Raw genomic sequence first — 57,671 nt, forward strand, 5'->3', positions numbered from 1 at the left:
AATGGTTGCAGAAAGCTCCGGCAATGTAAGGGTTGGATTACTCTTGAAGGTCTGGGCAACGCCGGTGAGTTGTTGCTGATCGTTATACGTGAACTTGTAGATGAAATTGGAGTTCTCAAATTGATCGAGTCTTGTTCCTTCGGTAATGGGCGGAGGATCTTTTGAAGGATCCGGGTTATTGTCTTTACTCTTGCTGCACGCAACCAGTAGAATAGCTGCACTGATGAACACAGGCACTGTACTTTTCATGGTGTAATTGATTTGTAGTTTTTAAATAGTCTTGATCAAACAGATTCACAAAATGAATGCTAGGATTATACATTTAATAGTTTGGTAACAGCAATTGGTATATGAAAAAGGGGAGTTCGTCGAAATGTTTTCTGCGCAGAAACATCAACGTATGCGCGTTGAAAAAACACCCTTCACTCACAACATCGATGGATGCACACTAAATATTAACCTTCATTAACATTAAAGCAAGACTGGTTAACCTGTTTTGGAATTCACTAGGAATACTTTCGTAGTGTTCATTAACTCCGAAACACCTGGTATGAAAAAATTGGTTTATCTGATCTCGTTTATCGCAATTCCTTCAATACTGTTTGCTCAGAAGAATGGCTCTGTAAAAGGAATACTCTACGATTCTGTTGCAAAACATCCGATAGCTTCTGCTACCATAACATTGTTGCAGCAGAAAGATTCGTCGCTCATCAGTTTCACCATGACGGATGATCAGGGAAGATTTATGATAGACAAAATTGCCAACGGCAAATACAGGCTGCTGATCACGCACGTTAATTACCACAACAGAAGCGAACAGTTTGTTATCGACGATTCAACGCATCAGAAAGAATTAGGACAGCTCTATCTTTCTGATCTGTCGCAAACCCTCGAAGCAGTAGTGGTAACTGCAGAAGCCCCGCCGGTAACACTATTGGGAGATACTGTGCAGTACAATGCAGGATCTTTTAAAGTAGCGCCCAATGCGAATGTGGAACAACTGCTGAAAAAAATGCCTGGTGTTAAAGTAGAGAAAGATGGCTCCATCACAGCGCAGGGAGAAAAAGTGAAGAAGGTATTGGTTGATGGAAAAGAATTCTTCGGCAACGATCCTAAACTGGCAACCCGCAATCTCTCTGCAGATGCCGTCGATAAAGTACAGGTGTACGATAAGAAAAGCGAACAGGCCGAGCTCACTGGATTTGATGATGGCAACAGCCAGAAAACCATCAACCTGAAACTGAAAAAAGATAAGACCAAAGGCATGTTCGGTAAAGTAACCGCCGGTAGCGGTACTGATGATCGTTATCAGGGAAGATTCAATCTCAACTCATTCCAGGGTGCCAGAAGATTAAGCATACTCGGAATGGCCAACAATATCAATGCCGATGGATTTTCTTTCAGTGATATCATGGGAGCAACCGGCATGCGCACTGTTTCTTCATCGGGAGGCGGTGCAGTTGTTGTAGTTGAATCCGGCGGGTCCGGAGGAAGCGGAGGCGGTGGCAACAGCGGCAATATCCGCACCATCTGGGGAACTGGATTGAACTACAATGATCTGATCGGCAAGAGCACAGATTTCTCAGCCAATTACTTCTTCAACAATTACAATCCAGTTACACGTACAGAATCGAACCGAACCAATTTTCTGAACGACAGCACATGGCTGTACAAGCAAAACTCCGTAACAGACAATCTCAACAAAAGCCATAAGCTCAATATGGTGGCGGATATCAAACTCGATTCGTTTCATTCCATCCGCATAGCGCCACAACTGAGCACACAGGATACGAGAAACACCGCCTCCCGCGATTTCGAAACACTCACTAAAGACGGAAGCCTGATCAATGAAGGATCGAATCGAAATTTCGATCATACCAAAGGATATACATTTCAGAACGATATCCTTTTCAGAAAAAAATTCCGCAGGGCAGGAAGAACATTCAGCCTGAATCTTCAAACAAACTTCAATGGAAGCAATGGGGACGGAACCCTTCAATCTATCAATAGTTTTTATAAACCTGCGGGAAGTTTCCTGCGCAAAGATTCCATGAATCAGCGCAACGAATCTTCTGCAGATGTAAAAGGATATCAGGCAAGAGCAGTATACACGGAACCGCTCTTCAGAAGATCGCTGCTCGAATTCACGGTAAGTAACGGATACAGCCGGTCAAGCTCCAGCAGAACTACCTGGGATATCGACAGTAAGCTGAACCAGGAAGTGATCAATAAAGATTATACCAACGACTACTCTACCAGTTACGGAAGCACAGACGCCGGAGTGAAATTCCGGTCGAAGGGAAAGAAATATGAGTACTCGATAGGAACTTCATGGCAGCAGGCAAGACTGAGCGGAAAGATCATCGCCGGAGTAAAAGACTCCTTGCTGCAAAAATCTTTCTACAATTTTCTGCCTAATGCCAGCTTCAAGTACAATTTCAAACAGATGCACAGTTTGAATTTCAACTATCGTACAACTACGGTACAGCCAACAGCTTCGCAGTTGCAGCCGGTACCGGATAACAGCGATCCGCTGAACATCCGTGAAGGTAATCCCGATCTGAAGCAGGAGCTGAAGCATTCCGTATCGTTGAATGTGATGGCCATCAATCCATACAAGGCAAGATCGTTGTTCTTCTATATTTCAGCCTGGTATTCCAACAACAAGATTGTAGACAGCGATACTTTGCTCGAAGGAGGTATCAGAAGTACAAAGCCCGTGAATACAGACGGCGTGTATTCGATAGCAGGCGCTTTGAATACTTCACTGCCGTTGAACTTCTTCAAAGGTGCCATAAGAGTAGGAAGCAATTTTACTTTCAACAACAACAAGCAATTTCTCAACAGGAAAGAGAACAGGGTAAGAAGTTTTGCAATGGGGCCGGATGTTAAACTCGATCTCTCCTTCACCGATAAATTCGATATGCAGTTCAGTGCGGGCATCAATTTCAATAATGTACGGTATGCGCTTCGTCCGGAATTGAACAACAAATATTTCAGTCAGGAATACGGAACGGAGGCGAACTGGGAGCTGCCGAAGAAATTCTATTTGTCGAGCGAGTTCAGTTATGTGGTGAATAACCGGTTGGCAGACGGGTTCAATCTTCGTGTACCTCTCTGGAACGCATCGGTAAGTAAGCATTTTCTGAAAAACGACCGAGGCGAACTGAAATTATCGGCTTTCGATCTGTTGAACAAAAACGTAGATATCTCCAGAAATGCGAGTCGCAATTACATTGAAGACGTGAGATCTACGGTATTGAAAAGGTATTTTATGCTGACGTTCACGTATAGCCTCAATAAAACGGGAGGAGGTGCAGAGAGCGGACCGGGCATCAGAATTATCAATCGTTAATTAATAATATAGACAGCCAACCTGAAAATCAATCCTGTTGAAATAACAGGATTTTTTATTTAGTAATATTCCCATAGCTGCGACAGTAATTTCTGCTATCACATTGATAAGAATCATGAATGCGAAAATATATTTGTGATTCAAATACTTAACGGTTGTCCCTTATCGTTGAATTACAAGTTGATCTCGTATAACTCCTATTTGAACGGAGATTTTATATGACTATAATTACATCTTGATATTAGTCAAGGTGACTTGTATTTTACCCAAACCCAATTCGTATGAAACCACTGGCGCTTACAGCAATGATGGCTGTTGCAGCTGCAACGGCCTCTGCACAGCAGCCATTACCCATGATCACCCCCGATGTGATCAATGTAACCGGCGGAACATTCAAGAATGGCTATTACTCGCTCGACTTCAGTGTAGGAGAGGCCACGCTGGTGAATACAATGAAAGATCAGTTTTCCAACTTCTATATTACAAACGGCTTTCTACAGCCCTACCTGTTTGGGTTGTTCGATCCGCGGCCAGATAATCATTTCAGTGAAGATGAGGTGCGCATACTTCCCAATCCTACTTACGGCATAGCAGAAGTGAACATTCTCGCGAAACAGCAAGGCAAAGTAAGAATCTATCTGTACGACAGATTAGGTAAGCTGCTGTATACGCGCGAGAATCAGTCGTATGGTTATGGATGGGTTGAGCGTATAGACCTTACAAATCAGCCGAACGGCATGTATATGTTCAAGGTTGAGTTAACTCCGAATGATGGAGGCGCGATGAGAAAAGGATCGTTCAAGATCATTAAGGTAGGCAGATAACAGAAATATTTCCCCTAAATCCAATTTTTATGAAGAAAACATTCCTGCTTTTCTTTTCCGTGTGGCTATCGGCAAAGACGATTGGGCAGGCGCCAGGCCAGATGAACTACCAGGGCGTTGCCCGGAATGCGTTGGGGATTGCACTCCCTAACCAGAACATTAAGCTGCGTTTGACCATTCGTGAAGGAAGTGCAACCGGAACGGTGGTTTACCAGGAAACGAGGCTCGTAAAAACGAACTACCTCGGTATGTTTTCAACAGCAGTCGGCGGTCCCGGAGCAAGCAACGTAACAGGTGCATTGCTCGATGTGAACTGGGCAGTCGGCGGTGCTAAATTCCTTCAGGTGGAGATGGATCCATCCGGAGGAAATAACCTGCGTGATATGGGAGCGTCTCAGTTGCTGAGTGTTCCATATGCATTGAGCTCAGGTGCATCTATCCCTTCGGGAGCTGCCGGCGGAATGCTTGCAGGAACGTACCCTAATCCATCCGTTGCAAATGGAGTGATCGGAACCATTCATCTTGCAGACAATGCAGTAACCACTGTAAAGCTTGCAAATGGAGTGATCACTACCGATAAAATTGCTGACGGATCAGTTACATTGGCCAAGTTGGCCGTTGGGGCCGGACTTCCTCCGATTGGAGCAGCCGGTGGAGATCTGGGAGGAACTTATCCAAACCCGGTGATCGCTTCCAACGCAGTAACAACAGCGAAGATCGCAGACGGAGCGGTTACCAATCCTAAACTTGCCGACGGTGCAGTAGGTACAAGCAAGCTCGCGAATAATGCAGTAGATAACACAAAAATTGCCGATGGTTCAATAACTACTAATAAAGTTGTTAATAACAGTATCACCACAGCGAAAGTTGCTGATGGTGCTATTACACAAGCCAAACTCGATCCTTCTGTAGTATTGCCGATTGGCGGTACAGCAGGCGGCGATCTTTCCGGCACCTATCCCAACCCCACTATCAAAGCCAATGCAGTAACCAATGGGAAGATTGCTGATGACGCCGTAACAACCACCAAAGTTGCCGACGGAGCCATCACAACAGCCAAGGTTGCAGACGGCGCTATCGGAACAGTGAAGCTTTCCGATGGATCGGTAATAGCAGCCAAACTCGGAGACGGATCGGTACTTACAGTGAAACTCGCAGACAATGCAGTAACCACTGTTAAGATTGCTGATGCCAATGTTACCAGTGCAAAGCTGGCAGCCAATGCAGTTACTACAACAAAAATTGCTGATGGGTCTATAGTTACCGCCAAACTTGCCGATGGATCGGTAACCTCTGCGAAACTCGCACCGGGACTGAGCCTTCCTCCCGGCGGTGCAGCAGCTGGTGATCTTACAGGAACATATCCCAACCCCACTATTGCTGCCAACGCAGTAACATCAGGAAAAATCGCTGATGGAGCTGTAGGTACCGCCAAACTTGCAGATGGATCAGTAACCTCTGCAAAACTCGCACCGGGACTGAGCCTTCCTCCCAGCGGAGCAGCAGCAGGAGATCTTGCCGGAACATATCCAAACCCAACCATTAAAGTAGGAGCCGTAACCACAACAAAAATTGCAGACAATGCAGTGATTGGAGTGAAAGTAGCAGATGGTGCAATCAGCAACACCAAACTTGCAACAGACGCGGTAACTACAGTGAAGATTGCTGACGGATCAGTTACTTCTGCTAAACTCGCAGCCGGAATCAGTATTCCTCCTGGTGGTGCAGCAGCTGGCGATCTGACTGGAACATATCCAAACCCAACCATCGCCGCCAATGCAGTAACTACTGCAAAAGTTGCTGATGGCTCTATCACATCTCCTAAACTCGCAGACGGATCTATAGCTACAGCAAAAATTGCTGATGGCGCAGTAACTTCTGCGAAGCTTGCTCCAGGACTGAGCATTCCTCCTGGTGGCGCAGCAGCTGGTGATCTGACTGGAACATATCCAAACCCAAGCATCGCTGCTAACGCAGTTACCACAGCGAAACTCGCTGATAATTCAGTAACCACTACAAAGGTTGTTGATGGTGCAATTGGTACAACCAAACTTGCAGCCGACGCGGTAACTACTGCTAAGATCGCTGACGGATCTGTAGCCACATCAAAAATTGCAGATGGTGCAGTAACCTCTGCAAAACTCGCTCCGGGGCTGAGCCTTCCTCCCGGTGGTGCAGCAGCAGGAGATCTTGCCGGAACATATCCCAACCCAACAATTAAAGTTGGAGCAGTTACCACAACGAAAATTGCAGACAATGCAGTGATTGGAGTGAAAGTAGCAGATGGTGCAATCAGCAATACCAAACTTGCAACAGACGCGGTAACTACAGTTAAGATTGCCGACGGATCAGTAACTTCTGCAAAACTCGCTGCTGGAATTTCGATTCCTCCTGGTGGCGCAGCAGCTGGCGATCTTACTGGCACATATCCGAACCCAGCCATCGCTGCCAATGCAGTGACCACTGCAAAAGTTGCAGATGGATCTATCACATCTCCTAAACTCGCTGATGGTTCTGTTGCGACGGCAAAAATTGCTGACGGTGCGGTAACTTCTGCGAAGCTCGCTCCGGGATTGAGCATTCCTCCTGGTGGCGCAGCAGCTGGCGATCTGACTGGAACATATCCGAACCCAACCATCGCTGCCAATGCAGTGACAACAGCGAAACTCGCTGATAATTCCGTGACCGGAACAAAAGTGGTAGATGGCGCAATCGGCACAACCAAACTTGCAGCGGACGCGGTAACTACTGCTAAGATTGCCGACGGATCAGTAACTTCTGCAAAACTCGCTGCTGGAATTTCGATTCCTCCCGGCGGTGCAGCGGCTGGCGATCTGAGCGGAACATATCCAAACCCAACCATCGCTGCCAATGCAGTAACTACTGCAAAAGTTGCCGATGGTTCAATCACATCTCCTAAACTCGCTGATGGTTCTGTTGCGACAGCAAAACTTGCCGACGGATCAGTAACTTCTGCGAAACTCGCTCCGGGATTGAGCATTCCTCCCGGTGGCGCAGCAGCTGGTGATCTGAGTGGAACATATCCCAACCCAACCATTGCAGCTAACGCTGTAACCTCCGCGAAACTCGCTGACGGATCAGTGGGCACTACCAAGCTCGCAGCCGACGCGGTAACCACCGCTAAAATTGCTGACGGATCAATTACCTCTGCTAAACTCGCAGCGGGAATCACTATTCCTCCCGGCGGTGCAGCAGCTGGCGATCTGAGTGGAACATATCCCAACCCAACCATCGCTGCCAATGCAGTGACTACTGCAAAGATTGCTGATGGTTCTGTTGCGACAGCAAAACTTGCTGACGGATCAGTTACTTCTGCTAAACTCGCACCGGGTCTGAGCATTCCTCCCGGTGGTGCAGCAGCGGGTGATCTGACTGGAACATATCCAAACCCGGCTATCGCTGCCAATGCAGTAACTACTGCAAAAGTTGCCGATGGTTCTATCACATCTCCTAAACTTGCTGATGGTTCTGTTGCGACAGCAAAACTTGCTGACGGATCAGTAACATCTGCAAAACTCGCTCCGGGATTGAGCCTTCCTCCCGGTGGCGCAGCATCTGGTGATCTTACTGGAACATATCCAAATCCAAACATTGCAGCTAACGCAGTTACCACAGCGAAACTCGCTGATAATTCCGTGACCGGAACAAAAGTGGTAGATGGCGCAATCGGCACAACCAAACTTGCATCGGACGCGGTAACTACTGCTAAGATTGCCGACGGATCAGTAACTTCTGCGAAACTCGCTGCCGGAATTTCGATTCCTCCCGGCGGTGCAGCAGCTGGCGATCTGAGCGGAACATATCCAAACCCAACCATTGCTGCAAATGCAGTAACTACTGCAAAAGTTGCTGATGGTTCTATCACATCTCCTAAACTTGCTGATGGATCAGTAACTTCTGCGAAGCTTGCTCCGGGATTGAGCATTCCTCCCGGTGGTGCAGCAGCTGGTGATCTGAGTGGAACATATCCGAACCCAACCATCGCTGCTAACGCTGTTACCTCAGCGAAGCTCGCCGATGGTTCTGTTGGAACTACTAAGCTTGCTGCTGACGCCGTAACTACAGCTAAGATTGCTGACGGATCAGTAGCCACAACAAAAATTGCTGATGGCGCAGTAACAGCTGCAAAGCTTGCTCCGGGTCTGAGTATTCCTCCTGGTGGTGCAGCAGCTGGCGACCTGAGTGGAACATATCCCAACCCAACCATTGCTGCCAATGCTGTGACTACAGCAAAGATTGCTGATGGTTCTGTTGCGACAGCAAAACTTGCCGACGGATCAGTAACTTCTGCTAAACTGGCTCCGGGACTGAGCATTCCTCCTGGCGGTGCCGCAGCTGGCGATCTGTCTGGAACATATCCGAACCCAACCATTGCTGCTAACGCTGTTACCTCAGCGAAAATCGCTGACGGATCAGTGGGCACTACCAAGCTCGCAGCCGACGCGGTAACTACAGCCAAGATTGCTGACGGATCAATTACCTCTGCAAAACTCGCTGCCGGAATATCGATTCCTCCTGGCGGTGCAGCAGCTGGCGATCTGACTGGAACATATCCAAATCCAAACATTGCTGCTAACGCAGTTACTACAGCGAAACTCGCTGATAACTCAGTAACCACTACAAAGGTTGTTGATGGTGCAATTGGTACAACCAAACTTGCAAACGACGCAGTTACTTCGGCTAAGATTGCCGATGGTTCTGTTGCGACAGCAAAACTTGCTGATGGATCAGTAACTTCTGCGAAGCTCGCTCCGGGACTGAGCATTCCTCCTGGTGGTGCAGCAGCTGGCGATCTGAGCGGAACATATCCGAACCCAACCATCGCTGGCAGCGCAGTAACAACTGCTAAACTTGCCAATGATGCGGTAACCACAGCTAAGATTGCCGATGGATCAATTACGGCTGCGAAACTCGCTGCCGGAATTTCGATTCCTCCTGGCGGTGCAGCAGCTGGCGATCTGAGCGGAACATATCCAAACCCAACCATCGCTGCAAATGCGGTAACTACTGCAAAGGTTGCTGATGGTTCTATCACATCTCCTAAACTTGCTGATGGCGCAGTAACTTCTGCGAAACTCGCTCCGGGTTTGAGTATTCCTCCCGGCGGTGCTGCAGCTGGCGATCTGAGTGGAACATATCCGAACCCAACCATTGCAGCTAACGCTGTTACCTCAGCGAAAATCGCCGATGGCTCTGTTGGAACCACTAAACTTGCTGCTGATGCGGTGACTACAGCAAAGATTGCTGATGGTTCTGTTGCGACAGCAAAACTTGCTGACGGATCAGTAACTTCTGCGAAGCTCGCTCCGGGACTGAGTATTCCTCCCGGCGGTGCTGCAGCTGGCGATCTGAGCGGAACATATCCGAACCCAACCATCGCAGCGAACGCTGTAACCTCCGCAAAACTCGCCGATGGTTCTGTTGGAACAACTAAGATTGCAGCCGACGCGGTAACCACCGCTAAGATTGCCGACGGATCAATTACCTCTGCGAAACTCGCTGCCGGAATCACCATTCCTCCTGGCGGTACTGCAACCGGTGATCTGTCCGGAACATATCCCAACCCAACCATCGCTGGCAACGCAGTAACAACTGCTAAACTTGCCAATGATGCGGTAACTACAGCAAAAATTGCCGACGGATCAATTACGGCTGCAAAACTCGCTGCCGGAATCACCATTCCTCCCGGCGGTGCTGCAGCTGGCGATCTGTCCGGAACATATCCGAACCCAGCTATCGCAGCTAACGCAGTAACCTCTGCGAAACTCGCTGACGGCTCTGTTGGAACCACTAAACTTGCTGCTGACGCGGTAACCACCGCTAAAATTGCCGACGGATCAATCACGGCTGCGAAACTCGCTGCCGGAATCACTATTCCTCCTGGCGGTGCAGCAGCTGGCGATCTCTCCGGAACATATCCAAACCCGGCCATCGCAGCTAACGCAGTAACCTCCGCGAAAATCGCCGACGGTTCTGTTGTTACCACTAAGCTTGCTGCCGATGCCGTTACTTCAGCTAAACTCGCAGCAAATGCTGTTAGCACTGATAAAATTGTTGATGCTTCTGTAACCACAGTAAAAATTGCAGATGGCGCCATCACTGCCGATAAGCTCGCTTCCGGATTGAGCATTCCTCCCGGCGGTGTTGCTACCGGTGATCTCGATGGAAACTATCCTGCTCCTTCTGTTGCAAAACTGAAAGGCGTATCACTCAGCGCTACTGCTCCTGCAGCAGGTGAAGTGCTTACATTCGATGGAACCAGCTGGGCTCCTGCTCCTTCACCAGGGTTTACATTACCATATGTAAGAACTGTTGATGTAGAGCTTACTCCGGCGCTTTCAATCACCAATACCAATATTGGCAATACTATTCAGGGCATCAACACTTCCCTTGCTCCCGGCGTTGCAGCTATCGTCGGAGTACTCGAGGCAGATGGTCCCGGTGCAGAGTCTGCGGCTTTGAAAGGCGTTACCAAAACAAGTACTGAAGATGGCTATGGCATTTTGGGAGTGCATGAAGGACAAGGTACTTTTGGTGCAGCTATTGCCGCCAAAGCACTGAATAATGGTAGGGCAATGTGGGCTGTAGCCAACGAAGGATGGGGTATCCATGCTCAATCCAATAACAACTATGCAGGTTATTTTGAAGTAAAAAACAGTACTTCCAATGCTGATGTAGTGGTGGCGCTTACTCAAGGTTCAGGTGCTGCTGTCTCTGCTGCCAGCGCACACGGTATTGGTGTAATTGCTCTTGCCGCCGATCCTAATGCTCAGGCTGTTTTTGCCATCAACTATGCCGGTGGTGAAGCTATCTCAGCTCAAACAACCAGCGCCGTTTCTGCAGGTATATTAGGTGTCAACTACGATGTATATGCAGGTGTAAAAGGCGTAAACAAAACTCAGTTTGGTGTTGGCGTTCTCGCGCAGGCAAATGACGAAGGCGCTACTGATGGTACTGCCCTTCAGGCTGAACTGGTTGACGGTTCAAGTGGTAATCTCGCCATCTTCAAAGCTGGTACAACTACTGTAGGAAGAATTGATCATACCGGTCAGGCTTTCTTCAACGGTGGAGTTCAGACTTCAGGTGCCGACGTTGCCGAAATGTTTGATGTGGAAGGTGCACACGCCTCTTATGAAGCAGGCGATGTACTCGAAATTTCAGGCAGCTCCGACAGAATGGTTACCAAATCTTCCACTCCATACTCTACCCTGGTTGCTGGTGTATATGCTACCAAACCAGGTCTGATGCTGGCTGAAAAGAACCAGATTTCAGGTGAAACAAAAACTATGGTTCCCATGGGTGTGATCGGTGTGATCCCAACCAAGGTTTGCCTCGAAGGTGGCGCTATCAAACGTGGTGATCTGCTGGTTACTTCATCAATCCCGGGTGTTGCCATGAAGGCCGACCTCAACAAAGTGAAAGTTGGTCAGGTTCTCGGAAAAGCACTGCAGGATTATAATGCTGCCGGAACAGGTAAGATCAATGTGCTGGTAAGCGTTAAGTAATCACCTTAATGAAAGCAAAATGAGAAGCTCATATATTCTAGGATTTCTGCTGATTCTCTGCACTTCCATTACCAATATGGCAGTGGCTCAGGAGACCATGGGCGATGCCATGAAACGCAGAACTTTTATGCAGGAAGTGAAAACTGCCATCGCAAAAAAACAGACTCCTGCTTTTGCAAGGCACAACAATTCGAAAGCCTCTTTTCGCAGAGGGGCCACGCAATCAAGTCAGCAAAAAGCCGCGATACTGCAACAGAGACTGGCTGAACAGAACAATAATTCCACACGGGGTTCTCTTCCTTCAAACAGTACTGTTGCAAAACAAAACGGCTCTTTCAGATCTCCCGCTGCAATGCAGGTTCAACCAATGCAGACAAGAGCAATAAAAACGGTTTCTTCCGAAGAAGAAAGAGACCGGCTTCAGCAAGTTGCTATTCAACGCGAAAATGCAAAACCTGATCGCAGCAAAAAACTGAAAGAACAAATGGAAGAAAGGTTCAGACAACAAAAACAGCAATGAATCTGAGGGCATTGAAATTTTTGCCCCAATTCCGCAAAACAGTGATACATTTGGTTATATAATTATTGCATCGGGGTGCTAATTCACTTTAGCTGAGATGATACCCGGGAACCTGATCTGGTTAAAACCAGCGGAGGGAATGCAAGGTGATAACTGATATAACATTTGTATTCAGCATAAGCCACATTTCTTCGAACAGGAAATGTGGCTTTTTTTATGCCCATTCCGGTTCGATCCCATCCATTCCCCGTGCAGTATAAAACCAATTGTATATGGAACTGCAACAACTTACCCAGGGGATCAGAACCTGGCAGCAACGCCCCGAATGGTTCTTCAACAGAGAACATACAGACAGCTACGAACAATGGTACGAAGGCCGTTACAAAAGGGCCGAAGTATGGCAGAAAAAAACCATTGGCGGCCTTCTTAAAAAAGATACGCGCATCAAAACCCTGCTCGAATTCGGATGCGGCACTACCCGCTTCACGCGCTGGTGGCACCAGATCGGCATTCACGCAACCGGAGCAGACCTCTCGCCTTTCATGCTGGGACAAGGCAGGCATCTCTTCGACGGAAACCTCGCCCTCGCCGATGCGCACTACATGCCTTTCAAAGACAAAACTTTCGATGCTCTCGCATTCATCACCACCTTTGAATATTATCGCGATCCCATTCAGGTGATCCGCGAAGCAAGAAGAGTGGCTAAGCACGGCATCGTATTCGGAATGATGAACCGCAACTCCCCCAAATTTATCCGCAGGCGCGTACAACAGGCTTTCGGAAAAAATCCATTCTATGTTACGGCCAATTTCTATACGCCTTCGAGCCTCATCAGCATCATCAACAAAGCGCTCGAAGGAGAGAATTATTCCATCGAATGGACCTGCACCGGACTTCCAAAATGGTTTCCTGTGCAGCAATGGGGCGCTCCTTATGGCGATTTCTTCGCACTGTTTGTTCAATTCAAATAATGCTCTATGTCGAATTTTGCAGATAGTGGAAAGCTGCACATGGATCTCTTCAATCAATTGATCTATCCATATGCAGGTGCAGACAACAAGCAGCTGCTGGCTGGTCCTGAATATGGGGTGGATGTATCGCTGATCTCACTTCCCGGAGGACTGTCGATGGCTCTCACCAGCGACCCTCTCTCCTGGATACCCTCACTCGGATTGCAGGAGTCAGCATGGCTTTCGGTACATCTGATGGCAAACGATATGGCCACTACATCGCAGGCGCCGCAGTTTGTTCAGCTGGTGCTCAATCTTCCGGAAACCTGCACTGCCGCTGATTTTGAGCAGTACTGGATGCATATCCACCGATATTGCAAAGCAATCGGCGTTGCCATTTCGGGTGGACATACCGGCAAAGCCGCCGGACTCAATTCCACTATCGCCGGAGGCGGCACTATGGTGTGTACCGGTCCTTCGGAAAATTTCCTGCTCAGCAAATACGCCGAACCCGGAGACCTGATAATCGTTACCAAAGAAGCGGCGCAGATCGCCGCATCGGTGCTTGCGCTCAGCTTTCCTGAAACCGTAAAAAAACACTGTGGGCAGGATGTTTGGCAGACCGCCTCGGAACTGTTCTGGCAAACCAGCTCCTTACGGGAAGGCTTATGCGCTGCATCGCTGAATAAACATTCACTGCCAGTCGTCACTGCCATGCACGATGTTACCGAAGGGGGTATACTCGGAGCCATTTACGAAATGGCCAGCGCTGCCGGATGCGGAGCCTATATTCAACAGGCCGCACTGCCTGTTGGAGAAGCGCAAAAGCTCGTCTGCAGTTTCTTTGAAATCGATCCGCTATGCTGCGTCGGCGCCGGCTCCATGATCATGGCCGTTAAACCGCAGAGCGAAGCCCTTGTTCTCAGCGAACTGCAGCAGCTTGGCATCAAGGCCACTACCGTAGGGCGATTCACGGGCAGAGGCGAAAGCATCCTGCTCGAATCGGAAAATGAATTGCAGCAACTCAATCGTCCCGGCCCCGACCCATACTGGAATGCATTCTTTCAATCATTTAAAAATGGATGGAAATGAGTACCACCAAAAAAGAAATCAAGGGAGGCGTTTATCTCGTGGTAGATCCGTCAGCGCTCAACGCCGCTGCTTTGGATAAGATCCGTGCAGCGCTCGATAGCGGACTCGCCGCCATTCAGGTGTGGAATAACTGGAAGGAGATCACTGCAAAAGCAGAACTGATTCAGCAGATCACTCAACTCACTGCCGGCTACAACACACCAGTACTGGTGAATGAGAATTACTCACTGCTTACCGAAACCGATGCCGATGGTGTTCACTTCGACCGGCCTACTGAGAACCTGGCACTGATCCGCGCAGCCATCGACAGAGACTTCATCAGCGGAGTAACCTGTGGCAATGATCTGAACACGGTTCAGTATGCCATCGATTATCAGATGGATTACATTTCTTTCTGCTCCGTTTTCCCATCATCATCCGCCAACAGCTGCGAGTGGGTACAACCCGCTACCATCGCGGCTGCCCGCGCCATCACCAATATGCCGGTCTTCGCCGCAGGCGGCATCACCGCCAGCAATCTTCCCGACATATTGCATACGGGTCTCGATGGCATCGCCGTGATCAACAGCATCATGAAAGCCGACGACCCCGCAAAAGTAACCGCACAATTCAATCAGATACTTCAACAAAAAGAACATAAAAATGCACCCTGATTTTCTGCAGCAACTCTGTTGCCCATTCGATAAAAAAGACCTTAGTCTGAAAATATTCGCAACAGATACTAACCACCATATCGTAGAAGGATTGCTCACCTGCGAGCACTGCAAACGTTACTATCCCATCATTCACGGAGTACCCATTATGAGTCCTGATGAATACAGGGAATGGAGCCTCGAAGCTCCTGTTGTAAAAAAATGGGAAGCAAAACTCGAAGGAAAGAAACTCGATCTCTTCAGACTCGAAGATGCTCCGGCTCAGGCCAACTGATTCAGATAACAGAAGCTTTTGCCGGCAGCAGAAACTGCAGCATTTCCGGCACTAATTCAATAGATGCCGTCACCGGTGGTTTCTGCAATTTTTCCAATGCGGAATCCAGATGCCATTGCGCACCCGCCCATTCAAGATGTATTCGCCTGCAGGATACAGAATGAAAGGGCGGGTGTGCATCTTCTCTATTCAATCTGTGCTGCAGATATTCCAGCAATTTGTTTCGCTCATCTTCCCTGATCCACACTGCATCGAAATGCCCGTCTCCGGGATCTGCCTGCGGTGCAAGTACCAGATTGGGGCCGATGGTGCGTGTGTTCATGATTTCGAGCAGGAGATAATCTCCCGAATGATCTTCACCATCGAGTTCGAGTTTGCAGTACCGGCTTTTGGCAGTAGTTACAATGCTGTGAAGTGTCTGCAAAGCTGTTTGTAACGATTCGTCTGCGGATTGTTGTTTATCATCCAGCTTTTTCATTTCGATCAGCAGTTTAGGAAATAGTCCGAAGCCGGCGCCTTCGAGAAATATCGAATCCTGCTCTTTGTGATGAAAGAGACCAACATCGAATTTTTTGATCAGGCCGGGTTGCCAGGCTGCTACAATTTCTTCCGGGTCTCCCGTAATGCCAAGTGCGGATGCGATATTATTGGCCGTTCCGGCAGGCAGCAATGCCAGTGGTATTTTCTGATGAAGTTTCTGATGGATCAATGCATCAATCACTTTACCCACGGTGCCGTCTCCTCCCACCACCACAATGAGGTCGGCATCGGCATCGAGCTTTTCCCATCCATCCTTTTTTGTTGAAAAATATCTACAGTCGTACCCTTGCGATTGCATCAACTGAAGCAGACCCTGCTTGCTGTGCTCCTGATCTCCTGCACCGGGATTATGAATTATCAAAGCTGTTTGCATAGCATCATACCCTTAATAAAAGCGTACCAGCATCAGCTTGCTGGCACGATAATGATGTTGATGCTGGTATGAGAATACTCGTAACAAATGATGATGGCATTTACAGTCCGGGTATAGCTTCGCTGGCAAAGATCGCTTCGCGGTTTGGCGAAGTGCTGGTGGTGGCGCCGGATGTGGAACAGTCTTCGATGGGGCATGCCATCACTGCATCGCGACCGCTCTTCTACAAAAAATCACCCATCACTTTTGAAGGCATGGAAGCGTATCGCGTAAACGGAACACCCGCCGACTGCGTAGCGCTCGGAACGCATATGTGGACGGATATCGAAGTGGTGCTCTCGGGCATCAACATGGGCCTGAATCTCGGTAATTCCATGTGGCATTCCGGCACCCTCGCTGCTGCCAAACAGGCCGCCCTGCTTGGATTGCGGGGCATTGCGCTGAGCACACCGGCCGGAAAAACCGAACCCGATTTCGAATCCCTCGAACCTTATGTAGAACGAACACTCAGCAAACTGCTCGAACTGAAAGACTCGCTATTGCTGAACGTAAACTTCCCCCGTCTTCCCCGCGGCATCAAATTCACGCGGCAGTCTGTACGTTTCTACGACGGCAAAATTGTTCCCGGCATAGACCCTATGGGCCGGAAGCATTACTGGTTCACCGTTATTCCACTGGAACCTGCAGAGGAAGGAACCGACAGATGGGCGGTGGAAAACGAATACGTTTCCATCACTCCGCTCCGGTTAGACCTCACCGATGAAGCTCAGTTGGAAATGCTGGCCGGCAGCAAAATGTTTGGAGAGAAAACAACCGGCTGATAACATACCTGCATGGCAGCAAAATAAAAAGCCAGCGACGAAACGCTGGCTTAGTAAAAGTTGTTTACAGGTGCCGGTTATTTTGCCGCGGCTTCTGCTCTTTCTTTGATCCTCCTCTTGCTTTCGAGATACTTCTTGTGAATGATGTCTCCCATCGGCACTTCGTACACTTTGCTTTCTACCCAGCTGATTACATCGAGATAAGCGAAGGCGCGTGTTTCGAAGCGGTTCTTTTCGAGGTGTTTGATCTTGTGCAGAAACTTTTCAAACTCTGGTTTGAGTTTGCGCGGCGAAATATCGAATGAGTTGCGCAGAAACCTGAACATCTCTTCTTCCACCACCGTAAGATTTTTCATTTTCGCCATAAAGCGGTACACCGATTTGCTCAGCGATTCCATGATCTCGAAATTACCGAGTTCATAGTGCGCCATCAGGTGCAGCAGGCGGGCATAGCATTGCAGATCTATTCGCAGATCAGGAACCGTTACATTCATGATCTTCTGCAGATAATCGATAGAGGTACTGTAGTCGCCTGCACCGAAATACAGTGTAGCGAATTTATAGTTGAACACCAGAATGCGGTGTGTGTCTACATAAAGTGAATACTTGTCGAGGTCGCGCTCCATCTCGGCTACCAGCTTCAGTCCTTCTTTGAATGTCCCCTGCATCAGATGCTGGTTCAATCTCGCTGCGCTGATATAAACGAAGGTGTGTACCCTGAAATTGTCGTGCGTGTTGGCGATATCGGTTTTCGCATACTCCTGGTATTTGCGGAGGGTGCGATCGAACTGATCGAAATTGCGCAGATCGAAATGTGCGTTGAGCAGGTTGTGCATGCCTTTCACATAGTGGCCGGGTTCAACTCCGATCATGAGCGGCTGCTCTTCGAACAATGCAATCCATTTTTTGCTGTTGCGGTAGTACATCAGCCAATCCTGACGGATGAACGCATACCAGCAATAGCTTTGATAGAGATACAGTCTTTCGTACCAGTCGGTCACCGAATGTGCATTGGGAGGTAGGTTCTGCTTGAAGTAGGTCTTGATATCTTTCTCATCCTCTTCATTGCGCGCGTGCCCGTTGCGGATGAACCAGCGATACATCAGCAGTGCGAGATTGCTCAGCTTCACTACACTGTCTATATGCTGGCTGATCTCCAGCGCTTCCGCTGCAAGCAGTTCTGTTTTTTCTCCGGAGCTGCGGGTGATATGAAGTGTCTCGATCTTCTTCTCCAGCGAAATCACCTGCGCCAGATAATTGAATTTGTGATTCGCCTTCGCGAACTCCTTGGCTTTCTCCAGAATCTTCAGTGCCTGTATCTTGAGGCCTTTGTTGTAGAGCACACGGGCATAGTCGAGCTGCTCACTCAACTGAAGATCGATATTTTCGGCAGTCTTCAGCAGGCGCAATCCTGCTAACAACTGTTTGTAAAGATGCGTTTTGAGATTGGCGAGCTGTGGTTTGGTGATGGGGCTCAATTTCTTCAGCAGTACCTTCTCATCGTACTCCGGAAGTTTATCCATAGCATCGAACAGCTGGATGATCTTCAGATCTTCCTTAGCAGAACTTCGGGTGATATAGAGTTTAAAATGCCTTTTTTCCGACTTCTCCAGGCTCTGAACTAACTGAAATAAAGCATCTGTAAATGGGTTGGCCCTCATATGGAAATTCTCCTGAAATGCACTACCAGCAAGGGTTTTGCATTTTTTTTACCAGTTTTGACATGATAAAATCTTCAATAAGTTGTTTTGCTCACAGAAAGTATGGGTCTTATTTTTACATCGGATTTGAAGCTCATATAAACAAGCAATCGTTGAGCAGGCAATAGCTAGAGGCAAATGGACAAGCAGTGTGTAGAGGCCGGAATTCAAATCCATACAAAATAGACTTTGAAGACTTTTCATATGGCAAGCAATCGTTAGAGGTCATCTGTTTCTACAGAAGACCCTTTTTTTTTATAAGAACGCCTGCAATATAACACAAAAATTATCCTCCCTCAACCCGGCAGGTGAATTTCTCGAAGGATTTGTTAAAGTGTCTTCATTCCTTTCCTGATTTATGCCACAGGTATTCCTTTCCCCACACGGATTTCCGAAATTAGACGGTCAGCCCATCTTTATTTATCCAAAGCCTTCATGCTATGAGCTTCAACAAACTGAACAATCTGGCAGGGTGGATCGTGTGCCTGACCGCCTGTATTGTTTACTTTCTTACGCTTGAGCCAACAACCAGCTTCTGGGATTGTGGCGAATTCATTTCCAGCGCCAATAAATTACAGATCCCGCATCCGCCAGGCTCCCCGCTTTTTATTCTGATGGGCCGGTTCTTTGTGATCCTGTTCGGCGATAATCCGCATACGGCCGCCATTGCTGTGAACAGCATGAGCGCACTCGCCAGCGGCTTCACCATTCTGTTTCTGTTCTGGACCATCACCCATCTTGCCAAAAAGCTGATGCAGCCTGCATCGCAGCCATTAACTGGTCAGCAGGTGTTTGCTGTAATAAGTGCAGGTGTGATCGGGTCGCTTGCGTATGCATTCTCCGATTCGTTCTGGTTCAGTGCGGTGGAAGGTGAAGTGTATGCGTTAAGCTCTTTGCTGACTGCACTCGTTTTCTGGGCCATCTTCAAATGGGAGGCAAGAGCCGATCAGCCCGGTGCCGATCGCTGGCTGGTGTTCATCTTTTTTATGATGGGCCTCTCGATTGGCGTGCACCTGCTGAACCTGCTCACTATCCCCGCCATTCTGATGATCTGGTATTTCAAAAGATACAAGCCATCCACCAAAGGAGCTGTGGTTGCATTGATCGCCGGATGTGCCATCACTGTCTTCATCATGAAATTCGTAGTGCAGAGCACCGTACGCGCCGCCGGTAAATTCGATGTGTTCTTCACCAATGAAATGGGACTGCCTTATTTTACCGGCTTTGCCTTTTTCTTTCTGTTGCTGGCGGCAGCGCTGATAATAGGCATCCGGATCACATCCCGAAAGAATTGGTATCGGGCCAAACTTGCACTCTGGTGTGCAGTGTTTGTGCTGCTCGGATATTCTACTTACACTACCACATTGGTCCGCTCCAATGCCAACCCAGCTGTGGATATGTTCAATGTAGATAACCCCATTAGTCTTGCTTCTTATCTGGGCCGCGAATCTTACAACGACTGGCCGCTGCTCTACGGCCCTGATTTCACAGAGCGGGCTCCCTACAAAGTAACAGGGCCGCTGATGGTGCGCAGCAACGGGAAATATGTTGAAGCAGGAACCAACATAACGCAAGACTGGGCCAATACACCCGGTGCGCATCTCTTCCCGCGCGTGTGGGACAATAACAATGAACGCGGACAAGCCGAATGCTATCGCAGATTTACCGGACTCGAAGAAGGAGAGCAACCCACATTCAAAGACAATATCAATTACTTCACCCGCTACCAGGCGGGCTGGATGTACATGCGTTACTTCATGTGGAACTTCGCCGGAAAGCAAAACGATCTGCAAGGCCTCGGCAATCCACGCGACAGTAACTTCATCAGCGGATTTTCGTTCGTAGACAATACTCTTTACGGCAATCAGGAAAAAATGCCCGACTCCATCCGTGCTGAAAACAAAGCACATAACCAGCTCTTCATGTTGCCGCTGGCATTGGGCATTGCCGGATTGTTCTTTCACTTCAAAAGAAACAAACAGCACTGGATCGCCAATATGCTGCTATTTCTCATAACAGGATTGGGAGTGGTTGTATTCCTCAATCAGAGCGGGTTTCAGCCGCGTGAGCGCGACTATGCATTTGTTGGTTCTTTCTACGCCTTCGCTATATGGATCGGCCTCGGAGTGCTTGCACTCATCGATCTCGCAAATCGTTACATCAGAAAACCGGCAGCAACCTGGGCCGCAGCAACGCTTTGCTTCTTCGCGGTTCCCGTTCTGATGGCACAGCAGGAATGGGACGATCACGATCGCAGCGGCAAAACACTCGCGCGTGATCTCGCCAGAAATTATCTCGAAAGCTGTCCACCCAACGCCATACTCATCACCGCCGAAGACAACGACACTTATCCTATCTGGTATCTGCAGGAAGTAGAAGGTGTTCGGCGCGATGTGCGCGTAGTGATCTCCACCATGATCGGTTCCGACTGGTGCATCGATCAGCTCCGCTACAAACTGAACAACAGCGCTCCCGTCGATGTGATCTTCACCAAAGAACAACTTCAGGGAAATATCAGAAACGTAGTGTACTTCAATAAAATGGCAGGATACGATCCTCAGAAATATTATGACCTCTATGATTCGTTCAAAAACATTGCAGCCAGTGATGATCCGAAATTCACAGCGCAATCTGAAGATGGAGAAACCCTGCACACACTGCCCATGCAGAAATTCAGTCTGTCGGTAGATGCGCAGAAAGCCATCGCCAGCGGCGCTGCACAGCCGGGAGAAAAACTGAGGACATCGTTGCTGCTCGATCTCTCCAATAAAAGCTATCTCTTAAAAAATGATCTCGCTCCGCTCGCACTGATCGCCGCCAACAAATGGGAACGTCCTGTCTGTTTCACTAATCAGCAAACGGCAGCAGAGCTCGGCATCGGCCAATACGTGCGCCTCACAGGACTTTGCTGGCAACTCACACCTGTAGAGAACAGCCAGACTGACAACAAAAATGCCTACGCCAACATGATGAAACATTTCGCATATGGCAATACCAATCGCAAAGGCATCTATCTCGATGAAGACAACAGAAGACGACTGAACATTGTAAAGAACGCACACGTGCAGCTCGCGATGAGTCTCATCAACGAAGGTAATATTGCAGCGGCCCGCGAAGTGCTCCATCGTTTCGACAACAATGTAAGCGAGGCTAATTTCCCATATGGATTTACCAGCAGATCCAACCAGCACAACGTAGTCTCGCTGCAGTTTCTGCAAGCAGCCTATCTGGCCGGAGATGTGGCGCTCGCTGCAAAAATAAATGCATCGCTGAAACGCGATCTTCGTCAACAGCTTGATTATTACCGAAGCCTCGGAGACGATCTGAAAAACGATGAAGAGCTCGCGAAAAATTCGTATCTTTTATTAGAAGGCAAACCGGGCGAACTCAGCAATCGCCAGATGAATTTTGCCGAAGATATTCTCACAAGTTTTCAATTGCTGCACCAGCTGAATCAATGGGAGCAGTCGCCACCGAAAACAGCAAATGTTAAAGGTGTATCATGAGAAAACTACAACGGACAATGATCCGTTAATAAAACAGTCTCTCGTTATTTTTATAGGATAAGAGGGCCGCCGCCAGTTTCCTGGGGCGGCTTTTTGTTTTGATCAACTTCACCAACAATTCATGTGAGTGGTTTAAATTTGTTGTCTCAACATTCAAGCATGGAAAACCGCAGCCACGGAAAGATATCATTGGAAGGAAATTCATCTGACAAAAATCAATTCACTGCTAAAAAAGCCTCCTGGCGAAACCAGTTACAAAAGATAACCGCAGGATTGAGCTTTCTTCTGTTGATTGCAATGGCGGGTTGTTCATCAGGTCCGAAAACAAAAAATCCCTGCGTGGAGATCAGCACAAGTAAAGGAGACATCATTGTAGAGTTGTATGCCGATAAAGCACCCAAAACAGTCGCAGCATTTTTATCTTACGTTGAAAAAGGACTGTATAAAGATGCCAGCTTCTATCGCGTACTCAATCAGGATAACCAACCCTCCGACGCAGCCAAAGCGCAGGTAATTCAGGGAGGGCTTTACCGGAGCGCCAAAAGACCCGAACTGCCCGGCATCCCTCACGAAACCACACAGGCAACCGGCATCCTTCATCTCGATGGAGTAATTTCTCTGGCACGCACCACACCGGGAACCGCCACCACAGAGTTCTTCATCTGCATCGGCAATCAGTCGGGATTCGATTACGGCGGAACCAACAATCCAGACGGACAAGGTTATGCGGCCTTCGGCCGTGTGATAAAAGGACTCGGCACCGTGCGCAAAATCTACAATATGCCTGAGACAGATCAGTACTTCGATCCGCCCGTTCCTATCTACAACATTGAAAAGTTGTAAGCACATTTGCCGCATACCTTATCTTCGCGGCCTCAAAACCGTAGTACATGACAGGTATCGACAGCGTACAGTTGGAGAAAGTGATGGTCCATAAGATCGGGAACCCTTCCCGCGGAGAAGAATTGAAGCTGAGCCAAAACCCGCTTACGCTGAACGATGAAATAGTCCGGGGGCTGCTCACCAAGTATTTCCTCGGCGCTTTCAACGAAAACGAACTCTTCCATTTTACGCATATCAGCGATATTCAGATGAATGAAGTGTATCGCTATGTGGCTGCCATCTTCGAAGACAGGGATACTTTTGTAGAACAATCTGCCTACCTCGCGCAGTTCCTCTACACCAAAAGCACGCACGTGAAAGTGAAGGAAGGTGAGCTCTATGTAGTGCATTTCGATAATGTGCCTTTCGAAGGAGAATACATACCGGCCATCGGTATTTTCAAATCTGAAACCAAAGAATCGTTTCTGAAAGTTTTCCCGCACGGGCAGAGCTATGAAGTGATCCACGAAGAAGGCCTCAACATCAACAAGATGGACAAAGGCTGTCTCGTGTTCAGAACCAATACGGTAGAGGGTTTCAAGGTTTGCGTAGTGGACAATACCAATAAGAACAACGATGCGCAATACTGGGTGAGTGAATTTTTACAGGTAACGCCGTATTCAGACAGCTATCATAATACCGACAAAGTACTCAGTCTATGCAAGCAGTTCATCACAAACGAATATGCTGAAAAATTCGATGTATCCAAAAGCGATCAGATAGACCTGCTCAACCGGAGCATGGATTATTTCAAAAGCAAGGAGCAGTTCAGTTTGCAGGAGTTTGCCGAAGAAGTGATCCATCACCAGGAAGTGGTAGATACATTTATGGACTACAAGAAGAACTACGAATCGTCGCGGAACTTCGAGATCAATGATGAGTTTGCCATTCACGTATCAGCTGTGAAAGGCCAGCAGCGCGCATTTAAGACAGTACTGAAGCTCGATAAGAATTTCCATATCTACATCCACGGCCGGAGAGACCTCATCGAAAAAGGATTGGACGAAATGAGCGGAAAGAAATATTACAAGATCTACTTCGACGAAGAAACCTAGAGCGGTTTCAACAAAAAGCCAGGAAAAGCAGGGTCTTCGTTCGTAAAAAAGACCCTGCTGCAAATGACTGACTAGGCCATCTTTTCCTTAGCATTAGAAACAATGATTCGTTTATTGGGTATGGCTGCGGAGCCATTACCAGAATTGCCGTTACCGGAATTGCGGTACTTCGCGAGATTGATCAGCAATACACTTCCGAGGATCACTGCCAAACCAATCAGTTGCCATTTGCTCATATGCTCATCAGCGAAGAACACGCCGAGCAATACAGCTACCACCGGGTTTACATATGCGTAAGTGCTCACCTGTGTTGGATTTCTCACCTGCAACAACCATACGTATGCGCTGAATGCGAGAATAGATCCGAAGATAACGAGGTATCCGAGCGCTCCCCATGCACCGGGACTAACAGCGGCAAAGCTGAATGTTTTCCACTCACCGGCCACTAAACTTCCGGGAATGAAAACTGCGGCAGCAGCCAGCATCTGCCAGGTAGTGTTCACCAGTGCAGATCCGCTTGAATGGTATTTTGAATAGATGGAACCACCTGCCCAGCTGATACATCCTACCAGTACGATGATCAGTCCGATGAGAATGGAACTTCCCTGAGGATGATTCATGATGGCTCCCAGCTGATCGCTCAGCAGCAGGATCACACCAATAAAACCAACCACCAAACCAATGATGGTAGAAGGATTGCTGAAGTTCTCTTTCCACTTCGGTTTTTCGAGCAGCACAAACCAGATGGGTGCAGAAGAGATCCACACCGCTACGAGAGAACTGGGTAAAGTTTTTTCGGCCCAGATTACACATCCGTTACCGACAAACAGCAGCAGCACACCCGTTACCAGCGCGGCTTTGATCTGTTTCCAGTTCCAGAGGTTCTCTCCTTTTATTAAACACCAGATAAGCATGATGCCCCCTGCTGCCACAAAGCGGAGCGCTCCCATGATCAGCGGTGGAAAATCGTGCACGGCTTTTGAGATGAAGAAATAGGTTGATCCCCATACCAGGTATACCGTGGCAAAGGCTAAGATCACCATGATTGTTGACGCGGATTTTTTCTCGACAGTAGACATAGATTTTCTCTTTATTTTTTTGGAATCACCAGTTGCTGTTGCTCTTTTACGGTTTCCAAAACGATGGTTGTTTTGGTGGATGAAATCTTAGGGATCTTCTGGAGGGAGTTGCGCATGAGGTGCATCAGAGAAGCCGAATCGGCTGTGCGCACTTTAATGAGGTAGCAATCTTCACCTGCGATATGATGAACTTCCTGCACTTCAGGGATAGCCGCCAGTAACTGAGAAGTTTCGCCACAGCAGGTAAAACCTTCGGAGGAACGGATAAAAATAAATGCCAGGAGTTTCTGTTGAATGGCACCCGGATCGATCTGTGCAGTATATCCGCGGATCACGCCTTTCTGTTCGAGTTTCTTTACCCTTTCCAATACAGCGGAGGGCGCCATACTGAGTTCACGGGCAAGATCGGCATTGGAGATTCTTGCATTGGATTGCATCAGGCCGAGAATCTGAAGGTCGATATTGTCAAGAGCGATTTCCATTCCGGATAATTTTCTGTAAAATTAACTTTATTCAGAATAAAATTCGGCAGAAGGCGAAAATTTAGAATTTATTCATTGGACACCTGTCGATGGCCGAACAATAATCGGCGAACTGCGATTTTTGAGCCTTTTCTCAGAATTTTATTCGGTTTTAGGAGAATGAATGACTTCGGTTTCAAAATCCCATTGCCAGAATTGCAGACAGAAGTATATTTACCGCAAATCAGTAAATAACTCATACATGGATATTAGTGGAAAGATCCTCCAGTTCCTCCCTGTACAAACAGGTCAGGGTAAGAACGGTACCTGGAAAAAACAGGAGTTCATCCTCGAAACAGGAGACACATACCCAAAAAAAGTGTGCATCGCAGCATGGGGCGACAAAATTGATCTCGCCAGCATCAAACCCGGAGAACAGGTAACTGTTTCTTTTGATGTGGAGAGCCGCGAATTCAACGGTCGCTGGTACACAGACGTGAAAGCATGGAAAGTAGTACGCAGCGGAGCCGGTGGCGGCAGCAGCGACGGCGCAATCGCAGACGGCCCTCCCGGATTTCAACCCGGCGCTTCAGACGACGACCTGCCATTCTAATCCGAATAGCACCGCTCATCAGAAGCCGGTTTTCTTGATTCGTCCGCTCCGCAGAAACAATCGACCATTGGTAGAAAGTATCGCATTATAGAAGATCAACTCAGTTAAATTGGGTTGATCTTTTTTTATGAGAAAACTGACTATTATACTGATTGCTGTTCTTTTGATGCAGGATGCTTTTGCTCAGCCTGCCGTACCCGGTACCATCACCATCATCGTAAACAACGATAAGAAACTGCCATTGCAGCTTGCTTCTGTAAGTCTTCACAGAGTAAAGGACTCTCTTCATCTCAATACACGCACAACCAATGCTGAAGGAAAAGTGATCTTCGAGAACCTTCCCGCAGGAAATTATTTCTGCAATATCAGCATGGTGGATTATCTCCCCAAACAAACCAGTATCATACGCATTTCAGAAAACGCCATCGATTCGCCGATGGTGATTATGCTGCAACCCGGTTCAGGACTGCTTCAGCAGGTAGTGGTCAGCGGCCGCAAATCGCTGATCAAAGTAATGCCCGATAAAACTATTGTGCAGGTGGATAATGGCATCACCAACACCGGTGCATCCGTACTCGATGTACTGGAGAAATCTCCCGGTGTTTCGATTGACCGTGATGGTAATGTTGCGCTTAAAGGAAAACCCAATGTGCTTATTCTGATCGACGGCAAACCCACTTACGTTTCAGGTTCCGATCTTAGCAACCTGTTAGGCGGAATGAACGCATCAAACGTAGAAAGCATCGAGCTGATGGATAATCCTCCGGCCCGCTATGATGCCGCCGGGAATGGAGGTGTGATCAATATCAGAACCAAAAAAACAAAACAGCAGGGCTTCAATGGAACTGTAAGTACGGGCTGGAGTCAGGGAAAACGAAGACGGTCCATCCACAGCCTGAGCCTCAACTACCGGCAGGGTAAACTGAACTCGTTCCTCAGCTTCAATGCGAATGAAGGAGGTTATGTGATGGATCTCTACGCCCTCCGCAGAAATTTTTCCGATGCCAACCAAACTGTGAAGTCGGTACTCAGGCAACCAACCCGCTTCGACGGACAGGGGCAGAATCATACGCTCAAGGCAGGTGTCGATTATGCCATCAGTTCGAAAACCACGCTGGGCATATCGTTCAACGGCTTCTACCAATACCGCAAAAGCAAGAACACTGCAACAGCGCAATGGCTCAACAAAAACAATGAACTCGATTCTGCAGTGCTCAGTACAGGTAATACTTCGCTTCGCCTGATGAACGGCGGCGTAAACCTCAATCTGCATCATCAGTTCAATGCTGCACAGGAACTCAATATCGATCTCGATTACATCGGCTACGATATCCAGAACAATCAATACTTCGAAAACCATTTGCTGGCAACCGATGGTTATGTAGAAGCAGAGCGCGGCTTCATCCCCACCAATCTTAAAATTTTCTCCGGCAAAGCCGATTACACCTATAAGTTCAAAAACGATCTCAAACTCGATGCCGGCTGGAAATCGAGCCGCATCCATACAGACAATACCGCAGGGTATCGCATGTACGACAATGGCCAGTGGGTTGACAATCTCATCAAATCGAATCACTTCATTTATACAGAGTCCATCCATGCAGCATACACCACACTTGAAAAACAATGGGAAAAATTCTCTGCCCAGGCTGGTCTCCGTTATGAGTTCACCGGCTACGAAGCCAACCAGCTGGGCAATGCAGTGAACAAAGATTCTGCGTTCACCCGCAATTACAACAGCCTCTTCCCAACTGTATTTTTTCAATACAAACTCGATTCGAATAACAGTTTTTCACTCAGCGGAGGCCGGAGAATCGACAGGCCTGCTTTTCAGAAACTGAATCCGTTTGTTTTCATCATCAACAAATACACGTTCCAGAAAGGCAATCCCTTTCTGCTTCCTCAATACACCTGGAACCTGCAACTTGCCCATCAGTACAAAGACTGGCTGCTCACCAGCATCAGCTACAGCCGCACAAAGAATTTCTTTTCACAGATCTTTTTGCAGGACGATAAAGGACTGTTCTACTACACCGACGGAAACGTAGGGCACCGCGAAAACTTCGGATTATCGGTGAATGCACAAACATCACCCTGGCCCTGGTGGAGCATGAATATCCAGACAGACATCATCCACAAAAGATTCAAAGGTTTTGTGTGGAAGGAAGTAACACCAGATGTAACGCAGGTTTCGGCAAATATCAATAATCAGTTCAAGTTCAAAAAAGGATGGAATGCAGAACTGACCGCCACTTACATCACCCGTAATCAGGATGATCTGCAGGAAGTGATAGACCCTACCGGTCAGGTAGGCGTAGGTATTTCCAAACTGGTGTTGAAAAACAAAGCCACCATCAAATTGGCTGTGCGCGATATCTTCTACTCTCAGAAGTTCGCAGGCAATACAGACTTTCCACAGGCGCAGGAGTACTTCAGCATCAAACGCGACAGCCGGGTTGGAGTGCTCACCTTTACCTGGCGTTTTGGTAAGGCCATTAAAGCCGGTGTAAGAAGATCCGGCGGCGCCGAAGACGAAATGCAGCGCGCCGGCAGCAACTAATTTGCCGTTGCGGGCTAAACCGTTAGATTTGTATGCCCCACCCGGCCGCATACATTCAACGGCATGAAAATCCTCTGGAAATATTTACAGCCTCAACGATGGCTGATACTGATATCGCTGCTGCTCGCAGGAGCAGCGCAGGTATTGAGTCTCTTCGATCCGGTGATCTTCGGAAAGATCATCGACGATTATGCTTCGCAGACAAATGTGAAACCACGAAACGAACTGATCAATGGTGTGCTCTGGTGGTTGTTCATCGCTATCGCCATTGCAACGCTTGCGCGTATCGCTAGAGCATTTCAGGAATACTTCACCAGACTGGCCGTACAGAAATTCGGATTGCAGATCTTCAACGATGGCCTTCGTCAAACGCTCAGGCTAACATTCGGTGAATTTGAAGAACAGCGCAGCGGCGAAACCATGGCCATTTTGCAGAAGGTAAGAACCGATACGGAGCGCTTCATCAATTCTTTCATCAATATTCTTTTCTCTTCCATTGTAGGGATGGGCTTTCTTATCTGGTATGCCATCACCAAACACTGGGCGCTGATTCCGGTTTTTGTGATTGGCGTGCTGGTATTGGGATCGCTAACCGGTCTGCTGAGCAAGAAGATCAAAACCCTGCAACGATCTATCAACAAAGAGACCAACCGCATGGCGGGCATCATTACCGAGTCGCTGCGAAACATAGAGCTGGTGCGGAGTCTGGGGCTTACGTTTCCTGAGATCCGCCGGTTGCGCGAATTCACCTGGCGTATTTTTGAACTGGAAATGCAGAAAACAAAACAGGTGCGCACGCTGAGTTTTTTGCAGGGAACAGTGCTGAATGTGTTGCGTCAATCGATCCTGTTCATATTGCTTTGGCTGATCTTCGGCAATGTGCTGAGTACGGGAGAGCTGATCAGCATGCAGTTTATTTCCGCTTCGATCTTTGGACCCCTTCAGGATATTGGCAGCATCATATTGTCTTATCGCGAAGCGGAGGCCTCGCTTCAGACTTTCGATGTGCTGATGAACAAGCCGGTGGAACAGCGCCCACCAGAGCCGATAGAATTGAATCAGCTAGAGAGTATTGGTTTTGATGAAGTGGTGTTCCGCCATAAATCTGCCAGACAGAACGCCATGGATGGCATTTCATTTACATTGAACAAGGGCGATACCGTGGCGTTTGTTGGTCCGTCAGGATCAGGGAAGTCAACACTGGTGAAGCTGCTGGTGGGATTGTACAAACCTGTATCGGGTGAGATCTCGTTCAATGATATACCGGCTACGCTCATTCGCTATAATGAATTAAGAAGGCAGATCGGGTTTGTTACCCAGGATACGCAGCTCTTTGCAGGAACCATCCGGCAGAACCTGCTTTTTGTTCAGCCCAATGCAACCGACGAACAGATGCTGGATGCCATCGAAAAAGCATCGGCCAGTCATTTGATCAAACGCAGCGATAAAGGGCTCGATACCATGCTGGGTGAAGGTGGACTGAAACTTTCCGGCGGGGAGAAGCAACGCATCTCCATCGCGCGGGCACTGCTGCGCGAACCGCGATTGCTGATCTTCGACGAAGCCACGTCGGCGCTGGATAGTTTAACGGAAGAGGCCATCACAGAAACCATCCGTGATATTGTGGCGCAGCGGCAACAGATCACCATCCTGATTGCGCACAGGCTCAGCACCATTCTTTATGCCGATAAGATATTTGTGCTGGAAAAAGGAAAGATCACCGAACAGGGCACCCACGATGATCTGCTCGAACAAAAAGGATTGTACTACGCCATGTGGCGCCAGCAGATAGGGGAACGCAGGCCTGAAGGGGATTTCTAAACTACAACAACTCTACTTCTTTCGACTTGTAAGGCTGTAATGCCGGGTTGTCTGGTGGCAATTCTGTAATGAGATAATCGATATCCTGAATATCTGCGATCTTCATCTTCATGGTGGAGCTCAGCTTTTCTGAGATGGCGAGGATAGCCACTTTATCGGCAGCCTTGATCATTGCCTTCTTCACCTGAATAGTTTCCCAGTCGGAATCGGTAAGGCCGTTTGCTGCATCGAGTGCATTGGTACCGATGATGCAGAGGTCTGCTTTGATGTTGGAGAGGTATTCGAATACTTCACCACTCACAGTCATTTGGCTGTAGGTAGAGATCTGCCCGCCGATCATGATGGTTTTGATCATCGGCTTATCGAGCAATTCCACTGCAGACAGCACATTCACTGTAATGAAAGTGGCGCGAAGTGTAGCGGGGATCTTTTTGATGAATTCACGGATGGTGGTGCCTCCGCCGATGAGAACGATCATATCGTCTTTCAGCAGCTGCAAGGCTTTTTCAGCAATCACTACTTTGTTGGTCTGGGAGTAGGTCTGCGATTCGTGACCATAGTGATAAGCGATAGACATGGCTCCGCCTTTGATCTTCACCACTTCGCCATCTTCGGCGAGTTCGTTCACGTCTCTGCGGATAGTGTCTTCCGATACATTGATCAGGTTCACAAGATCGCTGTACGTCAAACGGGTATGAATATTCACCTGTTTGATGATCAGTTTCTTCCTTGCCTGTTTGGTAAGGGAAACCGGAGGGATCTGATCTTGTGTGTTTGAATCCATAGTCATGTATTGGCTTGCTGAATCTTTTGAGGGAAGTCGTATCGCACCCCTCTGTTTCAAATATCCGGTAAAAATAGAATATAAGTTTAATTTTTTGCACTATTTGGGTAGCAAATAATTTTTTTGCGAAATGTCATTAATTTTTTGATGCCAATGGATTGTATGCAATCAATTAATAAACAATCGATTGTAAAAATATTTTAATGGCTCTGCCGTTAACAAAATGTTATCAGAAATGCGGAATTTGCGAATCTTGTATGCAATTTTTTTGCAGAAAGGAGTTTTTTCTCCTAGTTTTAGGGCAGGAATTTGCATTATTTGAAAGAAAAGTACTAATCTAACTTTTGCAATGAAAAAACTACAACTAACTGCCTGGGTCAGCCGATTGATGCTGGCATGCAGCCTCTTCTGCTGCTCTGCCGTTCTGGCCCAGACCAACGGAACTAACCCCTCCGAGATCTCCGGTACTGTAAGCAGCGCTTCATCCGGACAGAAAATTGCAGGGGCTACCGTAACCCTGGTAGGTGACAACAAAGTAGCTACCACCACCGACAACAACGGTGATTTCAAATTAAAGATCCCTTCTGTTTCCGGCGCTATCGAACTGCTGATCACTCACGTGAACTTCGAGAGAAAGCAGGTTAAGCTTGAGCCCGGCCAAAGCACTATCCTCATTCAGCTGAACGATCCCAAAGCACTGGACGAAGTAGTGGTAACGGCCCTCGGCATCAAAAAGGAAAAGAAGGCGCTTGCCTATGCTGTAACTGAAGTAAAGGGCGACGAATTCACACAAGCCCGTGAAATCAACATCGCCAATGCCCTCACCGGTAAGATCGCAGGGGTGAATGCAAGCAGCATCGCCAGCGGCCCCGGTGGATCGAGCCGCGTTATCATCCGTGGTAACGGATCACTTAACGGAGACAACCAACCGCTTTACGTGGTGAACGGTATGCCTATCGACAACACTACCAACTCAACTATCGGCAGCAGCGGATCGAGCACAGGTATCAACAACGACAAAGGTGATGGTATCGCAGGGATCAATCCAGACGATATTGAGTCAATGACTGTTCTGAAAGGTGGTACTGCCGCCGCTCTTTACGGAAGCCGCGCCTCCAACGGTGTAATCATCATCACCACCAAAAAAGGAGTGAAACAAAAAGGCATCGGTGTTGAATACAATTCATCTCTCACTGCTGAGAGACCAGCTATCATTCCAGACTGGCAGTATGAGTATGGTTCCGGTCAGTTTGGCCTGAAACCTAAAACACAGAAAGAAGCCATCGACTACGGCCGCCTTTCATACGGCGAAAAAATGGATGGCTCTGATGTAATCCAGTTCGACGGTGTAAAAAGACCTTACTCTCCACAGAAAAACAATATCAAAAACTTCTACAGAACCGGAACCACGTTCACCAACACGGTTTCGTTCTACGGAGGTTCCGATAACTTCACCTGGAGAGCTTCGGTGTCTGATATGAACAACAAAGGCCTGGTTCCAAATTCAAAGCTGAACAAAAAGATTGCCACCCTCTCTATCAATGCCAATCTCAGCAAGAAGCTCAGCATGGAAGGATATGCGCAATACAATATCGAGAAATCTGAGAACCGCTCTACCGTTTCCGACGCCAATGCCAACCCTAACTGGGGTACGTATATGATTGCCAACACTGTTGATATCCGCAGTTTGAATCCCGGTTATGATGCAGACGGAAACGAAGTGGCCTGGCAGGCCGTTGCCTTCGCTTCGAACCCTTACTACGTTGTGAACAAAGTAAAGAATAACGACCAACGCAACCGTTTCATCGGAAACTTCAGCGTGAAATACAATCTGCTGAACAACCTGTTTGTAAAAGGCCGCGTGAGCCACGATTACTCTAATCTCGACTTCACAGGTGTTGTTCCCACAGGTAACCTGTTTGCTCCATCTGGCTTCTATCAGAATCAGATCAATGCTACTACCGAAACCAACGCCGAGCTGACCATCAACTACAACACAAAAATCACCAGCGATCTTTCTGTGAATGTTCTGGCGGGCGGCAACCAACGCAGATTCACTGCCAACAACACTGCACTGAATGGTACTGGTTTTACGGTTCCCGGCTTTTTCGATATCAGCAGTGTTACAAGTCTTGCCCCATCCAAATCATTGGCAAGACTTCGTACCAATTCTATTTTCGGATCGGTTGACTTCTCCTTCAAAAATTATCTGTATCTGACTGCTTCCGGAAGGAACGACTGGTTCTCTACACTGTCTATCGATAACAACAATATTTTCTACCCGGCCATCGGCGCGAGCTTCATTGTTTCAGAAGCGCTGCAATTGCCATCATGGGTAAACTTTGCAAAAGTGCGCGCTTCAATTGCACAGGTGGGTGGTGCAACTCCTATCCCATATGCGCTGAACCGCACATACAGCCTGGTGCCAGGTACACATGAGAAACAAGCGCTGCAGGTGATCACCAACCAGAATGGTGTAACCGGCGGTAACCTGCTTGTTCCGAATAAGAACCTGAAACCGCTTACTTCAACCACTGCAGAGATCGGTATCGAAGGCCGTCTCCTCAATGGAAGAGTTAGTTTCGATGTAGCTGTTTATGAAAGAAAAACCACCAACGATATCGTAAGCGCTTCTATTTCTCCTTCTACAGGTTATACCAATGCCCTGTTCAACGTAGGTGAAATGACCAACAAGGGTATCGAGTTTCTCGTTACCGGTGTTCCTTTCAAATCGAAGAACTTCCAGTGGGAAGTGAGCTACAACTTCGCTTACAATAAGAACGAGGTTGTAAAGATCACTGACGATCTCCATTCTATCGAGGCCGATTTCTCAGTGAACAGATACGCGTACATCCACCACCGTGAAGGAAGACCTTACAGCTCTGTAATGGCTTTCACAGAACAGAGAGATTCCAAAGGCAATATCGTGTACGATAAAAACAACGGCAGAGAAGTAAGAAACCCCAACATGGTTGAAATGGGTACCGGCGTTGCTCCGTTCACAACTGGTATCACCAATACTTTCAACTACAAACGTTTCTCTCTCAGCTTCCTCATCGATGGCAAATTCGGTGGTGTTATTTACTCCGGAACCAACCTGTACGGATCGAGAATGGGTCTGCATAAGATCACATTGCCCGGTCGCGAAGGAGGTTTGGTAGTATCTGGGGTTGATGCCAGTGGCAATCCATTTACCAGAACACTGGGTAAAGATGAGATCCAGGGATACTACAACGCACGTGCTGCCATCTCCGACAAGTTTGTGTACAGTTCAGATTTTGTGAAATTAAGGCAGGTGATCATCGGTTACAGCATTCCTGTTCAGAAGATCAGCTTCCTGAAACTGCAGGCGCTTACTGTTTCTCTGGTAGGAAGAAATCTATTCTTCATCCACAAAGATGCTCCGAACATCGATCCTGAGTCGACCTTCAGCAACTCCAATGCACAAGGCCTCGAAATGTTTGGTGTTCCACGTACCAGAAGTTATGGTATAAACCTCCAGGTTAAGTTTTAATTCACGATCCAAAAAGTAACAACATGCCACGTTTAAAAATATACCACGGTATCCTGGCTTTAGGACTTATGGGAGGATTAACATCCTGCGATAAGGACTTCGAAGAGATCAATACCAATCCCAACGCAAGTACCGAAGCAAATGCGAACCTTCTGTTTTCGCAATCTCTGCTGCGCGGACAGTATGTGCAGGATCGCACTTATTTCTACACATCTTATCTGCTGGCCGGTAACTATGTTCAGCACTACTCTACCACCAAGGATGCAACGCAATCGGGTGTGGGTAACAAGTACGGTTATGATGATCGCTTTCATGGTGCCTACTTCAACACCATCTACACCAACGTACTGAACAACCTTACTGAGAGTATCAATGCTGCTAAGAAAGCAGGCCATGTAAATAAGGTATCCGCTGCACGCATCTATCGCGTGCTGCTGTTTCAGCGACTGACAGATATCTACGGAGATGTTCCTTACAAAGACGCGTTGAAAGGATTTCCGGAAAACAACTTCGTTCCAGCCTACGACCCTCAGTCTGAGATCTACGACAATCTGCTGAAGGAGCTCGACGAAGCCACTGCAGCTTTCAACCCTGCTGCAGGCAACCCAACTTTCGGAGATGCCGACTTCCTCTACAAAGGAAATGTTGATCAGTGGAAAAAACTCGGTTACTCCATCATGCTGCGCGTAGCTATGCGCCTTACCAAACGCGATGAGGCAAAGGCTAAAACCTGGGCACAGAAAGCCATTGCAGGTGGCGTAATTCAAAATGCAGTTGATAATGCCGTTATCAAATATCCGGGATCGGGTCAGGTATTCAACAACAACCCGGTTGCATATGAAATGATCGAGCAGGATTACAAATCCGGTTCTAATGGTAAGGACAATACAGAAGCAGGCAAGTACAGCAAAACTTTCATTGACTATCTGAAAAATGAAACCGACCCACGTCTGCCAGTGATGGCTGTAACTTACAGCGGATCTACAGCAGACAACAATCCTGCACTTGCAAAAGGATTGCCTAATGGAATAGGACCAGGTGCGGTTCCTGATCCACTCCCTACTTATTCAGAGCCTAACAAGGCTACCTTTCTCAGATTCGATGCACCATTTCTGCTGATGACCAATTCTGAAATGGCCTTCCTGCTGGCAGAAGCCGCGCTCCGTAACTGGACCAACGGCGCTACAGCAGCCGACTACTTCAAAAAAGGTATCGAGAATAACATGCGCAACTGGGCGCTCTTCGGAACTGCCGGAACTATTTCTGAGACAAACATCAACAATTACACAACTGCACATCCGCTCACAGGAACAACCGAAGAACAAATGGAAAAGATCCATACTCAGTTCTGGGTTGCGCTGCTGACCGATGAAATGGAATGTTATGCCAACTGGCGCAGAACTGGTTATCCAAAACTTACTCCAACCAATGCTCCGGGTAACGTTACCGGCGGTGTAATTCCACGCAGGTTTGTGTATCTCCAGTCTGAAGTAAGTAACAACAAAGCCAACTATCAGGCAGCTGTTGCTCGCCAGGGTGAAGATAATTTGTTAACCAGAATCTGGTGGGATAAACAATAACAATGAAAAAGCTATTCGTACTTCCGTTACTGCTGTGCTTTACATTAAAGGCTGCCGCAAGGCAGGAGGCTCCGGTGAATCCGGCCCTGATTCCTGTACCTGTGAAGGCGATTTATGGTCAAGGCTCAGTTTACATATCAAATCAAACACCGGTTACAGCAGCAGCTGAACTGAAGTACGAATCAGCTTTATTAAAAGCTTTCATACAGCAACAATCGGGCACTGATGCGCCTGGGTCTGATATCAAGGGTAAGCATATCAGATTGCTGACAGATACCCTTTTGGTGAAACATTCCGAAGAGTATCTGTTACATTCAACGCCACAAGGCATTACCATTACCGGTCACGATGGAGCCGGCATTCTGCACGGCATTCAAACACTGCGGCAGATCTGGATCAAAGAAGGAGGTAAACTGAAAGTGCCACTCGCAGAGATCCACGATCATCCCCGCTTCGGTTACAGAGGCATGCACCTCGATGTAAGCCGTCATTTCTTCAATGTAAGTTTCATAAAAAAATTCATCGACCTGCTGTCGATGTACAAGTACAACACTTTCCACTGGCATCTCACCGATGATCAGGGATGGCGTATCGAAATCAAAAAATATCCGAAACTCCAATCCGTAGCTGCATGGCGCGACGAAACAATGATCGGCCATAAACGCGAACTGCCTCACCGATTCGACGGAAAAAAATACGGAGGCTATTACACACAGGAACAGGTGAAAGAAGTGGTGAAGTATGCCACTGAGCGGCATATCACCGTTATTCCTGAAATTGAAATGCCGGGTCACGCACAAGCCGCACTGGCAGCGTATCCCAACCTGGGTTGCACCGGCGGTCCATATAAGACTGCCACCTTCGGTGGTGTATTTGACGATGTGTTCTGTGCAGGGAAAGACTCCACATTCACGTTCCTGCAGGATGTGCTCGACGAAGTGATACCCCTATTCCCTTCTCCATACATTCATATCGGCGGCGATGAATGTCCCAAGGTAAAATGGAAAGCATGCCCCAACTGTCAGCGAAGAATCAAAGAAGAAAAACTCGCCGACGAACACGAACTGCAAAGTTATTTCATCAAAAGAGCAGCCAGATACCTGCAAGGCAAAGGAAAGAAAGTGATGGGTTGGGATGAGATCCTTGAAGGTGGACTGGCAAAAGATGTAACCGTAATGAGCTGGCGCAGCACTGCAGGTGCAGTAGAAGCAGCCCGCCTCGGAAGCGACGCCATCATGACCTCCGAAGATGAATATTATTTCGATCACTATCAATCGCTTTATCCTTCCGAACCTGTAGCAGCAGGCGGATACACTCCACTCAAAGAAGTATATACGTATCAACCGCTGCCCGATTCGATCGATGCCAGCCTTCTTCCAAAGATCAAAGGCATACAGGGACAATTATGGAGCGAATATCTCTATACAGAAAAGCAAGCGGCGTACATGCTGCTGCCGCGCGCCATCGCACTGGCCGAAGTTGCCTGGAGCCCTGCCGGCAATCTGCAGTACGATCAGTTTCTCACGAGACTGCGCAAACACCCATCACAGCTGAAACGCATCGGATGGGAAATGACAAACAACTTCGACGAACTTACTTATTCGATACACGAATTACAACGGGGTAGTCTTTCTTTTCATCTTCATTCCAGTATCCGGGAAGCCGACATTCGTTACACGTCTGATGGCAGTTTACCTGCAAGGAGCAGCCGGGCTTATCGAGGCCAGGCAATAGCAGGTGGCAAATTTGGTGTAGTGAAGGCACGGCTTTTCCGGAACGGAATGGTTTTCGGAAGAACACTGGAAATACCCTTTCATATTCATAAGGCAACCGGTGCGGATATCACCGTTACCAATCTTCCTTCGGGAAAATATGGTGGCCCCGCTACCAAACTCGTGAACAGCATCTACGGTGTAAACCGCTACAACGACAATCAGTGGATAGGTTTCACCAAAGACTTCGAAGCCGTGATCGATCTCGGATCTGTGATGGAGATAAAAAAAGTAGGGGCCAATGTGCTCAACTACACCTGGCAGAGAATGAGGCCTCCGGTTACCCTCGATTACTATGTGTCTGATAACGGACAGGAATATACGAAAATTACCTCACTCACAGAATTCCCGGTAAATGGTATCAACCAGGCAAGGGCCACTGTGAATGTTACAGCAAGATATATCAAAGTCAAAGGCCAACATCCCGGTATCGTTCCTAAAGGCGGATACGGAGAAGGATCAACAGCAGTGATGATGATAGACGAACTGATTGTGGAATAACTAACATATAGCGTACAAGTTTTTAAAATCAAATCGAGTATGAACACTGCAGAAGAAAGATTTAAGCAATTGGGATTAGAATTGCCTCCTGCTCCTGAACCACTGGGCGTTTACAAGCCATTTGTAATTGATGGAAAATACCTTTATCTCAGCGGACATGGTCCGGTACAGAACGATGGTTCACTCATTATCGGCCGTATCGGAAAAGACATGGATGCCGATCAGGGCAAACTGTCTGCAAGGCAGGTAGGCCTTACCATGCTGAGCACCATCCAAACCCGTGTAGGTGGATTGAACAAAGTAAAACGCGTGATCAAGATCCTCGGAATGGTGAATGCCACTTTCGATTTCGAAAGGCATCCGCATGTGATCAACGGCTGCAGTGAACTTTTCGCGGCGGTATGGGGAGAAGAAAATGGTATCGGCGTTCGCAGCGCCATCGGCTTCGGATCGTTACCCGATAACATCCCCGTAGAAATAGAAGCGCTCTTTGAATTGTATTGATGAATGTTGTTATTTGATTGTTTTGTGCAGATGAGCTTTTGTGAAGAAGTGAAGAATACTTAGTTTTCCGGAAAATCTTGCATATGGAGAAGCCTGCCGGGAGTACTGTTCAGTTAGCAGCATTTGGAGAATTTCTGCTGCGTCTGCATAGTCACCAGGGAAAACGCTTTCAGCAAACGGATGGATACACGGCATACTATGCAGGAGCGGAAGCCAATGTATGTGTGCTGCTGTCGAGGCTCGGACTGAATGTAAACTATATCAGCCGCGTTCCCGACAACGACCTCGCTGCTGCCGGAATGCAGCAGCTGAGAAGTCATGGTGTAGGAACAAAGCATATGGTGTACGGAGGCGAGCGGCTGGGATTGTATTTCACCGAATCCGGCAACCATATCCGCAGCAGCCGCGTGATCTACGACCGAACAGGCACTTCGTTCACCGAACTGCAGCCCGGCACGATCGACTGGAAAACGGTGTTGCAGGATACAGCATGCTTTCACTGGTCTGGTGTTGCAGCAGCACTGTCGGCAAGCGCCGCAGATGTTTGCAAAGAAGCCCTGGAAGCCGCAGTGAGCATGGGTTTGACTATCTCCGGCGATTTCAACTACCGGAGCAAACTCTGGCAGTACGGAAAACAACCGAAAGAAGTGATGCCGGCATTGTTGCAACATAGCAAAGTGGCTGTAGCCGATCTCGATGCTGTGAACATTTACTACGGCATCGATACCGATAAGTCGCTTCCGCTCGAAGAAAGATTCAGGCAGACTGTTCCACAATTGCAAAAACATATGCCGCATCTGGAAACACTGGGCATGAGCTTCCGCAAAACCATTCAGCAGCAGACAGTATATTTTGCAGCGCTGGCTCACAAAGGAGAATACTATTTCTCCGAAGGCTACATGATCCCGCACGTAACCGATCAGATTGGAACGGGAGATGCCTTCACTGCCGGACTGCTTTATGCACTGACGCAGCAACTGCCGCCACAACAAATCATCAACTTCGCCACAGCCTGCGGCGCACTCAAACAGAGCATCGCCGGAGACTGGGCCATCATTAGCAAATCTGATATAGACGAATTTATTCAGACGGGCGTATCGGGAAGAATCATCCGGTAACTCGCTGAATAATCTTCAAAATAATTTCAACCTGCACCGATGGCAATATGCATCGTGTGCAGGTTGTTGCAATTGCTCCCTAAGCATTAAAAAAACAAGTTCATGTTCATCATAGACGGCCACCTCGACCTCAGCTGGAACGCCATGGAATGGAACCGCGATCTTACGCAGGACGTGTTCGCGATCCGTGAAAGAGAAAAACATCTCACCGATAAACCCGATCGCGGCAGAGGCACTGTTTCGTTGCCCGAATTGCGCAAAGGAAATATCGGATTGGTAGTGGCTACGCAGATCGCCAGATACGTTGCGCCCGATAATCCGCTCCCCGGCTGGCATTCACCGCATCAGGCATGGGCGCAGAGCCAGGGACAGCTGGCATGGTACAAAGCCATGGAAGCTGCCGGTGAAATGGTGATGATCCATAACAAAGCATCACTCGAACAACATATCAGGCTCTGGAATGATGGAGAAGACAACCACAAAAAACCTGTTGGATACATCCTGTCACTCGAAGGTGCAGACAGTCTCGTAACCATCGACAACCTGCATCAGGCATGGAATTACGGACTTCGTGCTATCGGCCCTGCACACTACGGCCCCGGCCGTTATGCCAACGGAACCGATGCAACCGGCCACCTCACTGAAAATGGCCGCGCCCTCATCAAAGAAATCGAAAAGCTCGGACTGGTACTCGATGCTACGCATCTCTGTGATGATGCATTCTGGGATGCCATGGAAATTTTCAACGGAAATGTGTGGGCCAGCCATAACCTCGTGCGTGCGCTCGTTGATCATAACCGCCAGTTCAGTGATGAGATGATCAAAGCGCTCATTCAAAAAGGTGCTGTGATCGGCGCTGCACTCGATGCCTGGATGATGGTTCCCAACTGGGTTCGCGGGCAATCCACTCCCCAAAGCATGAACTGCAATCTCGATGTAATGATCGATCATATCGACCATATCTGTCAGATCGCAGGCAATACTAATCACGTGATGATCGGCACCGATCTCGATGGCGGATTCGGAACAGAGCAATGCCCTTATGATCTCGAAACCATCGCCGATCTGCAAAAGCTTCCTGCCATGTTTGCTAAACGTGGATATACAGAAGACGACATCAAAAATATCATGCACGGCAATTTCCTCCGGTTTATGAGGAATGCGCTGCCGCAATAAGTTTTCGCTTTTCAACTAAAACCTCTGCAAGGTGCCAGTGACAGCCGCTAGATGTGAGCATGATGATGTCCGCCTTCGCGCAGTAATTTTTCCTGCTCGATATCGAGCTGCCCTTCAATTTTTCTGATGGCTTCATCTTCGAAAATATTCTGCATCCGGAGTTGAAAGAGTTTGTCGCGTTGTGTATTGAGGAGATCGAGGTAAATACTGTTGTACATGAGCATGGCATGTCTTTCTTTCTCGTTGCATTTGTCGCCTTCGAGAAAGTTCACGGTCAGTTGAAGATCGTTGGAGATCTGGTGATAGAGCGATTGCACCATTGGTTGTTCTTTCACCAGCTTGGCATACTGATCGTCCATATGCTGAACCGCCGCAGTAAGCAGATGCTGATGGATCTTCGCTTCTTCTTCCTGCTCCGTTCCTTCCTCTGCCATCTTATCAACGCCGAGCAAACGGATCACCCATGGAAGGGTAAGTCCCTGCACTACCAGCGTTATCAGAATTACAATGAAAGTGATGAAGAGAATGAGGTTGCGGAAAGGAAAAGGTTCGCCATTCTTCAGCAACAACGGAATCGATAAGGCAGAAGCCAGCGACACCACACCGCGCATGCCTGCCCATCCGATCACGAGCGGACCACGCCAGCCGGGATTGGAATCGTTGGTGCGGATATACCTGCTGATAAAAGTAGTGAATGCCGAAGTGCCCAGTGCCACCAGTATGCGTGTAACGATGATCACTAGCGAAATCACGATTCCATAGAAAATAGCTTCACCTTTTGAGTAGTCTCCGAGGCCGCGCATGATCTCCGGCATTTCGAGGCCGATCATCATAAATACCAGTCCATTCAAAATAAATGTAATGGTATTCCACATGGCATATCCTTGTAACCGGCTCTGGTGTGTGAATATCGCATGGCTGCGATAAGAGAGAAACAGTCCGCCACTCACCACGGCCATCACTCCGGAGAAATGTAAAGATTCTGCTGCGAGATACATCAGATACGGAGCGGCAAATGACAACGCGATATCGATACTGGTTGTAGTGGGCAACCATCGGTGCATGGCGTAGATGATCATGGCAATCGCCACACCAATCACCACTCCCATGATGGTTACGAGTACAAAATCAACGGCAGCCTGCTGAAAAACAAAACTGCCTGTGAGAATCGCAGCGAGTGCAAATCTGAAAACGATCAGCGAAGACGCATCGTTCACCAGGCTTTCGCCTTCGAGTATCTGTGTGTATGGTTTGGGAATCCGAACATCTTTCAGAACCGAGGTAGCGGCCACTGCATCGGGCGGAGAAATGATAGCGCCCAACAGAAAGCCCAGTGCCAGCGTAAATCCGGGGATCAGCGCCGACGATACAAATGCCACGATGGTACTTGTTAGCAACACCAGTCCGAATGCAAAAGTGGTGATCACCCTTCGCCATTTCCAGAAGGCTTTCCAGCTGGTGAACCAGGCTGCTTCATATAATAAAGGAGGAAGAAAAATAAGGAAGATCAGTTCCGGATCGATGGTCACAGAAGGCAATCCGGGAATGAAACTGATGGCCAGTCCACCCAGCACCAGAAAGATGGGATACGAGATGCGGAGCTTCTGACCGAGCATCACCAGCAGACTCACAACAAGCACAAGCGCTATACAAAGCAAAATGGAATAATGCATGCGGGGCAATAGTTTTCAGGAAGGAAATTAGGCATTGTTTTCCTTCCTGAAAAATTGCGCATGCCGAAACCCTGTATGGGGCTCAATTCCGGAAGTCAAATATTGAAAGAGCGATAGTGTGAAAACAGTTAGATAGCCAGTACCGCAACGCGGGCCGGCTCATATTTTTTCCAGACCATGTAGCAGGCGATCATGAGGGCGAGCATCACCAGCGGAATGATCACAAAAGCAATAGGTCCGCCAACAATAGCCCATGAAGCGGCCGCGCCGATAAAGCTGAAAGTGAATCCGGCGTAAGCCCATTCCCTGATCAGTTTGAATTTATTCTGAAGAACGGCCACTCCTCCCAATACTTTGAAAACTCCCAGTATGGCTTGCAGATAGAGGGGATAACCCAGCTGACGCATAGCGGCATTTCCGGCTTCGGTCATGGCCAGGCCAGACAGGCCGTCGGCGAGCATCAGTACAGAAAAGAAAATGGTGAGGGTCCAATACAAGGCTTTTGACGGTTTCATGCGGTTATATTTTACAGAGTGAAAGAATTGTTTACAGCAAAGTTGCTCCGGATTCTGGAAATTTCCGGGGTGTGTTCACGTCATTTTCCGGGGTTGATTGCGACAGTGGCACATCCTACTTTTATTGCATGAAAAACACTACGATACTTATCCCGAAAGGCGAAGTAAGCCTGTCACAGATCGAATCGATCACACAGATGTTCACTGCAGTGAACGAAGCGCTGAGCGAATCCGGCGCTGAGCCTGCATTTCAGCTGGAAATGGTGGCTTTCAAGCATGTGAATCATCTTTCCAATGGCATAACCCTCAATGTTGAAAAGCATATTTACGACCTCGAACAAACCGATCTCATCATCATTCCCGAAATGAAAGGTGATATCGAAACCATCCTCACAGAAAATAAAGAAGTGTTGGGATGGCTGATTGTTCAGCAATCGAAAGGGGTGGAAATTGCGGCATTGTCGAAAGGTACCATCATGCTCATCGGAGCGGGGTTACTGAAAAACAAACAATGCACCACCCACTGGATGATCGGCGAAGAACTGAAAAGGAAATTCCCCGAAACAAAACTCCAGCTTTTCAAAGTGCTCACCGATGAAGACGGACTCTACACCAGTGCCGGTGGATTCTCCTACCTCAACCTGCTGCTGTATCTGGTAGAGAAAAATACCAGCCGCGAAATGTCGCTCCTGATGTCGAAGATCTTTGAAGTGGATATCGACCGTAACAGTCAAAGCCCCTTCATTATTTTCAGAGGACTGAAACACCACGGTGATGAGCCCGTGAAACGTGCGCAGGAATACATCGAAGAGAATTACAGAGACAAACTCTCGGTAGATCAGCTGGCAGAAAAATTCCTCATCGGCAGAAGAAGTCTCGAAAGAAGATTCAAGAAAGCCACCGAAAATACCGTGATCGAATACATTCAGCGGGTAAAGATGGAAGAAGCGAGAAAAAGCCTCGAAGCCTCGCAGGATACCGTACATGAGATCATGGCAGAAGTTGGTTATTCAGATCCCAAAGCATTCCGCGAAGTGTTCAGAAAGATGGTGGGCATCAGTCCGGTTGAATACCGCGCCATGCTCAACCGCCAAATGACCGGCCTGCATACCGCACCTGCCGAAGAACAATAGCTGGCTGGTATAACTCATATCCCATCTGCGTTTCAGGCTATTGCTACCGAATCCGTGGAAAGCTGTAAATTTGGTTAAGGCTGATTTTCCAAAGCATTAACCCCCTTGCAATGCCTGAAACGATTACAGACAGAACTGTATTTTCCCTGCTGGAAGTGCAGCGAAGCATACAGAAAACGCTTACCGACCGGTACAGCAGTTCATTTTGGGTAAAAGCCGAGATGAACAAGCTGAACTATTACAAACAGTCGGGTCACTGCTATCCAGAGCTCGTGGAAAAGCAACAGGGAAAAGTGATCGCGCAGATGAAATCCGTTCTATGGCGCGAAGACTTCGTGCTCATCAACAAGAATTTTCTATCCTACCTCAACGAACCGTTGAAAGACGGCATCAAAATTCTCTTCCAGGCAAAACTGATGTACGATCCTGTACATGGAATGAGTATCCGCATACTCGATATCGACCCCAGTTACACGCTCGGAGATCTGGAAAAAGAGAAGATGGAATCCATCAGCCGCCTGATCAATGAAGGTATTTTCGATCAGAATAAATTGCTGCCCATTCCGCTGCTCCCACAACGTATCGCCGTAATTTCTGTGGAAAGCAGCAAGGGGTATGTAGATTTTACTGAAGTGCTCGATAACAATCCATGGCGCTATAAATTCTTTCATTACCTGTTCCCTTCGTTATTGCAGGGAGAGAAGGCCATCGATACCATCCGGTTTCAGCTGGCCCGGATCAAAAAAGTGATCGATCATTTCGATGTAGTGGCTATTGTACGTGGTGGTGGTGGCGATGTAGGACTCAGTGTGTACAATAATTATGAGCTGTCGCGCGCCATTGCATTATTTCCAATCCCTGTGATCACAGGCATCGGCCATGCCACCAACGAAACCGTTACAGAGATGGTGGCACATGCGAATGCTATCACTCCCACCAAGATTGCGGAGTTTCTGATTCAGCGTTTCCATAATTTTTCTGTTCCTGTAATGCAGGCTACGGAAAAGGTCACCGATCGCGCAAAACGCATGGTGCTCGACGAAAGAAATAAACTGAGATCCGAAGTGAAGCTCTTCAGATCGGTAACAGCAACCGTAACATTGGAGCACCGCAATCACCTCAACAATGCCGGTGGCCTGCTGAAGCAGCAGGCAAAGTATTTGCTGAAAGTATATCGTGATGAACTTGCACAGGTGCAGCTTCCCGAAGCAACAACTGCCTTTCTGAAAGATCAAAACAACACACTGCTTCAGCTGGAGAAAAATGTGGAGAACATGAGTCCCGAAAAAGTGTTGCAGCGTGGTTTCAGCATCACAATGAAAAATGGCGAAGTGATCAAAGATGCCGCACAGGTGCAGGAAGGCGATGTGCTGGAAACCAGACTTGCCAACGGCGTAATCCGCAGTACAACCTTATCCGATAATAAAAAATGATGAATATGGAATCGACATTGGACTATACACAGGCATTTGAAGAATTGCAGCAAATTGTGAGCGACATAGAACAGGGAGAGATAACAGTGGATGAACTCAGCGATAAAGTTAAACGCGCAGCAGAATTGATCCGTATCTGCCGAAACCGGCTAACCACTACCGAAGAAGATGTGAACAAGATCATCAAAGAACTCGATGCTGCCGGCCGCGATCCTTTTCACGAAGATTAACCGAACATCTTTAAACATATTGCCCGTAACGAAACCGTTGCGGGCTTTTTGTTTCAAGGCTTCACCATGCCACTTCTTACTGCATAGAGCACCAAACCCACGCGGGTACTTACTTTCAGCTTCCTGAAAACAGATTCGCGATAACCGTCCACCGTTCTTTCGCTCACGCCCAGTTCATCTGCGATCTGCTGATAACTTTTTTCGCTGCATGCCTGCCGGATGAAAACCATTTCGCGTTCGGTGAGTTTTTCGATGGCGGGTTGTTTGCTGTTATCGATCAGTTCTCCCACAGCCTGCCTCACCAAACCCGAAACAGCCTCATTGAAATAGAAGCCGCGTTTGGTTACTTCTCCGAAAGCAAGTTTCAGTTCGGCAGGGTCTGCATCTTTGAGGATGTATCCCCGCGCACCATGGCGGATCATTCTGATGATGGCGTGTTCACTGTCCATAGTGCTCAGCGCAAGTATGCTAACATACGGATGATGCATGCGAAGCCAGTCGGCCGTTGCATAACCATCCATCACCGGCATGGAAATATCCAGCAGCACAATATTGGGAAGTTTGGGAGGTTGAAGCTGATGGATGAAATCCTGCCCATTGGCGGCATCGAGCATTACCCGGTATCCGGGGAACATATTGATGAGTGCGGATAATCCTTTGCGGAACATCGTATGATCGTCCACGATGGCTATATGACAGATATCAGGCATGATGAATTTTTATTACGAGGCGTGTACCCTCTCCAACTTTGCTTAGAATAGTTGCTTCGCCGCCAATCAGACTAACCCGGTTGAGAATGTTTTTGAGACCGAGGCCGGAATGCCCTTGCAGCGCGGCTTCTGTGTCGAACCCTGTTCCGTTGTCGAGAATCTGGATACGCGTTTCGTCCGCTTCATTCTCTATGTTCACCTGCAAAGAACTGGCAGCAGAGTGTTTGAGAATATTCTGCAATCCCTCCTGCACCACACGAAACACCATCAGTTTATGCTGATCTTTCAGATGGCTTTCTTCTCCTGCAATGATCAGCTCGGCTGCGATGGCGCCGCTCTTGTTGATGCGGTGTATCTCTTCGCGAACGCTTTCGATCCAGTTGAAATGCAGCGCACGATCCTGATTAAGGCTCTTGGCGATCTCCCGCAATTCGGTCAGCGCCTTGCCCACATTCTCTTTGATGGATGCCACCATTTCAGGATGCTGCAATTGCTGCTGCTGCAGAATGTTCAGCTCAATTTTAGCGAGACTGAGAATCTGGCCAACATTGTCGTGGATCTCCTGACTGATGAAATGGAAAGTCTGTTGCTGAATTTCCAGCTTGGTTTGAAGCAGTTGTTTTTCATACTGCTCCTGGATGCGTAGCTTTTCTTTCGCCATCTGTTTTCGACGGTTGGTATGATGCATTACCATCACCAGGAAAAGGATTGCCAGAAAAAGAAGCACTACAACCACGGCAATGATCACAATGGTAATCTGGTCAACGGGACGCGGCATAAGTAAAATCCATAACAGTAACTGGTATATAAAATGATGTTAGCCGTTGGAATAATGGCACAATACAAACTCTTCTGATGGATCTCCAGATCGAAGTACCGGATATACGGCTGCAACCCAAGCAACACAAGCGTTACAAGAGAGAACAGCAGATTGCCGGCATTGATCCAGAAATAAGGATGTTTGAATAAAGAGCCGGTTACATTATCCGATGCAGAAAGCCTGAACAATATGAGACAACTGAAAACTATAGTGAGTAACATCAACAGCAATAGACTCCAGCTGTTGAACCTCCGGAACCCTTCGCCCCAAATGAAATTGATAAGAATAAAGGTCATGCACAGCACACCAATAGCTCTGAAAATGAGGAGAGCGGTTCCGGAGAGGTCCAACATCCGCTGAAACAGATACAGCCACAAAGGCGGCGACAACAGCAGATAGAAATTATACACGAAATAATTGTTGGGCCAGTTGAAGACCTTGTAGTTTGTTCCAATAATTTCAATCACCACAATGAGTACGATCAACGGCAGAAATGCCGCGATATACCATTGCTTCAGTCCTTTGAAATAACAGATCGCAAAAACAAGACTGATCAGTTGCGCATATTGGAACAGTTTCAGGTACATGCAATAATCTTATGGTTCAACACCTCCCAACTCATACACAGTAGGCTTGGTCTGCATATCAGCCGGACCGGCTTTATGATTTCTCATCGCCAGATTCAGTGGGCTGGGTTGATTTTTTACAGAAGGCACCACAAAAATGCTGATGCGGTTTTCTCTGAATGGCCAGTTGGCGGGATCTTCTCCCACTCTTTTCAGAAAAGCCTGATCTACATAACCGGGATATACGCGAAAACCAATATTGCTGGCGGGTTCACCGGGAAATGCTTTGAGCATGCGTTGCATCCACTCTATCATTCTTTCGCCATCGAAAGTAACGTTGGTAGTTATTTTGCGTTGCATTACTTCGAGCGTTACTTTTCCTTTGGGATCCAGCACAAATCCGTGCTCGGCCATTATCTGATTGTACAGTTCAATGCAGGGGCGGGCATCGTCGAGCGGCACTTCACGACCGGTGAATTGTGGTCCGTTATCAGCAGCGGCGCCTGTGAGTACAGAAGATTTTTTGTTGTTGAGACTGCGGGAAGCATCCGCAGCAAGCTGTTTTGTTTTGCAGGAGATAAATAGAAAAAAGGTAAGAGCTGCGAAGATGCAGCGCAGGTGGCTTTGATTCATGGCATTATGATTTTTCGTTATGAAAGATAGCAGAATAAGATGGTCTGATCATCATACTCCACTGATTTCCTTGTGAATAAACATGATAGATTCCCAAATATGCATTAGTTTATTCACCTGAAATGGCAACTGGTTAAAATACCCCTGCAAAAAGGGGAGAATCACGGGGAGGTGATACGGGAAAAACACCCAAGCATAAATCCGGGTGTTGTGATAACAGATTAAAGGATGATGATGTTAGTCTTCGGGAGAATAATCAATCAGCTTCACATATCCTTTGCTGAAGAAAAGAGCTGCCTGATTGAGATTGGTGGTTGGTAAAACTTTGATCAGGAACTCTGCTACCGGAACTCTTTTGATTTGGCTGATAGAATATTCCTTATCGAAGGAATAGAACCTGATCACTTTGTGAGAGTAGAGCGCAAAAGTATCGGTAGAGAGAAATGTTGCCTGCGTGAATTCCCCGCTCGGTATTTGAGCTCTGTAGGTAAGCCCCTTAGGTCCCGTGGTATAGAGTATGGCATTATCATCACATACTGCTATTGCATGTTTGTTGTTATCTAAAATGCCGGATAAGACGAGGGAAAGCACTGTGTCGGAAAGCTCTTCGTCGATACAGGTATAGTCCGGTAAAATAGTGGTTATGCCTTCGCCGTATGCGTAGAAATTTTTTCCGTCCGAGATAAGGTCTGATTCAATCAGTAAAGTCGTATTTATTTTTGCGAGATCGGCTTTCAGGGAAATTGTATTCAATAGTTGAAACTGGTTGTTGTAGGTATGCAACACAGGTGCTACATCATCCTGCACACAACAAATTTGCCCTTCGCCGTTCAAGCAAAACTTTGCAAAGACGCCGAGGTTTCTTGTAAAAGCTACAGAAAAATCGAGGTTAAAAATATTGTCGGGAATGAAACCAACTCCACTTAATTCTTCTCCTCCCTGACTATGAAGTAAAATGCGTTGATTGGGAGATGGGTCCTGAATAAATCTGTAGGGATTCCAGGGCGCCTTTTTGAGCGGCCAGGTATAATATTCAATATCTCCCTCCCAGTTTCCGCGTGCGAATTTCAGCGTAGCATTTCGTACTCCTACGGCAACAAATTGCTGACGAAACCACAACACATCCTGCCATTCAACATCGGTAGTTAGTTTAAATGAATCTACGATTTTGGCAGGTACTGGTTTGGCATGTTGGGTAACATACCTGACCGAATCGCTGCTCAGCAGTTTGTCTTCCGGCAAAAACTCTTTCAATCTGTAAAGGCCGTGAAGATCGTTGCGCTCCGCTTTGCTGTGAATTACCTCGCAGGCAACATCGAATATGCCTTCCCGGCAACCGGCAGTTTTTTCCTGTTTGTTCAGTTTTGACAGCACATTCAGAAATGCAGACTCGTTATGGATTTGAAGATAGTTGCGTTGCACAAACTGAACATCTCTCAGCAGCTGATCAGGATGCTCTTTTAGTCCAATCTGAAAATATACATGGAGGCATTCTTCTTCTTTTGCTTTTCTGTCCCATCCTTTCAAAAGCATATCGCGCGCTTCATCGGGTCTTTTCATTTTGTCGTACATCACTCTGGAAGCCTCTATGTAATTGTTGCTGCTCAATTGATCGTTGACGAATCTGCAATAAGCACTGTTAGCTTTTTCCGGCTGATTGATCTTTGCATAGAGATCACCTGCTGCTTCATATTTTCCGGTTTCTTCGTAGAGTTCAATGGCATCGAAATAGAGTCCTCCTTCTGCAAAACAGCTTGCTGCCGCAGACAGGTTTTTCAGATGGTCTTTATACAATGCGGCGGCTTCCCGATACATCCCTCCTTGTTTGAGTACATTAGCAGCAGCATTGAAATCTCCGAGCAGATGTGCATAGATGTAAGCCGCTTTTTTGAAATCTTTAGTAGCAATTGCGTTGTTTGCAGCCTGCAGGTATTTATCTCTCAGCGAATGAAAATTGTTGCTGATATCCCATACGTTGGAGGTTTGTCCTCCCATAAGTGAACCCAGATTGAAACTGGTAGATCTTCTGGTAAGTGTATTGGATTGAGCATGCGTTCCTCTGTTCTGGTAAAACGCATTGAGCGGAAGTGCATATTGAAGCGCTTCTTCCTGGTTTTTATCGAACAGCTTCATCAATCGTTCAATTTCCTTTTCTCTCTTACCGTTCATTACCTTCAGACTTTTTCCCAGGTTTTCGAGTAACTTATCTAACCAGTGAGGAGGAGCTTGGGGATCGGGTAATCTTCCGGGCTGACCCGCGGCGACAGCATATTGTGCCAGAGAGTTTCTGAATGCCATCAACAGTTTGAACAACGCTTTTACAAACTGATACTTGAGAAAATCAATTGCTTTCTTAAAGATATTTCGATTGTTCTCTTCCTTTTTGATTTCAGAAAGCGGCTTCTGACCAATTTCGTCCTGGATCTGTTGAAAAAGCTCCTGTACGTTTGGCTGATAAACATGAATATGGGTAAATGGAACCGGTTCTGCATTGCCCGGATGTGCAAAGCTCCAGTCTGCTTCTGTAAGTATGTCGAAAGAAAATAATGAAGAAAGTTCTATCTGATCTTTGAGTTCAAAGCCGGTGAATCCGAATGTAGGATGAAGTACCTGTCTGTGCCAGATCAACATTGTTCGAAGTTCTTGTTCACTTACAACAGGGTAGAGTTCAGTATTTGCCGGAATGAATAGTTTTTGATGGATTGCAATGCAGGGCTCCAGCAATGGAAGTTCTTTTGCCCTGTGCGGATGGAGGAAAATCACCAGCATCGCTGTTGGCCGATTGGTTCCGGCTTCAGCAATGAGATAACATTCAAGCGAAGCAGGATCGAGTTCCCATGAACTGATTTCTTTCAGCCACGCAACCATGTCTGAACCTCTCAGCAATGCTCCGGCAATATCGTTGCTGGTTTTGTTACTGCTTCTTAGTTGTAGTTTCATGGTGCTCCAGTATATGTTGAATAAAGGGGTCGATGTAATTTTTGTAGAACCAAACCGGATCAACGGTTTCTGTGCCCTCCGCAAAAAAATACGCATTACCTGAAAATCTGCCGTCCGACGACCAGCAGGCAGTATTGAAACCACTTACATAGGTGATAGTTACTTCGGCAAGTTGCGGGTTACTGCTGATGAGATGTATAAACCCTTTCGGATCGATCACTACCTTGCTGCCATCTTTCCAGTAGCGGACGCTGCCAATGCTTTTCTTGTTGTTGCCAAACCGCGGTTGCGTGCCTGATTCAACTGCCAGTAGCGCCGATGGCGTAACCTCCGTTTGATTCTGCCAGAAGCGTATCCGGGGGACACTTTCAGATGCCTGCAAAGTATTGTTTCCAAATACAAGTCTCAGTACAGGATCTATAAAAATGTTCTTTGTTTTGAACATCACGGAATAAGCTGCAGTAGTAAGTTTCAGAATTTCTGCAGGTTGCGAATTGAACCTCAGTGTGTTCTTATCATAATACCGCGCTTCTGCTATTCCTCGGGGCTTTACTCCTTCCTGACTAACTTCCATGTTTTGAGGATTGAGCCAGAATACTGTATGAGCCGTTCGGATATAGAACTGGTATTTGTTTGCAAGCACCGCGTGTGCATCAGGCATTTCATCGCTTAGGTTTTTTTCTATAAGCTGATAATCTAACAGGTGCACAGAATATAGTTTCAAAAACCGGTCTTTCTTTTTGCATACCAGCACATGCACTGTATTCCCTTCGTGAACGATAGCACATTCTCCTGCATGCACCTGCGATATCAGTTCAACGCAGCCACTTGATTCTTTCCTGATCAGCAACACATGGCCGAATGAATTAACAGCAATTAGCCCAACGTCCGGAACAAACAACTGTCTCAGCGTTTTCCCTTTCAGGTTTTTCGGAAAGAGCAATGGTTTGGGGCGTTGGCTGTAAAACAATGGAAGGCCGCCAGCAGTATTTTCTGACTTCAGACTTTTTGCTTTTTCAGGACTTTTCAGAATATCAGCCAGGTCTAACTTTGCCCCTCCCAGTTTTTTTGTTTTACCGAGAATGCTTTCCCTGAATTCGATTTCTCCGGAACGGCTAACTGTAATGATGTAATTGAGCGATTCTTTCACCTTGCTGAAATGCAGCATGAATGCCGCATTAGTCCAGGATTGCTGATCGGTTATGAAAACTATTTCAGTTTCTCCTTTCCTTGTGATGCTTTCAATAATCTGTTGCAAGGATGCTCCGCAATGCAGTGCATGATGCAGTTTGGACATTGCTGAAGCAACACCACTCATTGTATGAAGATTCGCTTCAGCGCTGCTTTCGCCTTCCAGCATATAAGCCGAGACAATATCAGGCCCTTTGCAATGATGTGCAAATGCAAGCGCAGATGCTATTGCATACAATCTCGGAATGCCCCACATTTTGAGGGTAACATCGATCAGTATGATGCGGTTGTGGGTAGGCTTATCTGGTGGTTCTTCTCTTCTGAAATACAATGCCTCTCCATTTACAAGCCTTGCCATGAGCGTAACATCATCGTGTGCCAGTTCGGAAAGCAATAGCTTGTCGTAACTTCCTTTGTTGGTGATATCCGAAATGCCACCCAGCGGAAGCTGTCCCGATCCATGTACATGCATAGGCACATTGATCACGGGGATCAGTCTTTCTGCAAGTCTTGAAAGTGCGGACAGTTCAGGGTTCTCTGCCAGTTGCTGCAACAGTGGCAACGCGGAAATTTCGGGAAGGCTGATATCCGCAGCTGCAGGCTGTTCCGCCAATCCTGTTCGCAGCAGTTGCTCCAGCATTGGAGTAGTGGGCGTTCTACGCAGGGCCTCATGAAAATAGTTGAAATGCCATCTTGTATCGAGGAAAGAAACCGGAGCTCCTGAGTTTACAATCACCTTCTGCCATCTTCCGCTGCGAAGCATATCCTTCGCCATAGCAAATGAAACAGGAACTTTACTGCTTAATGTGGCTTTCTTGAAAATATGATGGAGTAACAGCTTTCTGCCATTGCCTGTATGAAGGTCTTTGGGAAGATTGCTGATCAGATCATAAAATCTGGTCAGTACCTGAGGCATGTCGTTGGCCTGTCCTCCAAAATTTTTTGCGATGGATTCGATTACGCCGAATTCATTTGCACCCAGACTGCCTTTGCAGGCGTCGATTGTCAGCAGTATCGCACTTAAAGGAGGAGCTTCATTGCCAGAGAATTCATCGAGCAATTGCTCAAGCTCCATTTTATAGCAAATGGTTTTGCCGGTGGTCCATTCGATCACATCCCCATCCCATTGCCAGAAATAGTTTTGGAGCGATTGAAAATACTGTATGCAGTTTTGAACGTCTGTATTCATGGTTGGGTTATTGAAGAAAGCCTGATAGCGCTTCTTCTTGCCGGTACGAAACTGGATTTTGAAATGCTTTGCCAGCGCTGGTTTTCATCAGCCAGCAAATACGAATTGTTGCTGCTGTTATGCATTGCTGTCAAAAAACCAACAGCCATCATAATCTCAGGTTCATATCCATTTGGTATCAGCAAAGAGTCGATGGCCCAGAATTCTTTGCCGGGCAATGAAGGCAGCGGCGATCCCATAATCAAAACCTGCTGTTGATCAGAAACGGCAAATACCAAATTGTTCAATCTGATCTGCGAGGCCGTTTCGCCGTATTGTTTCCAGACCTCGAGCGACGTAAGCAATGCAACACTTTCTCTGATGCGCGGCGAAGGAATGAGTTTGATGGTGGTAACCGTATCCAATGTTCCAGGGAGCAAAGAAACAGGCAATTCAACAGCAAGGAATTTGTTGAGGCGTATCCAGTTTAGCTCCGGCACTTTGCCAATTGGAGTAATCTGCCCTTTTCTGAACAGATAACCCTGAGCATCGGCATAAAATGAATGAAGAACCGGAAGCTGCTGCAGAGCGGTATCCTGATAGTCGGAATCTGTTATTCCTCTGATCCATATGGAATGATCGTCTTCAGCCGCCATCAGCTTATCGATGCAGCGCACCAGGGCCAATACGGTTTTGTCTTTGCCGGCTATTTGCAGAATAATTTCCTTCATACAATTGCTTACCCAAATTGAATGATCTTTTTCCAGAGGGCATCGATCGGATCCTGCACGTAGGAACGCTGGGTATGATTGCTGATCCATTCGCAGCGCCCGTTCAGAAAACGCAGCCTGTCTTTTATGATGGTTCTTTCAGTGAGAGGGATGCTGGCATCCTCCCATTTCTCTGCCATCAGCATTACTTCTTTGTAAATATCATCTGCGTTTGGCACTGCGTGTACAGATGCACGCGGATGCTGATCGGGATGGTTATTGTCTTTTTGCACTACCGTATTTACGATGCCTGCAATCAGCTCCTGCTGTTCTTCCGTATCCCAGATGTACTGCATCACCCACATATCCGATGGAATGGCTACAGTTCTTTTACAGATCAATGCACTTGCGGCAATCAGTCTTTGCAACTTCACTGCTCTCCGGTCACTGATGGGAATTCCGGCATTGCGCAACATTTCGATCAGATTGATGTAAGATTCCCGGATAGGCATCAGATCTATCTGGCCGATCATGGTTTGAATCTGAAGTATAGCGTCGATGGAAATTTCCGGCTTGTTGAGCAATGCTTTCTGTTCGAGCTTCCATCCGGCATCGAGTACATCGTTGAGTAATGCGGGATCAACATAGTCGCAGCGAACTCTGATGAGAAAACGGTCGAACAACGCCTGGAGCGCTTCGTCCTCGGGCAGATGGTTGCTGGCGCCGACAGTCATCACTACAGGCAGTGCACGGTTTTCGCGGCCGCGGCGGAATATTCTCTCGTTGAGCACCATCAGCAAACTGTTGAGGATGGCGCTGTTGGCATTCAGCAATTCATCCAGAAAAATCAGGTGGGCTTCGGGCAGCATGCCTTCTGTGTTGGTGACGAGATCGCCATCACGGAGTTTGCGGATATCGAAGGGACCAAAGATTTCGTTTGGCTCGGTGAAACGGGTAAGGAGGTATTCGAAACTTTTTCCATTGATTAAAGTGCTCAGCTCACGTACCATGGCGCTTTTGGCTGTTCCGGGAGGGCCAAGCAAAAAAAGATTTTCCCTTCCTGCAAGGCAAATGCCCATGAGGTCGATGATTTCGTCTTTGCCAACAAATTTTTCTTTGAGGTGCTGAAGTATCTGTTTCAGCTGATCGATCTGCTGCCAGTTGTTCTGGGGTTCGGAGGACATTATACTGTTTTTAAATCTTCAAATTCCGGCCAGAAAATATGGGTGTATTCTCCGGTGGTTTCTGTTATGTATTGTTTGATGTGGGGTGAGCTGGCCCGCCATTTGTCTTTTTGTGCTATGATTCTGTCGATATACAATTGTTGCAATGCCGGATGTGAAAACAGCATAGTGTCGTCCGGAACAGTTTCCAGTTCGATACCAACCGAAGAGAGCGGCCATTGCACAGCCATTTGTTTCAGTTGCGTTACCAGTATGTCCGCAGGAGCCAGACCAAAAGCCAGATCCAGCAATGCAGGGAGATGATTGAAAACAAGATCTGCTGAAAAATGATCTTCCGGCGAAGCAGGAGAAAAAGCCTGCAGGTACTCCAGCAACGCCTCATTTTTTACATCCCTCAAAATAACCAACTGAACTGCCGAATAAAAATAAGCGGCTGCCTTTACTGCAACATCAGGCATAAATGCCGGAACCGTACCCGGACAGTCCAGTGCAATTTGCCTGTAATAATTTTCCAGCAGAGCAACTGTATCGCGTTTGTCTTCTTCCTCAAAAGAAATAAGACTACCGGCAACGGATACCCTCCCTGTATTGATCAATTCGTTCGTAAAACCCGACAGAAACATTATGTAATTATAAATAAAATCCCGACATTTTCGGTCAAGGGTTTTTTTACCGAACTTAGTATTACTAAACCCTTAAAAAAACACACCAATCTTATCTCCAACATTTCTCTATGGGCATTTTTGATTTTTTTTCAAGAAAGAAGAAGCAGGAAACCGGGCAGCCAGCATCACTGACAAAATCACCCAGGGATGATTATGACGAAGATGATGACTGGGACGACGAAGAAGACAAAAATGAACTCCCCTACGATCCTGACTACCTCATGGAAAAAGTGGAAGTAATCCCCGGACTCGCCATGCCCCGCGCCTTTGCCGATCACTGGCCCGCATTATCCCAAACCAGAAAAGAAACCATCTCCATAACGGCCACCCCTTCAGAAAACCTGCGTATCGAAGAAAGCACATTCGGCCACTATCCCAGAATTCCTGTTGGATTCGATTATCCGAAAGACTCCGATGGACAGTTCATGTATCCACTTGCTCAGCTCAATATGAGAGAGCTGCCGCCGATGCACGGATACCCAAGAACAGGATACCTCCAATTTTACATAGCCGCCAACGATACTTACGGCCTCAATTTCGGCGAGA

Annotated in this window: 42 protein-coding genes and 1 riboswitch (2 of these 43 running past the window's edge); of the genes, 25 read left to right on the plus strand and 17 right to left on the minus strand. The window is 47.5% G+C overall.

Annotated elements, in window-relative coordinates:
• Positions 1–249 carry the 5' portion of a hypothetical protein gene (locus HHL16_RS04160; protein ID WP_169423876.1) on the minus strand. The gene continues 672 nt to the left of window position 1, outside the view, so only the first 249 of its 921 coding nucleotides appear in the window; its start codon is at positions 247–249; its stop codon lies beyond the left edge, outside the window.
• Between the two features lie 301 nt (positions 250–550).
• Here HHL16_RS04160 and HHL16_RS04165 point away from each other — a divergent pair, with 301 nt between their 5' ends.
• The 8 genes from HHL16_RS04165 (at position 551) to HHL16_RS04200 (ending at position 15,194) form a co-directional block, all read left to right on the plus strand.
• Positions 551–3,355, plus strand: coding sequence for an outer membrane beta-barrel protein (locus HHL16_RS04165; RefSeq protein WP_169423877.1), 2,805 nt, complete (start codon positions 551–553; stop codon positions 3,353–3,355).
• Positions 3,356–3,636: 281 nt separating this feature from the next.
• Positions 3,637–4,179, plus strand: a complete 543-nt coding sequence (locus HHL16_RS04170; RefSeq protein WP_169423878.1) for a T9SS type A sorting domain-containing protein — start codon at positions 3,637–3,639, stop codon at positions 4,177–4,179.
• Positions 4,180–4,208: 29 nt separating this feature from the next.
• Complete coding sequence (locus tag HHL16_RS04175; RefSeq protein WP_169423879.1) at positions 4,209–11,705, plus strand: hypothetical protein; 7,497 nt, start codon at positions 4,209–4,211, stop codon at positions 11,703–11,705.
• Between the two features lie 19 nt (positions 11,706–11,724).
• Complete coding sequence (locus HHL16_RS04180; protein WP_169423880.1) at positions 11,725–12,225, plus strand: hypothetical protein; 501 nt, start codon at positions 11,725–11,727, stop codon at positions 12,223–12,225.
• Positions 12,226–12,286: 61 nt separating this feature from the next.
• Positions 12,287–12,381, plus strand: a riboswitch (TPP riboswitch).
• Between the two features lie 116 nt (positions 12,382–12,497).
• Positions 12,498–13,196 carry a class I SAM-dependent methyltransferase gene (locus tag HHL16_RS04185; protein WP_169423881.1) on the plus strand — a complete coding sequence of 233 codons (699 nt, stop codon included), beginning with the start codon at positions 12,498–12,500 and terminating at the stop codon, positions 13,194–13,196.
• A 6-nt stretch (positions 13,197–13,202) separates the two neighbouring features.
• On the plus strand, positions 13,203–14,267 hold the full coding sequence (locus HHL16_RS04190; protein ID WP_169423882.1) for an AIR synthase-related protein: 1,065 nt from the start codon (positions 13,203–13,205) through the stop codon (positions 14,265–14,267).
• Positions 14,264–14,920 carry a thiamine phosphate synthase gene (locus HHL16_RS04195; RefSeq protein WP_169423883.1) on the plus strand — a complete coding sequence of 219 codons (657 nt, stop codon included), beginning with the start codon at positions 14,264–14,266 and terminating at the stop codon, positions 14,918–14,920. The genes HHL16_RS04190 and HHL16_RS04195 overlap by 4 nt, the downstream gene beginning before the upstream one ends.
• Positions 14,910–15,194, plus strand: coding sequence for a Trm112 family protein (locus tag HHL16_RS04200; protein WP_169423884.1), 285 nt, complete (start codon positions 14,910–14,912; stop codon positions 15,192–15,194). Before HHL16_RS04195 ends, HHL16_RS04200 begins: the two co-directional genes overlap by 11 nt.
• 1 nt (position 15,195) lies before the next feature.
• Here HHL16_RS04200 and HHL16_RS04205 read toward each other — a convergent pair whose 3' ends face one another.
• Entirely contained in the window at positions 15,196–16,107 is a 912-nt protein-coding gene (locus tag HHL16_RS04205; protein WP_169423885.1) for a diacylglycerol kinase family protein, read from the minus strand.
• A gap of 68 nt (positions 16,108–16,175) precedes the next feature.
• Here HHL16_RS04205 and surE point away from each other — a divergent pair, with 68 nt between their 5' ends.
• Positions 16,176–16,928 carry a 5'/3'-nucleotidase SurE gene (gene surE, locus HHL16_RS04210; protein ID WP_169423886.1) on the plus strand — a complete coding sequence of 251 codons (753 nt, stop codon included), beginning with the start codon at positions 16,176–16,178 and terminating at the stop codon, positions 16,926–16,928.
• 77 nt (positions 16,929–17,005) lie between these two features.
• On the opposite strand, the gene HHL16_RS04215 is transcribed toward surE, so the two are convergent.
• A complete protein-coding gene (locus tag HHL16_RS04215) occupies positions 17,006–18,589 on the minus strand; it encodes a hypothetical protein (protein ID WP_169423887.1) in 1,584 nt (527 codons plus the stop codon).
• 479 nt (positions 18,590–19,068) lie between these two features.
• Here HHL16_RS04215 and HHL16_RS04220 point away from each other — a divergent pair, with 479 nt between their 5' ends.
• From HHL16_RS04220 to HHL16_RS04230, 3 genes are all read left to right on the plus strand, one after another.
• Complete coding sequence (locus tag HHL16_RS04220) at positions 19,069–22,134, plus strand: DUF2723 domain-containing protein (RefSeq protein ID WP_169423888.1); 3,066 nt, start codon at positions 19,069–19,071, stop codon at positions 22,132–22,134.
• A 159-nt stretch (positions 22,135–22,293) separates the two neighbouring features.
• Positions 22,294–22,977 carry a peptidylprolyl isomerase gene (locus tag HHL16_RS04225; RefSeq protein ID WP_240965779.1) on the plus strand — a complete coding sequence of 228 codons (684 nt, stop codon included), beginning with the start codon at positions 22,294–22,296 and terminating at the stop codon, positions 22,975–22,977.
• Positions 22,978–23,024: 47 nt separating this feature from the next.
• Positions 23,025–24,071, plus strand: a complete 1,047-nt coding sequence (locus HHL16_RS04230) for a nucleoid-associated protein (RefSeq protein ID WP_169423889.1) — start codon at positions 23,025–23,027, stop codon at positions 24,069–24,071.
• Positions 24,072–24,142: 71 nt separating this feature from the next.
• Here HHL16_RS04230 and HHL16_RS04235 read toward each other — a convergent pair whose 3' ends face one another.
• Both HHL16_RS04235 and HHL16_RS04240 read right to left on the minus strand, forming a co-directional pair.
• Positions 24,143–25,114: an EamA family transporter gene (locus HHL16_RS04235; protein WP_240965781.1), complete on the minus strand. Its 972-nt coding sequence runs from the start codon at positions 25,112–25,114 to the stop codon at positions 24,143–24,145.
• A 47-nt stretch (positions 25,115–25,161) separates the two neighbouring features.
• The gene (locus HHL16_RS04240; protein ID WP_169423891.1) at positions 25,162–25,632 is read right to left on the minus strand and encodes an Lrp/AsnC family transcriptional regulator; all 471 of its coding nucleotides are present in this window, start codon (positions 25,630–25,632) and stop codon (positions 25,162–25,164) included.
• Between the two features lie 241 nt (positions 25,633–25,873).
• On the opposite strand from HHL16_RS04240, the gene HHL16_RS04245 reads away from it, so the two are divergent.
• From HHL16_RS04245 to HHL16_RS04255, 3 genes are all read left to right on the plus strand, one after another.
• Positions 25,874–26,224, plus strand: a complete 351-nt coding sequence (locus HHL16_RS04245; protein WP_169423892.1) for a DUF3127 domain-containing protein — start codon at positions 25,874–25,876, stop codon at positions 26,222–26,224.
• A 127-nt stretch (positions 26,225–26,351) separates the two neighbouring features.
• Complete coding sequence (locus tag HHL16_RS04250; RefSeq protein WP_169423893.1) at positions 26,352–28,784, plus strand: outer membrane beta-barrel protein; 2,433 nt, start codon at positions 26,352–26,354, stop codon at positions 28,782–28,784.
• A gap of 63 nt (positions 28,785–28,847) precedes the next feature.
• Complete coding sequence (locus HHL16_RS04255) at positions 28,848–30,605, plus strand: ABC transporter ATP-binding protein (protein ID WP_169423894.1); 1,758 nt, start codon at positions 28,848–28,850, stop codon at positions 30,603–30,605.
• 1 nt (position 30,606) lies between these two features.
• On the opposite strand, the gene HHL16_RS04260 is transcribed toward HHL16_RS04255, so the two are convergent.
• Positions 30,607–31,389 (minus strand): DeoR/GlpR family DNA-binding transcription regulator, encoded by a 783-nt coding sequence (locus HHL16_RS04260; protein ID WP_169423895.1) that lies wholly within the window; start codon positions 31,387–31,389, stop codon positions 30,607–30,609.
• Between the two features lie 349 nt (positions 31,390–31,738).
• Here HHL16_RS04260 and HHL16_RS04265 point away from each other — a divergent pair, with 349 nt between their 5' ends.
• From HHL16_RS04265 to HHL16_RS04290, 6 genes are all read left to right on the plus strand, one after another.
• On the plus strand, positions 31,739–34,903 hold the full coding sequence (locus tag HHL16_RS04265) for a SusC/RagA family TonB-linked outer membrane protein (protein WP_169423896.1): 3,165 nt from the start codon (positions 31,739–31,741) through the stop codon (positions 34,901–34,903).
• 23 nt (positions 34,904–34,926) lie between these two features.
• Positions 34,927–36,483 carry a SusD/RagB family nutrient-binding outer membrane lipoprotein gene (locus tag HHL16_RS04270; RefSeq protein WP_169423897.1) on the plus strand — a complete coding sequence of 519 codons (1,557 nt, stop codon included), beginning with the start codon at positions 34,927–34,929 and terminating at the stop codon, positions 36,481–36,483.
• Between the two features lie 2 nt (positions 36,484–36,485).
• Positions 36,486–38,756, plus strand: coding sequence for a family 20 glycosylhydrolase (locus HHL16_RS04275; RefSeq protein WP_169423898.1), 2,271 nt, complete (start codon positions 36,486–36,488; stop codon positions 38,754–38,756).
• Positions 38,757–38,795: 39 nt separating this feature from the next.
• Positions 38,796–39,260, plus strand: coding sequence for a RidA family protein (locus HHL16_RS04280; RefSeq protein ID WP_169423899.1), 465 nt, complete (start codon positions 38,796–38,798; stop codon positions 39,258–39,260).
• 83 nt (positions 39,261–39,343) lie between these two features.
• Positions 39,344–40,378, plus strand: a complete 1,035-nt coding sequence (locus HHL16_RS04285) for a sugar kinase (RefSeq protein ID WP_169423900.1) — start codon at positions 39,344–39,346, stop codon at positions 40,376–40,378.
• A gap of 102 nt (positions 40,379–40,480) precedes the next feature.
• On the plus strand, positions 40,481–41,554 hold the full coding sequence (locus HHL16_RS04290) for a membrane dipeptidase (RefSeq protein WP_169423901.1): 1,074 nt from the start codon (positions 40,481–40,483) through the stop codon (positions 41,552–41,554).
• Between the two features lie 47 nt (positions 41,555–41,601).
• Here the strand turns inward: HHL16_RS04290 and HHL16_RS04295 are convergent, their stop codons facing one another.
• Positions 41,602–43,227 carry a Na+/H+ antiporter gene (locus tag HHL16_RS04295; RefSeq protein WP_169423902.1) on the minus strand — a complete coding sequence of 542 codons (1,626 nt, stop codon included), beginning with the start codon at positions 43,225–43,227 and terminating at the stop codon, positions 41,602–41,604.
• Positions 43,228–43,355: 128 nt separating this feature from the next.
• Positions 43,356–43,742 (minus strand): DoxX family protein, encoded by a 387-nt coding sequence (locus HHL16_RS04300; protein ID WP_169423903.1) that lies wholly within the window; start codon positions 43,740–43,742, stop codon positions 43,356–43,358.
• Between the two features lie 128 nt (positions 43,743–43,870).
• On the opposite strand from HHL16_RS04300, the gene HHL16_RS04305 reads away from it, so the two are divergent.
• The 3 genes from HHL16_RS04305 to xseB all read left to right on the plus strand — a co-directional run bounded on the left by HHL16_RS04305 (position 43,871) and on the right by xseB (position 46,538).
• A complete protein-coding gene (locus HHL16_RS04305; RefSeq protein ID WP_169423904.1) occupies positions 43,871–44,875 on the plus strand; it encodes a helix-turn-helix domain-containing protein in 1,005 nt (334 codons plus the stop codon).
• 110 nt (positions 44,876–44,985) lie between these two features.
• On the plus strand, positions 44,986–46,308 hold the full coding sequence (gene xseA, locus HHL16_RS04310) for an exodeoxyribonuclease VII large subunit (protein ID WP_169423905.1): 1,323 nt from the start codon (positions 44,986–44,988) through the stop codon (positions 46,306–46,308).
• 5 nt (positions 46,309–46,313) lie between these two features.
• Entirely contained in the window at positions 46,314–46,538 is a 225-nt protein-coding gene (gene xseB, locus HHL16_RS04315; protein WP_169423906.1) for an exodeoxyribonuclease VII small subunit, read from the plus strand.
• Positions 46,539–46,591: 53 nt separating this feature from the next.
• Here the strand turns inward: xseB and HHL16_RS04320 are convergent, their stop codons facing one another.
• The 9 genes from HHL16_RS04320 to HHL16_RS04360 all read right to left on the minus strand — a co-directional run bounded on the left by HHL16_RS04320 (position 46,592) and on the right by HHL16_RS04360 (position 57,083).
• Positions 46,592–47,248 (minus strand): response regulator transcription factor, encoded by a 657-nt coding sequence (locus tag HHL16_RS04320; RefSeq protein ID WP_169423907.1) that lies wholly within the window; start codon positions 47,246–47,248, stop codon positions 46,592–46,594.
• Positions 47,241–48,026, minus strand: coding sequence for an ATP-binding protein (locus HHL16_RS04325; protein ID WP_169423908.1), 786 nt, complete (start codon positions 48,024–48,026; stop codon positions 47,241–47,243). The genes HHL16_RS04320 and HHL16_RS04325 overlap by 8 nt, the downstream gene beginning before the upstream one ends.
• The gene (locus HHL16_RS04330; RefSeq protein ID WP_169423909.1) at positions 47,993–48,655 is read right to left on the minus strand and encodes a hypothetical protein; all 663 of its coding nucleotides are present in this window, start codon (positions 48,653–48,655) and stop codon (positions 47,993–47,995) included. The genes HHL16_RS04325 and HHL16_RS04330 overlap by 34 nt, the downstream gene beginning before the upstream one ends.
• Before the next feature lie 9 nt (positions 48,656–48,664).
• Complete coding sequence (locus HHL16_RS04335; protein ID WP_169423910.1) at positions 48,665–49,267, minus strand: hypothetical protein; 603 nt, start codon at positions 49,265–49,267, stop codon at positions 48,665–48,667.
• 237 nt (positions 49,268–49,504) lie between these two features.
• A complete protein-coding gene (locus HHL16_RS04340) occupies positions 49,505–52,207 on the minus strand; it encodes a hypothetical protein (protein WP_169423911.1) in 2,703 nt (900 codons plus the stop codon).
• Positions 52,182–54,587, minus strand: a complete 2,406-nt coding sequence (locus tag HHL16_RS04345) for a hypothetical protein (protein WP_169423912.1) — start codon at positions 54,585–54,587, stop codon at positions 52,182–52,184. The genes HHL16_RS04340 and HHL16_RS04345 overlap by 26 nt, the downstream gene beginning before the upstream one ends.
• Positions 54,584–55,297: a hypothetical protein gene (locus HHL16_RS04350; protein ID WP_169423913.1), complete on the minus strand. Its 714-nt coding sequence runs from the start codon at positions 55,295–55,297 to the stop codon at positions 54,584–54,586. The genes HHL16_RS04345 and HHL16_RS04350 overlap by 4 nt, the downstream gene beginning before the upstream one ends.
• Before the next feature lie 8 nt (positions 55,298–55,305).
• Positions 55,306–56,460 carry an AAA family ATPase gene (locus HHL16_RS04355; protein WP_169423914.1) on the minus strand — a complete coding sequence of 385 codons (1,155 nt, stop codon included), beginning with the start codon at positions 56,458–56,460 and terminating at the stop codon, positions 55,306–55,308.
• On the minus strand, positions 56,460–57,083 hold the full coding sequence (locus tag HHL16_RS04360) for a hypothetical protein (RefSeq protein ID WP_169423915.1): 624 nt from the start codon (positions 57,081–57,083) through the stop codon (positions 56,460–56,462). The genes HHL16_RS04355 and HHL16_RS04360 overlap by 1 nt, the downstream gene beginning before the upstream one ends.
• A gap of 110 nt (positions 57,084–57,193) precedes the next feature.
• Here HHL16_RS04360 and HHL16_RS04365 point away from each other — a divergent pair, with 110 nt between their 5' ends.
• Positions 57,194–57,671: the beginning of a DUF1963 domain-containing protein gene (locus HHL16_RS04365; protein WP_169423916.1), read on the plus strand. 485 nt of this gene lie beyond the right edge of the window; 478 of the gene's 963 nt are visible here — the first part of the coding sequence; it begins with the start codon at positions 57,194–57,196; its stop codon lies off the right edge, out of view.

The sequence above is a fragment of the Pseudoflavitalea sp. G-6-1-2 genome (assembly GCF_012927185.1).
GTDB lineage: Bacteria > Bacteroidota > Bacteroidia > Chitinophagales > Chitinophagaceae > Pseudobacter.

What these genes read in the sequence shown, in the direction of transcription:
- HHL16_RS04165 (WP_169423877.1), top strand. Translation starts at nt 551, where the DNA reads ATGAAAAAATTGGTTTATCTGATCTCGTTTATCGCAATTCCTTCAATA.
- HHL16_RS04170 (WP_169423878.1), top strand. Translation starts at nt 3,637, where the DNA reads ATGAAACCACTGGCGCTTACAGCAATGATGGCTGTTGCAGCTGCAACG.
- HHL16_RS04175 (WP_169423879.1), top strand. Translation starts at nt 4,209, where the DNA reads ATGAAGAAAACATTCCTGCTTTTCTTTTCCGTGTGGCTATCGGCAAAG.
- HHL16_RS04180 (WP_169423880.1), top strand. Translation starts at nt 11,725, where the DNA reads ATGAGAAGCTCATATATTCTAGGATTTCTGCTGATTCTCTGCACTTCC.
- HHL16_RS04185 (WP_169423881.1), top strand. Translation starts at nt 12,498, where the DNA reads ATGGAACTGCAACAACTTACCCAGGGGATCAGAACCTGGCAGCAACGC.
- HHL16_RS04190 (WP_169423882.1), top strand. Translation starts at nt 13,203, where the DNA reads ATGTCGAATTTTGCAGATAGTGGAAAGCTGCACATGGATCTCTTCAAT.
- HHL16_RS04195 (WP_169423883.1), top strand. Translation starts at nt 14,264, where the DNA reads ATGAGTACCACCAAAAAAGAAATCAAGGGAGGCGTTTATCTCGTGGTA.
- HHL16_RS04200 (WP_169423884.1), top strand. Translation starts at nt 14,910, where the DNA reads ATGCACCCTGATTTTCTGCAGCAACTCTGTTGCCCATTCGATAAAAAA.
- HHL16_RS04205 (WP_169423885.1), bottom strand. Translation starts at nt 16,107, where the DNA reads ATGCAAACAGCTTTGATAATTCATAATCCCGGTGCAGGAGATCAGGAG.
- surE (WP_169423886.1), top strand. Translation starts at nt 16,176, where the DNA reads ATGAGAATACTCGTAACAAATGATGATGGCATTTACAGTCCGGGTATA.
- HHL16_RS04215 (WP_169423887.1), bottom strand. Translation starts at nt 18,589, where the DNA reads ATGAGGGCCAACCCATTTACAGATGCTTTATTTCAGTTAGTTCAGAGC.
- HHL16_RS04220 (WP_169423888.1), top strand. Translation starts at nt 19,069, where the DNA reads ATGAGCTTCAACAAACTGAACAATCTGGCAGGGTGGATCGTGTGCCTG.
- HHL16_RS04225 (WP_240965779.1), top strand. Translation starts at nt 22,294, where the DNA reads ATGGAAAACCGCAGCCACGGAAAGATATCATTGGAAGGAAATTCATCT.
- HHL16_RS04230 (WP_169423889.1), top strand. Translation starts at nt 23,025, where the DNA reads ATGACAGGTATCGACAGCGTACAGTTGGAGAAAGTGATGGTCCATAAG.
- HHL16_RS04235 (WP_240965781.1), bottom strand. Translation starts at nt 25,114, where the DNA reads ATGGTGATCTTAGCCTTTGCCACGGTATACCTGGTATGGGGATCAACC.
- HHL16_RS04240 (WP_169423891.1), bottom strand. Translation starts at nt 25,632, where the DNA reads ATGGAAATCGCTCTTGACAATATCGACCTTCAGATTCTCGGCCTGATG.
- HHL16_RS04245 (WP_169423892.1), top strand. Translation starts at nt 25,874, where the DNA reads ATGGATATTAGTGGAAAGATCCTCCAGTTCCTCCCTGTACAAACAGGT.
- HHL16_RS04250 (WP_169423893.1), top strand. Translation starts at nt 26,352, where the DNA reads ATGAGAAAACTGACTATTATACTGATTGCTGTTCTTTTGATGCAGGAT.
- HHL16_RS04255 (WP_169423894.1), top strand. Translation starts at nt 28,848, where the DNA reads ATGAAAATCCTCTGGAAATATTTACAGCCTCAACGATGGCTGATACTG.
- HHL16_RS04260 (WP_169423895.1), bottom strand. Translation starts at nt 31,389, where the DNA reads ATGGATTCAAACACACAAGATCAGATCCCTCCGGTTTCCCTTACCAAA.
- HHL16_RS04265 (WP_169423896.1), top strand. Translation starts at nt 31,739, where the DNA reads ATGAAAAAACTACAACTAACTGCCTGGGTCAGCCGATTGATGCTGGCA.
- HHL16_RS04270 (WP_169423897.1), top strand. Translation starts at nt 34,927, where the DNA reads ATGCCACGTTTAAAAATATACCACGGTATCCTGGCTTTAGGACTTATG.
- HHL16_RS04275 (WP_169423898.1), top strand. Translation starts at nt 36,486, where the DNA reads ATGAAAAAGCTATTCGTACTTCCGTTACTGCTGTGCTTTACATTAAAG.
- HHL16_RS04280 (WP_169423899.1), top strand. Translation starts at nt 38,796, where the DNA reads ATGAACACTGCAGAAGAAAGATTTAAGCAATTGGGATTAGAATTGCCT.
- HHL16_RS04285 (WP_169423900.1), top strand. Translation starts at nt 39,344, where the DNA reads ATGGAGAAGCCTGCCGGGAGTACTGTTCAGTTAGCAGCATTTGGAGAA.
- HHL16_RS04290 (WP_169423901.1), top strand. Translation starts at nt 40,481, where the DNA reads ATGTTCATCATAGACGGCCACCTCGACCTCAGCTGGAACGCCATGGAA.
- HHL16_RS04295 (WP_169423902.1), bottom strand. Translation starts at nt 43,227, where the DNA reads ATGCATTATTCCATTTTGCTTTGTATAGCGCTTGTGCTTGTTGTGAGT.
- HHL16_RS04300 (WP_169423903.1), bottom strand. Translation starts at nt 43,742, where the DNA reads ATGAAACCGTCAAAAGCCTTGTATTGGACCCTCACCATTTTCTTTTCT.
- HHL16_RS04305 (WP_169423904.1), top strand. Translation starts at nt 43,871, where the DNA reads ATGAAAAACACTACGATACTTATCCCGAAAGGCGAAGTAAGCCTGTCA.
- xseA (WP_169423905.1), top strand. Translation starts at nt 44,986, where the DNA reads ATGCCTGAAACGATTACAGACAGAACTGTATTTTCCCTGCTGGAAGTG.
- xseB (WP_169423906.1), top strand. Translation starts at nt 46,314, where the DNA reads ATGGAATCGACATTGGACTATACACAGGCATTTGAAGAATTGCAGCAA.
- HHL16_RS04320 (WP_169423907.1), bottom strand. Translation starts at nt 47,248, where the DNA reads ATGCCTGATATCTGTCATATAGCCATCGTGGACGATCATACGATGTTC.
- HHL16_RS04325 (WP_169423908.1), bottom strand. Translation starts at nt 48,026, where the DNA reads ATGCCGCGTCCCGTTGACCAGATTACCATTGTGATCATTGCCGTGGTT.
- HHL16_RS04330 (WP_169423909.1), bottom strand. Translation starts at nt 48,655, where the DNA reads ATGTACCTGAAACTGTTCCAATATGCGCAACTGATCAGTCTTGTTTTT.
- HHL16_RS04335 (WP_169423910.1), bottom strand. Translation starts at nt 49,267, where the DNA reads ATGAATCAAAGCCACCTGCGCTGCATCTTCGCAGCTCTTACCTTTTTT.
- HHL16_RS04340 (WP_169423911.1), bottom strand. Translation starts at nt 52,207, where the DNA reads ATGAAACTACAACTAAGAAGCAGTAACAAAACCAGCAACGATATTGCC.
- HHL16_RS04345 (WP_169423912.1), bottom strand. Translation starts at nt 54,587, where the DNA reads ATGAATACAGACGTTCAAAACTGCATACAGTATTTTCAATCGCTCCAA.
- HHL16_RS04350 (WP_169423913.1), bottom strand. Translation starts at nt 55,297, where the DNA reads ATGAAGGAAATTATTCTGCAAATAGCCGGCAAAGACAAAACCGTATTG.
- HHL16_RS04355 (WP_169423914.1), bottom strand. Translation starts at nt 56,460, where the DNA reads ATGTCCTCCGAACCCCAGAACAACTGGCAGCAGATCGATCAGCTGAAA.
- HHL16_RS04360 (WP_169423915.1), bottom strand. Translation starts at nt 57,083, where the DNA reads ATGTTTCTGTCGGGTTTTACGAACGAATTGATCAATACAGGGAGGGTA.